Source organism: Roseimicrobium gellanilyticum (assembly GCF_003315205.1).
Lineage (GTDB): Bacteria > Verrucomicrobiota > Verrucomicrobiia > Verrucomicrobiales > Verrucomicrobiaceae > Roseimicrobium > Roseimicrobium gellanilyticum.
In genome coordinates this window covers 576,714-634,384 of the sequence record NZ_QNRR01000003.1, presented here as the reverse complement: position 1 = coordinate 634,384, position 57,671 = coordinate 576,714, and the positions used below count along the sequence as shown (strand labels likewise).

General features: G+C 59.2%; 47 protein-coding genes and 1 tRNA gene (2 of these 48 cut by a window edge). 25 read left to right on the top strand and 23 right to left on the bottom strand.

Annotation, left to right across the window (positions count from 1 at the left end):
- Both DES53_RS12405 and DES53_RS12400 read left to right on the top strand, forming a co-directional pair.
- Positions 1–3,007: the 3' portion of a PVC-type heme-binding CxxCH protein gene (locus tag DES53_RS12405; RefSeq protein ID WP_113958573.1), read on the top strand. The gene continues 35 nt to the left of window position 1, outside the view; 3,007 of the gene's 3,042 nt are visible here — the last part of the coding sequence; its start codon lies beyond the left edge, outside the window; it ends in the stop codon at positions 3,005–3,007.
- A gap of 155 nt (positions 3,008–3,162) precedes the next feature.
- Complete coding sequence (locus tag DES53_RS12400; RefSeq protein WP_113958572.1) at positions 3,163–4,371, top strand: hypothetical protein; 1,209 nt, start codon at positions 3,163–3,165, stop codon at positions 4,369–4,371.
- 18 nt (positions 4,372–4,389) lie between these two features.
- On the opposite strand, the gene DES53_RS12395 is transcribed toward DES53_RS12400, so the two are convergent.
- The 5 genes from DES53_RS12395 to hflX form a co-directional block, all read right to left on the bottom strand.
- Positions 4,390–5,778, bottom strand: a complete 1,389-nt coding sequence (locus DES53_RS12395) for an FAD-dependent oxidoreductase (RefSeq protein ID WP_113958571.1) — start codon at positions 5,776–5,778, stop codon at positions 4,390–4,392.
- A gap of 125 nt (positions 5,779–5,903) precedes the next feature.
- Positions 5,904–6,713: a glycosyltransferase gene (locus DES53_RS12390; RefSeq protein ID WP_113958570.1), complete on the bottom strand. Its 810-nt coding sequence runs from the start codon at positions 6,711–6,713 to the stop codon at positions 5,904–5,906.
- Positions 6,714–6,756: 43 nt separating this feature from the next.
- On the bottom strand, positions 6,757–7,875 hold the full coding sequence (locus tag DES53_RS12385) for a polysaccharide deacetylase family protein (RefSeq protein WP_113958569.1): 1,119 nt from the start codon (positions 7,873–7,875) through the stop codon (positions 6,757–6,759).
- A 436-nt stretch (positions 7,876–8,311) separates the two neighbouring features.
- Positions 8,312–9,082 (bottom strand): hypothetical protein, encoded by a 771-nt coding sequence (locus DES53_RS12380; protein ID WP_147263372.1) that lies wholly within the window; start codon positions 9,080–9,082, stop codon positions 8,312–8,314.
- 185 nt (positions 9,083–9,267) lie between these two features.
- A complete protein-coding gene (gene hflX / locus DES53_RS12370; protein ID WP_113958566.1) occupies positions 9,268–10,557 on the bottom strand; it encodes a GTPase HflX in 1,290 nt (429 codons plus the stop codon).
- 193 nt (positions 10,558–10,750) lie between these two features.
- Between hflX and DES53_RS12365 the strand changes: the two genes are divergently transcribed.
- On the top strand, positions 10,751–11,200 hold the full coding sequence (locus tag DES53_RS12365) for a hypothetical protein (RefSeq protein ID WP_113958565.1): 450 nt from the start codon (positions 10,751–10,753) through the stop codon (positions 11,198–11,200).
- A gap of 12 nt (positions 11,201–11,212) precedes the next feature.
- Here DES53_RS12365 and DES53_RS12360 read toward each other — a convergent pair whose 3' ends face one another.
- The 3 genes from DES53_RS12360 to DES53_RS12350 all read right to left on the bottom strand — a co-directional run bounded on the left by DES53_RS12360 (position 11,213) and on the right by DES53_RS12350 (position 12,374).
- A complete protein-coding gene (locus DES53_RS12360) occupies positions 11,213–11,710 on the bottom strand; it encodes a hypothetical protein (protein WP_113958564.1) in 498 nt (165 codons plus the stop codon).
- A 49-nt stretch (positions 11,711–11,759) separates the two neighbouring features.
- Positions 11,760–12,188 carry a hypothetical protein gene (locus DES53_RS12355; protein WP_113958563.1) on the bottom strand — a complete coding sequence of 143 codons (429 nt, stop codon included), beginning with the start codon at positions 12,186–12,188 and terminating at the stop codon, positions 11,760–11,762.
- Between the two features lie 109 nt (positions 12,189–12,297).
- Positions 12,298–12,374, bottom strand: a tRNA-Pro gene (locus DES53_RS12350).
- Positions 12,375–12,587: 213 nt separating this feature from the next.
- On the opposite strand from DES53_RS12350, the gene argC reads away from it, so the two are divergent.
- From argC to argF, 5 genes are all read left to right on the top strand, one after another.
- On the top strand, positions 12,588–13,670 hold the full coding sequence (gene argC, locus DES53_RS12345) for an N-acetyl-gamma-glutamyl-phosphate reductase (RefSeq protein ID WP_245958154.1): 1,083 nt from the start codon (positions 12,588–12,590) through the stop codon (positions 13,668–13,670).
- A gap of 31 nt (positions 13,671–13,701) precedes the next feature.
- Positions 13,702–14,988 carry a bifunctional glutamate N-acetyltransferase/amino-acid acetyltransferase ArgJ gene (gene argJ / locus DES53_RS12340; RefSeq protein ID WP_113958562.1) on the top strand — a complete coding sequence of 429 codons (1,287 nt, stop codon included), beginning with the start codon at positions 13,702–13,704 and terminating at the stop codon, positions 14,986–14,988.
- Positions 14,989–15,108: 120 nt separating this feature from the next.
- Positions 15,109–15,990: an acetylglutamate kinase gene (argB, locus tag DES53_RS12335; RefSeq protein ID WP_113958561.1), complete on the top strand. Its 882-nt coding sequence runs from the start codon at positions 15,109–15,111 to the stop codon at positions 15,988–15,990.
- Positions 15,991–16,124: 134 nt separating this feature from the next.
- The gene (locus DES53_RS12330; protein ID WP_113958560.1) at positions 16,125–17,399 is read left to right on the top strand and encodes an aminotransferase class III-fold pyridoxal phosphate-dependent enzyme; all 1,275 of its coding nucleotides are present in this window, start codon (positions 16,125–16,127) and stop codon (positions 17,397–17,399) included.
- A gap of 21 nt (positions 17,400–17,420) precedes the next feature.
- Entirely contained in the window at positions 17,421–18,320 is a 900-nt protein-coding gene (gene argF / locus DES53_RS12325; RefSeq protein WP_113958559.1) for an ornithine carbamoyltransferase, read from the top strand.
- Between the two features lie 675 nt (positions 18,321–18,995).
- Here the strand turns inward: argF and DES53_RS12315 are convergent.
- The 3 genes from DES53_RS12315 to DES53_RS12305 form a co-directional block, all read right to left on the bottom strand.
- Positions 18,996–19,289, bottom strand: a complete 294-nt coding sequence (locus DES53_RS12315) for a hypothetical protein (protein WP_113958557.1) — start codon at positions 19,287–19,289, stop codon at positions 18,996–18,998.
- 77 nt (positions 19,290–19,366) lie between these two features.
- Complete coding sequence (locus DES53_RS12310) at positions 19,367–20,410, bottom strand: DUF5077 domain-containing protein (protein ID WP_113958556.1); 1,044 nt, start codon at positions 20,408–20,410, stop codon at positions 19,367–19,369.
- A gap of 207 nt (positions 20,411–20,617) precedes the next feature.
- Positions 20,618–20,956, bottom strand: coding sequence for a P-II family nitrogen regulator (locus tag DES53_RS12305; RefSeq protein ID WP_113958555.1), 339 nt, complete (start codon positions 20,954–20,956; stop codon positions 20,618–20,620).
- Between the two features lie 323 nt (positions 20,957–21,279).
- Between DES53_RS12305 and DES53_RS12300 the strand changes: the two genes are divergently transcribed.
- A complete protein-coding gene (locus tag DES53_RS12300) occupies positions 21,280–22,695 on the top strand; it encodes a sigma-54-dependent transcriptional regulator (RefSeq protein WP_113958554.1) in 1,416 nt (471 codons plus the stop codon).
- Positions 22,696–23,134: 439 nt separating this feature from the next.
- A complete protein-coding gene (locus DES53_RS12295) occupies positions 23,135–24,388 on the top strand; it encodes a sigma-70 family RNA polymerase sigma factor (protein WP_113958553.1) in 1,254 nt (417 codons plus the stop codon).
- Here DES53_RS12295 and bioA read toward each other — a convergent pair.
- The 3 genes from bioA to DES53_RS12280 form a co-directional block, all read right to left on the bottom strand.
- The gene (bioA, locus tag DES53_RS12290; RefSeq protein WP_113958552.1) at positions 24,385–25,680 is read right to left on the bottom strand and encodes an adenosylmethionine--8-amino-7-oxononanoate transaminase; all 1,296 of its coding nucleotides are present in this window, start codon (positions 25,678–25,680) and stop codon (positions 24,385–24,387) included. The two genes, DES53_RS12295 and bioA, sit on opposite strands and share 4 nt — an antisense overlap.
- Positions 25,681–25,698: 18 nt before the next feature.
- Positions 25,699–26,358: a YoaK family protein gene (locus tag DES53_RS12285; protein WP_113958551.1), complete on the bottom strand. Its 660-nt coding sequence runs from the start codon at positions 26,356–26,358 to the stop codon at positions 25,699–25,701.
- A gap of 81 nt (positions 26,359–26,439) precedes the next feature.
- Positions 26,440–27,396, bottom strand: coding sequence for a histone deacetylase family protein (locus DES53_RS12280; RefSeq protein ID WP_113958606.1), 957 nt, complete (start codon positions 27,394–27,396; stop codon positions 26,440–26,442).
- A gap of 159 nt (positions 27,397–27,555) precedes the next feature.
- On the opposite strand from DES53_RS12280, the gene recG reads away from it, so the two are divergent.
- Both recG and DES53_RS12270 read left to right on the top strand, forming a co-directional pair.
- Positions 27,556–29,697, top strand: coding sequence for an ATP-dependent DNA helicase RecG (recG, locus tag DES53_RS12275; RefSeq protein ID WP_170157054.1), 2,142 nt, complete (start codon positions 27,556–27,558; stop codon positions 29,695–29,697).
- 32 nt (positions 29,698–29,729) lie between these two features.
- Positions 29,730–30,287, top strand: a complete 558-nt coding sequence (locus DES53_RS12270) for a hypothetical protein (protein ID WP_113958549.1) — start codon at positions 29,730–29,732, stop codon at positions 30,285–30,287.
- Positions 30,288–30,301: 14 nt separating this feature from the next.
- On the opposite strand, the gene DES53_RS12265 is transcribed toward DES53_RS12270, so the two are convergent.
- Positions 30,302–31,465: an LLM class flavin-dependent oxidoreductase gene (locus DES53_RS12265; RefSeq protein WP_113958548.1), complete on the bottom strand. Its 1,164-nt coding sequence runs from the start codon at positions 31,463–31,465 to the stop codon at positions 30,302–30,304.
- A gap of 135 nt (positions 31,466–31,600) precedes the next feature.
- On the opposite strand from DES53_RS12265, the gene DES53_RS12260 reads away from it, so the two are divergent.
- From DES53_RS12260 to DES53_RS12235, 6 genes are all read left to right on the top strand, one after another.
- The gene (locus DES53_RS12260) at positions 31,601–32,647 is read left to right on the top strand and encodes a Gfo/Idh/MocA family protein (RefSeq protein WP_113958547.1); all 1,047 of its coding nucleotides are present in this window, start codon (positions 31,601–31,603) and stop codon (positions 32,645–32,647) included.
- A 5-nt stretch (positions 32,648–32,652) separates the two neighbouring features.
- On the top strand, positions 32,653–33,936 hold the full coding sequence (locus DES53_RS12255; protein ID WP_245958153.1) for an MFS transporter: 1,284 nt from the start codon (positions 32,653–32,655) through the stop codon (positions 33,934–33,936).
- A gap of 6 nt (positions 33,937–33,942) precedes the next feature.
- Complete coding sequence (locus DES53_RS12250) at positions 33,943–35,106, top strand: ROK family transcriptional regulator (protein ID WP_113958545.1); 1,164 nt, start codon at positions 33,943–33,945, stop codon at positions 35,104–35,106.
- A 554-nt stretch (positions 35,107–35,660) separates the two neighbouring features.
- Positions 35,661–36,905 (top strand): hypothetical protein, encoded by a 1,245-nt coding sequence (locus DES53_RS12245; RefSeq protein WP_147263371.1) that lies wholly within the window; start codon positions 35,661–35,663, stop codon positions 36,903–36,905.
- Between the two features lie 64 nt (positions 36,906–36,969).
- Complete coding sequence (locus DES53_RS12240; RefSeq protein ID WP_170157053.1) at positions 36,970–37,542, top strand: RNA polymerase sigma factor; 573 nt, start codon at positions 36,970–36,972, stop codon at positions 37,540–37,542.
- Positions 37,539–37,967 (top strand): hypothetical protein, encoded by a 429-nt coding sequence (locus DES53_RS12235; protein ID WP_113958542.1) that lies wholly within the window; start codon positions 37,539–37,541, stop codon positions 37,965–37,967. The genes DES53_RS12240 and DES53_RS12235 overlap by 4 nt, the downstream gene beginning before the upstream one ends.
- A gap of 15 nt (positions 37,968–37,982) precedes the next feature.
- Here DES53_RS12235 and DES53_RS12230 read toward each other — a convergent pair whose 3' ends face one another.
- From DES53_RS12230 to DES53_RS12215, 4 genes are all read right to left on the bottom strand, one after another.
- On the bottom strand, positions 37,983–39,263 hold the full coding sequence (locus DES53_RS12230; RefSeq protein ID WP_245958152.1) for an ABC transporter permease: 1,281 nt from the start codon (positions 39,261–39,263) through the stop codon (positions 37,983–37,985).
- A gap of 80 nt (positions 39,264–39,343) precedes the next feature.
- Positions 39,344–40,153: an ABC transporter ATP-binding protein gene (locus tag DES53_RS12225; RefSeq protein ID WP_113958540.1), complete on the bottom strand. Its 810-nt coding sequence runs from the start codon at positions 40,151–40,153 to the stop codon at positions 39,344–39,346.
- A 72-nt stretch (positions 40,154–40,225) separates the two neighbouring features.
- Entirely contained in the window at positions 40,226–42,100 is a 1,875-nt protein-coding gene (locus DES53_RS12220; RefSeq protein ID WP_113958539.1) for an efflux RND transporter periplasmic adaptor subunit, read from the bottom strand.
- Positions 42,093–43,931 (bottom strand): TolC family protein, encoded by a 1,839-nt coding sequence (locus tag DES53_RS12215; protein ID WP_113958538.1) that lies wholly within the window; start codon positions 43,929–43,931, stop codon positions 42,093–42,095. The genes DES53_RS12220 and DES53_RS12215 overlap by 8 nt, the downstream gene beginning before the upstream one ends.
- Positions 43,932–44,091: 160 nt before the next feature.
- Here DES53_RS12215 and DES53_RS12210 point away from each other — a divergent pair, with 160 nt between their 5' ends.
- Entirely contained in the window at positions 44,092–44,763 is a 672-nt protein-coding gene (locus DES53_RS12210) for a sigma-70 family RNA polymerase sigma factor (RefSeq protein ID WP_113958537.1), read from the top strand.
- Between the two features lie 117 nt (positions 44,764–44,880).
- The gene (locus DES53_RS12205) at positions 44,881–45,867 is read left to right on the top strand and encodes a hypothetical protein (protein WP_113958536.1); all 987 of its coding nucleotides are present in this window, start codon (positions 44,881–44,883) and stop codon (positions 45,865–45,867) included.
- 23 nt (positions 45,868–45,890) lie between these two features.
- Here DES53_RS12205 and DES53_RS32950 read toward each other — a convergent pair whose 3' ends face one another.
- From DES53_RS32950 to DES53_RS12180, 4 genes are all read right to left on the bottom strand, one after another.
- Entirely contained in the window at positions 45,891–46,193 is a 303-nt protein-coding gene (locus DES53_RS32950; protein WP_170157052.1) for a hypothetical protein, read from the bottom strand.
- A 374-nt stretch (positions 46,194–46,567) separates the two neighbouring features.
- Entirely contained in the window at positions 46,568–47,209 is a 642-nt protein-coding gene (locus DES53_RS12190) for a hypothetical protein (RefSeq protein WP_147263369.1), read from the bottom strand.
- 216 nt (positions 47,210–47,425) lie between these two features.
- Positions 47,426–48,055, bottom strand: a complete 630-nt coding sequence (locus tag DES53_RS12185; RefSeq protein WP_147263368.1) for a hypothetical protein — start codon at positions 48,053–48,055, stop codon at positions 47,426–47,428.
- A complete protein-coding gene (locus DES53_RS12180) occupies positions 48,052–52,188 on the bottom strand; it encodes a hypothetical protein (RefSeq protein ID WP_211325527.1) in 4,137 nt (1,378 codons plus the stop codon). The genes DES53_RS12185 and DES53_RS12180 overlap by 4 nt, the downstream gene beginning before the upstream one ends.
- Positions 52,189–52,642: 454 nt before the next feature.
- Here DES53_RS12180 and DES53_RS33860 point away from each other — a divergent pair, with 454 nt between their 5' ends.
- The 5 genes from DES53_RS33860 to DES53_RS12155 all read left to right on the top strand — a co-directional run.
- Positions 52,643–53,332 (top strand): type II secretion system protein, encoded by a 690-nt coding sequence (locus tag DES53_RS33860; RefSeq protein WP_113958530.1) that lies wholly within the window; start codon positions 52,643–52,645, stop codon positions 53,330–53,332.
- A gap of 150 nt (positions 53,333–53,482) precedes the next feature.
- Positions 53,483–54,136: an N-acetylmuramoyl-L-alanine amidase family protein gene (locus DES53_RS12170; protein WP_113958529.1), complete on the top strand. Its 654-nt coding sequence runs from the start codon at positions 53,483–53,485 to the stop codon at positions 54,134–54,136.
- Between the two features lie 11 nt (positions 54,137–54,147).
- Positions 54,148–55,659: an NAD(P)H-hydrate dehydratase gene (locus tag DES53_RS12165; RefSeq protein ID WP_113958528.1), complete on the top strand. Its 1,512-nt coding sequence runs from the start codon at positions 54,148–54,150 to the stop codon at positions 55,657–55,659.
- Between the two features lie 89 nt (positions 55,660–55,748).
- Entirely contained in the window at positions 55,749–56,777 is a 1,029-nt protein-coding gene (gene sppA / locus DES53_RS12160) for a signal peptide peptidase SppA (protein WP_113958527.1), read from the top strand.
- Positions 56,778–56,899: 122 nt separating this feature from the next.
- Positions 56,900–57,671 carry the 5' portion of a CPBP family intramembrane glutamic endopeptidase gene (locus tag DES53_RS12155; protein WP_113958526.1) on the top strand. Its footprint extends 71 nt past the window's final position, so only the first 772 of its 843 coding nucleotides appear in the window; the start codon lies at positions 56,900–56,902; its stop codon lies beyond the right edge, outside the window.

The window sequence follows — 57,671 nt, the reverse complement described above, 5'->3', positions numbered from 1 at the left end:
CGGTCTTGCTACCTTTTTAAGCGCTCAGGAAGCTGCTCCCGCGGGCAATGACGAAGTGAAGAAGATCATGCAGGAGTTTCAGGGGCGCGGCACGCTTCGCGATGACACGCCTCCCAAGGCACCGAAGGACGCGCTGGAAACCTTCAAGATGCGTGACGGTTTCGCCATAGACCTCATGGCCTCCGAGCCCGCGGTTGAGCAGCCGCTGTACATGTCCTGGGATTCTCGTGGTCGCCTTTGGGTCACCTTGTACCGTCAGTACCAGTTCCCAGCAGGCCTGAAGATCCTGAAGTATGACCAGCACCTGCGTGCCGTCTTCGACAAGGTTCCTGAGCCGCCACCGAAGGGTGAAAAGGGTGCGGACAAGATCGTCGTGCTCGAGGACACGGACGGCGATGGCTCACTCGACAGTCATAAGACGGTGATTGAGGGACTGAACATTGCCACCGCCGCCATCAAAGGTGCCGGCGGCATCTGGGTGATGAACCCGCCGTACCTGCTCTTCTACCCCGACGCGAATGAGGATGATGTGCCGGACGCAGATCCTGAGGTCGCGCTGAAGGGCTTTGGCCTGGAAGACACGCATGCCGTGGCAAACAGCATCCAGTTCGGTCCGGATGGCTGGCTCTACGGGGCCAATGGCAGCACCACGAAGGGGAATGTCTCCAGCAAGGTTTCCAAGAATGTGAAGTTCGAAGGCCAGCACATCTGGCGCTATCATCCGAAGACGACGGTATTCGAAGTATATGCCGAAGGTGGCGGCAACACCTTCAGCACGGAGATCGATGCCCAGGGCCGTGTCTTCAGCGGCACGAACGGGTCGCAGCGAGGCATGCACTACGATCAGGGCATGAGCGGCTCCAAGAACTTCGGCAAGCACGGACCGGCACTGAATCCCTACGCGTTCGGATTTTTCGACCACATGGTCACCAAGAGCGATGGCAAGCGCTTCTCCCAGACCTTCTGCATCTATGATGGGGACCTCATGGCCGATACTCTGGGAGGCCGCATCATCGCGGGAAACTCGCTGCAGAACATGTGCTACGCGAGCCGCCGCATCGCTGACACGAGCACCTTCCGTGTGGAAGATGATGCCCCACTGCTCATCAGCACGGACCGGTGGTTCCGCCCCGTGGATGCCAAGGTGGGGCCGGACGGTTGTGTGTGGCTGGCGGACTGGTATGACACGCGCCTCAGTCACGTTCGCCCGGTGGATGACTGGAGCAAGAAGGATGGCCGCATCTACCGTGTGCGCCCTGCGGACAAGAAGCCTGCTTTGAAGCCCTTTGATCTCCACAAGGCGCCCACAGCAGAACTCATCACGCTGCTGGGACATCCCGCCAAGTGGTGGCGTCGTCAGGCTGCACTGGAGTTGGCATGGCGCGATCAAAAGAGCGCTCTACCGGAGCTTGAAAAGCTGGCGCGTGCTGAAAAGAATCTGCATGCGATTGATGCTCTTCAGGCGCTGCACATGCTCGGCGGTTTCACGGATGAGCTCGCGACGGACCTCCTGAAGCATCCGGATCCCTATGTGCGCCGCTGGGTGGTGAAGTGCGTGGGTGATACGGGCACCGCCAGCACGCAGGTGGTGGCCTCGATCAAGGAACTCGCGGCTCGCGAAGACCAGCCGGAAGTACGCACGCAGATCCTGTGCAGTGCGAAGAGGCTCCCGGCGGAGTCTTCGTTGCCCATTGTAAAAGTCATGATGTCACGCGATGCGGACCTCGCAGACCAGCGCATCCCGCTCATCCTCTGGTGGGCCATCGAGGATAAGGCAGAGGGTGATCGCGAGGCTTTGCTCACCTTCTTTTCGGATCCGGCGGCGTGGGAGATGAAGCTTGCGCGAGCCTATGGCATCCAGATGCTGGCGAAACGGTGGGCCATGGCCGGTGGCAAGGAGAACTATGATGCGTGCGCGAAGCTGCTCGCGCTGGCCAAGCGTCCGGATGATCAGGCTCTGGTCATCGAAGGCATCGCCGCTGCTTTTGAGGGCGGCAAGATTCCTGAACTGCCAGAAGCTCTGGCCACCCCGCTGGCGGCCTTCATCAAGAGCCGCCTCGATTCGGACCTCGGCCTGGCAGTAAAGACCGGCAATGCTGAGGCCGCGAAGAAAGCCGCCGCCATTGTAGCGGACATCAAGGCGCCGTCTGCGAAGCGCGCGGCTCTTGTCACTGCGCTCGCGGAGTCAGGTTCCAAGGAAGCCGTGCCTGCCTTCCTGAAGGTACTCTCCGGTCCTGGAGACATCGGCTTGAAGAAGGCCGTGCTGCCTGTCGCGGCGCGCTTCGAAGAGAAGCGTCTCGCGGAAGCGGTAATCAAGGGATATGAAGGCCGCTATGCTGGTGATGCCACGCTGCGCGATGCCGCGCACCGCATGCTCGCCAGCCGCAAGGAGTGGGTGGGCTATTTTCTCAATGAAGTGGATCAGTGGCACATCAAGTCTGAGCAGGTATCGCCGGACATCGTGCGACAGATGCTCTCCTACGGTGATAAGGAGCTCGCGGCACGCATCGAGAAGCACTGGCCTCAAAAGAACAGCACACTCAGCGATGCGCAGAAACAAGCCGAGATGGAACGCATCAAGACCGCCCTTCGCGGTGGCGGGACGGGAAATCTTGAGAAAGGAAAGCTGCTCTTCACCCAGCGCTGCGCCATCTGCCACACCCTCTTCAACGAAGGCGGCAAGGTTGGCCCTGACCTCACCGGCTATGAGCGGACCAATCCCGAGTTCTGGCTCACGTCCACCATCGCTCCGAGCATGGAGATTCGTGAAGGCTTTGGCGCCTATGTGGCCAAGATCAAAGGCGGTCAGGTGCTCATGGGCATTCTGGACAAGCAGGACGCCGGCGGCATCTCGCTGCGGGATATTGCCGGGCAGCGTCACACGGCACGAGCCGAGGACGTGGAGAGCTTGGAAGCTTCTCCCATCTCCCTCATGCCGGAAGGTCTGCTTGCCGGATTGAGCGATGCAGACCTGCGCGACCTCTTTGCGTGGCTGATGAAGCCGTGATGAGCTAGCCCCATCGGACACAGGGCTTCCGGAACTGCTGCAAGGAATGCCACCACGGGTGGTATTCCTTTTTTGTCCAGATCCGTGCCTTTACTTTCATTTTACAGAACGCAGGTGTTAGCTGGGCCACGCTGGTTGGAACGGCATACCTTCCGATGAACACGCTGCTGCGGATCCTCACTCTCTCGCTTGTTCTCTTCTGGCACGCCTGTGGTCAGGCGCAGATTAAGGAGGAAGGCATGTTCCTGGATTACAAGCAGTCTGGCGGGTACATGCAGTATTCCCACGCCACCATCCAGATCCTACAGTCGGGAGATACCGTGGTGCGCGTGCAGGTAGGAGAGAAGGAATTCGCGGAGCACAAGACCACCCTTTCACCGGAAGAAATCGAGGTGATTCGTGTCGCAGCGCATGCCGTGGATTTCTTCAATCGACCGCCTTCGGAGAAGATACCCCGTCTGCATGCGCCGGACAGCGAGTTGCTGATCACGGACAAGGGCAGAACCAAAATCTCGAAGGACGTTTGGGATGGGGCGCACGAGCCGCTCATGCTGTACGTCCACCGTCTCATGACGCAGGCCACCGCTCTGCATATGATCCAGACAGAGGGAGACCTATACACCGCCACTGGCGCCGTGAAGACTTCTCACGCCGGAACCAAGGCGCTGCAACCACGGCATTTTCGCAAGCCGCTGATGGACTACATCAGGACCCATCAGGACTGGCAGAGGGTAAACTGGGCACTCCAGGCACTGGCATGCGTCATCACGCCGGAAGAATATGCCGGTTTCGTCTCGGCGGAGAGTCGCAATCGCTCCGACAAGGACTCCCTGATCAAGATGCAATCCAAGGGCTGGATTCCCGACACGCATTTCCTGGCGCTCGCTCCGTTGTATCTCGCCTACGTGAGGGAGCATGTGGACAGTGTGAGCGCTCTGCCTCCAGAGAAAAAGGAGATTTACGAGGCGTGCGTGGCAGGTCTCAGGGAGGCCAGGTATGTGCCGGCCATTCCTTTGATGGTGGCTTCCATCCAGAAGAGTGCGGAACCCAACAGGACGCTTCTCCTTTATCCCCTGGCGTATATGGGTCTCCCCGGCTTGCAGGCCATTACACCCCTTCTCAGTGAAGGTGATGAAACGCACCGTCTGGATGCCATGGAATTGACGGTTGCGGCCTCGCGTCTCAACCCTGATGCCGGCTACGGCGGCGCGGTGACCGAGTACGAGTATGAGCAGATGAGGAAGCTTTTCACGGATCGTGTGCTGCCTGCGTTGCGCTCGATGGCAGAGGGCAACGGCTCCAAGAAACTGAAGGAGAGCGCGGTGAAGACGATTGGAACGATCGAGGAGGAGATGGCGAAGTAGGCCCCCACCAAGGTAGACTCACGCCGCCAGCATCTCCACACTGACCGCAGTAGTGGCGCCAGCCTTCTCATCCGCCTCCATGATCTCAATGGTGCGGTTGGCCTGTCCCACGGCGCCATTCCATGCGGTGACCGTCGGGTAAAGCTGGGCTGTCGTGGAGAGATAGATGCGGCCCGGAACGAGTGACTCGGGCGGCCGTTGCTTCAGATAGCCTTTCGTGAAGATGGGCTCCACGAAGGGCGCTTTGAAGACGAAGCGCGTCTCCAGATCCTCATCGCGCAGATCTGGGAACACTTGTTTCAGCGAAGCCCACCAGCGCGTGGCGATGACATCCTCAGACTCCGCCATGCGAGCGTCTGTGCGGTGGAGATACTTCGTGAGATACACGAGGTGGCGGCCTTTCCCGCGGTCACCTTCCTCCGTGAGAGTGGAGCTCTCGATGGCTCCATCAAAGGGGAACTGCTCCTGCGGCGTGGCGACCCAGTAGTGTGGAGTGAGGGGGCGGCGCAGGAAGAGGAGGCAGTTGATCACTCCCTGGTAGTCGATCTCCTTCCGCATCTCCGGCATCACCGAGCGCAGATGTGATCCGGCAGATTTCTGGAAGATGGGCCAGGGGGAGGTCACCACCACACGGTCGAAGCGTCGCTTTCCGTTCTCCGTGACAAGCACCGGATGGCTCGTGGCATCCAGGTCCACGCTCACCACAGGTTCATTCATGCGGATATCCACCCCCAAGGCGCGCAGTCGTGCTTCGAGAGTGTCGACAATGCGCTTGTAGCCACCGCGGATATAGCCTTTTTCTTCGCCCTTGGCATCGCCTTTTTCGCGGTTGAAGCGTGACCAGAACCACAAGGCCGGCACCTGCTCGAAGCGGTCGCCAAACTTTGCCTGCAGCATGGGCTTCCAGAAGGTGTTGAAGGCGCTCTTGCCGGAGAGCTTGGTGAGCCAGTCCACTGCGGAGATGTCATCCAGGCCCTTGTCCGACACCATGCGGCCGTACACGCCCGTGAAGCCCACGCGCAGGCGGTCGATGAAGCTGAGTGGAGAAAATTTCAGCAGGTCCACCGGCTTGTTCAGAGGCAGCACCTTGGAGTCATGCCAGTAGCCGAAGGTGGTTGGCTTCCAGTAGGTGTCGTCACGCAGCTTCAGATCTTCGAGCAGCGCGAGGAGCGGTCCGTCACTGGGCAACATGCAGTGGTAGAACTTTTCAAAGGTGCGTCCCTCATGCTTGAAGAAGGTGCCCAGGCCGCCGAGCTGGCCACTGCCTTCGTAGAGCGTCACCTTCCTGCCGGACTGGGCCAGGCGGAAGGCGGAGGTCAGTCCAGAGATGCCTCCACCAATCACGGCCACGTTCGTGTGCGAGCTGTGATGCTTGCCGGTGGTGCTGAGTGAGTGGTTGGCAGTCATGTGCGGAAATGTCTGTGGGTTGAGAACATTGGCAACTTGAAGCCGCCATCCGGCAGGGTCCGGACGGCGGCTGTGTGCTCAGGTATAACTCAGGGTAAAAAGACGGAACGCAGCGTCGCTCGGGTTCAGGGCCTCGCACCCATGGTGGCGAGCTTGCGGCTTGGAGAACCGCCGATGACGATGCCGGCGCTGGCGGCTGTGCGGAACTTGCTCACCACCGTCCAGTACTGGCGGAGCGTGCGGAAGAGGCGCAACTTGCTCACACCTGCCTTCTGGTCGTAGCGGAGTGTGTACGGGATTTCCACGGCCTTCGCGCCGATGATGCGGAGCTTGGCCAGCAGTTCCAGCATGCAGGCGAATCCGGAGACTTCCACGAGCTGATCGCCAAACTGCTGCACGAGGCGGCTGATGACGGAGGCGCGGTACACGCGGAAGCCGGTGGAATAGTCGCGCACGTTGCGGAACGGAAGGATGGACTTCATCATCACGAAGCATCCAAGGCTCAGCACCTGGCGGTAGTAGGGCACGCCCTTGATGACGCTGCCGCGCTGGTAGCGGGAGGCAATCACCACATCCACGGGCTGCTCTTCGAGCACGCGCACCATCTGGTCGATGTAGCAGGGGTCATGTGAGTTGTCCGCATCCATGGTCACGATGAAGCCGCCGAACTGGCGTGCCTCGGTGAGTCCGGTCTGGATGGCGCGGCCCAAACCCTGGTTCTTCGGATGGCGGACGAGATGCACAGGCATGCGCTTCGCTGCTTCTTCAGCAATCTCCGCCGTGCGATCGGCGGAGCCATCATCCACGACCACGATGCGGTAGGGGCGGCCGGTGGCAGACATGGTCTTTTGCAGGCGCTCAAGCAGGAGGGGCAGGTCCTTCTCCTCGTTGTACGCGGGAAGGACGATGGAAACAGGACTCATGTTCGCAGGCATGGGGCAGTTGTTGTGTTGAGGTTGAGCCTTGGTTTTTTCTGTCTCAGGCGTGGCGGGACATTGCTGCAGTGACGGGCGAGGGGAGTGACTCGGGGGCCGGCAGGGTGGAGATCGGCATTGGGATCACGTTGGCTGGCATCTTGCGGAAGGCGGCGGCATGGTCTGCGACGGTGCCGACGTTCCAACGCTTGCGCAGGCTGCTCAGGACGAACTCGACCAGCGCCTGCTTCCGGGCGACCGGGATGCGCATCGCGGGGAAGTAGCTCATCGCCGGCGCATCATTGAGATCCATGAAGTCCGTGGGATGCAGCAGCAGCGAAGGGCCCACATTGCTCATGCGGCACAGTGTGGTGGCGATGCGCCAGTAGAGGCGGGCCAGGGCATCCGAATGCTGTGCAAGGAAGAGCAGGTAGCTCAAGTGCACGGGCAGGCGGGAGATCGGCATCGTGGTCACCGGCACTTCCATGAGACCCGGACGAATCTCGAAGGGACGCAGCGGCATCGTTCCGTTGGAGAAACCTCCGTAGAGCAGGGAGCGCTTGCCCTTCTCCTTGCCGGGAAGGCGGGACACGAGCTGGAAGTAGTAGCGCGCAATGGGGCCAAGGAAGGTCGGTAGCAGGGAGGCATCGTACTCATAGCCGCGTAGGCGGAGCACATCGCGCATACGGCCGGACGTGCAGAAGCCCGGGCCACGGAAACCACGAGGACGCTGACCGGTCGCTTCGAGGATGGCGGCTTCAGATTTGTTGAAGTCAGCGGCAAGCTCCGCGTCGCTGTAGAGGGGCATCCATGGCTCGTGGTCGAAGGAGTGATTGCCGATTTCGTGGCCGGCGTCTGCAATGGCGCGAAGTGCAGGAGCGTTCTCCGGATTCGCGGCGTCACGTCCCACGACGAAGAAGGTCGCGTTGATGTCGAACTTGCCGAGCGTCTGAAGAATACGCGGCGTCACTTCATTGAGATAGCCGGGATAGGATTCCCAACCGGACACACCCGCGGTCTTGAGATAGGCCCAGAGATTGTCGAGGTCGATGGAGACGCTCGCAGGCTTGCGTTCAGTGCTCACGAGACCGCCATCACGGAAGTCCGACTGGCTCAGGTGCACGATGCGCGTTGAATTTCCATTCAATTTCGCGTGGGAGTCGGTGAGAGGCTGCATTCTCATGATTGCGGAGTCTATGGCCGACCATTCGCAGATTCAATAAAAATTATGAAAAATGATGTTAACTTTGTTAAACTTTCTCATAATTGCAATTCCAACAGGTCCTCTACGCGATAAACTCTAAGCATTCATTTATGCCGCAGACTCAGGCGTTTATGACGCATCGAAGGCTGTCTAAATGATGCTTTAAGGCTCTTTCCGTAGTCTGCCACGAAAGCCATTCTCATCATAAATTCTCGAATCCTGTCGGGCCCAACTGCAACGAGGGATCATCCGCGGAATTCTTTCGCCGACGAAATTCGGCGATTTTTGCTCGTCTTGCCGAAACTGCCTCAGGGTGGGGACGCATCTGCATGCGGCATGGCATGCTTGCGCCAGATTCTGTCTGTTCGGGAAAGCTTCCGTGCAGCATCGTGGTGCTGCTGCTGGAAACTTTCAATCAAGCGGGAAGGGGCCGCAGACGCGGCGGGACACTCAGGGGCGTGACGTCTCCCTGCGCCTTGGGAATGGGCACGTACGCCACGGAAGCGCGGTGCACGATGCGTTCATCGTGCTGGCCTTTGTAGGCTACCATGGTGTCGAAATACAGGTCCATCGCCTGCCGACGCTCGTCCTCCGAGTAGTCATGCCAGTAGATGTCCCAGAGCCGGTGCTCGTGGTCAGAGTTCACCTGATAGCCCAGCTCTGCGGCCTTTTGACCCATGCGGTGCAACGAGCGCAGAAGGCTGGCTGGCTTTTGCAGGCCGATGAAGCAGAAGTATGCCTCGAGCAGGCGAACTTCCTTGGCGCGGATGGACTGCCAGCACTCTTCGGTGACATGTACTTCCTCCAGGCGGCCAGCGGCAAACCGCGCGCCCATGGCGCAGAGCGCGATGTCAAAAGTGTTCAGCACGTCCGCCAGCGTGCCGTCCTTCACGTTGTGGTAGGTGATTTCGATGATCTGCCCTTCCAACCGGAACTTCAGGCAGTAGGGATGGAAATCCTGCAAAAGCACCGCGCCACGGTCCAGCAGCGCCTGGCAGAGTTTGGCTCGTTGTTTCCGGTCACGGACCCACAAATCCAGATCGTGCATGACCAGACCCTTGCGAAGGAGCGGCTTGAAGGCGCCGCCACAGATGAAAACCTCACCGTCGAAGCCCTTTGGAAACAGAAACGCAAAAAGTTGATGCGCCCGATTGCGGACCCGATGGAGGAAGAGGTGACGCAGCATGGCGGTCCAAAGGGTTGAGTTGTTATGGCCTATGTCGCTTTTAGCAGATTTTTATTTAAGCTCAATGAAAATTTAAGATTTTTAAAACATTGTGACGCAGCGTGACCTTTTTTGAAAATTGGGTTTTCCATGAGGTCGCAGGCCATGAGCGCGACGACCCAAAGCCATCGCGAAGGAGTGCCTTGTTAAACGGCGAATGGCGTGAAACGCGACACCAGTCGCTTGGGCACTACGCACTGCACCACTGCGGCGTCTGCCTCATAGTCCTCGTGCAACACCTTGCCTTCCTGATGCGCGAGCGCGAGAAGGTCGAGGCGGTGCATCGGGAGGCGCAGGTCGAGCCGCACCACCCGGTCAAAGACCATTTCGTGAACGCGGTGGAGCAACTCATCCAGTCCCGTGCCGTCCTTCACGGACATCATGATGGCGTCCGGATGGCGGTGCTGGAGTTCCTGAATGCGGGCCGGGTCGCTGACGAGATCAATCTTGTTGAAGACGAGGATGGTCTTCTTATCTCCAGCGCCCAGCTCCTTGAGGACTTCGGTGGTGGTTTGGAGAAAGATTTCCGCGCTCTCATGAGAGGCGTCCACCACGTGGATGAGGAAGTCGGCGAGATTCGCCTCCTCCAGAGTGGCACGGAAACTCTGCACCAGATCGTGAGGCAGCTTGCGCACGAAACCGACGGTGTCTGTGAGCAGGATTTGCTGGCCGTCCGGCATCTCCATGCGCCGGGTGCTGGTATCCAGCGTGGCGAAAAGCTTGTTCTCCGCGAGCACATCGCTCTTGGTCAGCAGGTTCAGCAGGGAGGATTTGCCCGCGTTTGTGTAGCCGACAATGGCGCCATGCGGCACGGGCACACGGCTGCGCTCCTTGCGCTGGGTGTCGCGCTGCTTGCGAACCTCAATGAGGTCCGCCTTGAGTTTCTCAATGCGCTTGTTGGCCAGTCGGCGGTCGATTTCCAACTGGAGTTCACCTTCACCACGTGCGGCACCGCCGGCGCCACCGCCGCCAGCACCACGCTGGCGGTCCAGGTGCGCCCACATGCGGGTGAGTCGCGGCATGGAGTACTCCATGCGCGCCAGGGCCACCTGCAGGCGTGCCTCACGCGTGCGTGCGCGGAGATTGAAGATGTCCAGGATGACCTCCTGCCGGTCGATGACACACAGGCCGGATTCTTCTTCCCAGGCGCGCTGTTGTCCGGGGCTCAGCTCGTTGTCAAAAATGATGGCATCACAGCCCAGCGCCTTGGCGTGATCCATGAGTTCCTTCGCCTTGCCTGAGCCTGTCAGGTAGCGGGGACTCATGTCGCGCACGTGGACGGTCACTGCTTCCGCGATGCCGATGCTCAAGGTGCTGACCAGATCCTTCAACTCCTCCAGCATCTCGCGAGCCTCCCCGAGGTCTTCACGGCGAAAGCAGGCGCTGATGAGCAGGGCGCTCTCAACGAGATTGGGTTTTTCGCGAATGTCGAACATCGGGTCTTTAGAGGGATACGTTTGGAATCCGCTCTTCCGCTAAAGGGAATGAGGGAACCTCCAGCATACCATCAAATTCGGCCGGCGAAAGGTGCGGTGGCATGTTGAGTCGAAATCCTGCAGGTAGGCCCCTGCGGTCGTGGCGAAAACGCACACACCTTGATCCCACTTCAGCCCACAGATAGGGTGGTGCATGGGTTTTCTCTCCAACCTCTTCGATGTCTTCAAGAAGGGTGAAGACCCTGACAGCATCTACACCGACGAGGTGCTGGGCGTCACGCACTGGTCCGATGAAGACGAAAGCTGGCATGGGGAGTATCGCGGCCTGAAATTCAGCCTGGACTATGAGAGGCTGAAAAAACCGTCGGATGCGGTGGTGGCCTTTGCTCGTGAGGTGCTGGAGGTTCCTGAGTTTCTGGTCGCCTCGGTCGCGACGGAGAAGGACAAAGAAAAGGTCAGTCTGACCAGGCATGGCGACATCTACGCCGCAGAAGTTGATGGGCTGACGATCGGCGAGATCCACTTCTACCTGCACAAGGGGAAGCGTCGCATGTTCATCGGCCTCGAGGGTGGGCGTGACTATCGTGTGTGGCGAATCGAGTACGCAGATCGCACCTGCGAGGGCATGGGCTTTGATAGCTAATTGAGTGCTGCGCTACTTGCCGATCGCTGCGGGGACGGCAGCTGGGCTTGGGGCCGCTGCTTTGTCCTCCAGGCCCATTTCTTTCAGCATCATCAGCCAGCGTTTCTCCTGCCAGGCGGCTCTCTCCGGCGTTGCTTCAGCCTTCCCGGCCTCCTTCTTTTCTTTGGTAAACTCAGCCACGGTCCAGTGATAGGTGACGGTGCCATCCGGCCTGGTCAGCAGCACGTAGCGTTCCACCGCAGTCGGATCGGTAGCATCTTTCCTGCGGAGATCCGCCAGTCGGTAGCTCTTGTCTTCTCCCTCGAAGGTGTACTCCCTCCCCAGGGTCACCAGTTCACGCTCGGCAGCGTTGTTGAAGAGCCGGTCCATCCACTGCCGTACCCGCGCCTTTGCCTGCTCTTCCGGAGAATCGGTTTTCGCGGTGTCCCGCATCCCGAAGTACATCACCACCACGAAGCCGACCATGATCAACCCCATGCAGCCGACGCTGAAACGAACGATATTGTTCATGGCCCCGGCATCTTCACCGATTCCAAGGCAAAACGTCAAGCTCGCGCGCTTAGGTATCCTTTTCGACGGGGATGCCCATCTCGTTGCAAAATGTCTGCAGCTCTCTCGCTCTTTGCCCCTGCAGAGCGGTGGGCATCACCTGGAGCTCAAACTTTTTGGTCGCCACAAATTCCCGGGCTGACCACGCGTTTACCATTTGCGTGGGACCATTCACCTCGAACACATGGTGGCTCACGACGGTCACCCCGGAGGCGTTCTTCCAGCGAGCCCATCCCACCAGGTAAGTGTGGTCCCACAGTTTCCGTTCTTCGCTGAAACCCAGCACTTCCACTTCCTTGTCCGGCACGTGCTCCCGGATCCATCGCCTGGCGGCTTTGTCGCGCTGATTTGTCACCACTGCCTTGGGGTCCGTCTTTGCCACGAGGACGACCATCGCGACAATGAGTCCCAGCATCGCCATCCGGAAGAGGATTTTCATGGAGTCACCTCGCTGAAGAAAGGCTGGCGGTGGGAAAACGCAACCTCGGACTCAGTTCCATGCGGCGCCTGACGCGGAGCACTCCGATTGACGGTGCTCCTGTCCCCACTGGTCGGGCTGGCGAGATTCGAACTCACGACCTCTTGCACCCCATGCAAGCGTTCTACCAGGCTGAACTACAGCCCGCGATCCAGTTGTTGGCAGGACGGGCAGTCTGGATGAAGCGCGCCTGATTGCAAGTGTCTGATGCATCTTTCTCACGAAAAACGGAAAAGGGGGAGTGTCAGGCTCAAGCTGAATCGCTTTGCAAAACGTAAGCATTTTAGGCGAATGCATCCATGAATCCATGTGAACAACTTTCTTCGTGAACAAGTGTGAATCGCCTTGCTTCTGCCCCACATGATCACATACTCCGCCCCCTCCCAAAAAAACATGTCCTCCCCGGTGAAAGTCGCAGTGGTCGGCGCCAGTGGCTACTCAGGCAGAGAGCTCCTGCGTCTGTTGCTGCTGCACCCGCACGCGGAAATCGTGGCCGTGACCTCCCGGGCGCTGGCTGGAAAGCCGCTGGTGTCTGAGTTTCCCAGGTTGCGCGGATTCCCCCAGGCGGAGGCTCTGAAGTTCATCGCGCCGGACGTGGCGGCCATCAAAGCGCTGGGTGCGACGGTCGCCTTCCTCGCCCTGCCTCACGGCGTGGCGCATGAGTTTGCAGGTCCCCTGCTGGAGGCCGGGTTGAAGGTCATCGACCTCAGCGCGGACTTCCGTCTTCGGGATGCCAAGGTGTACGCGGAGTACTACGATCACGCGCATCCCGCGCCGGCCCTCCTGGATGAGGCGGTGTATGCCCTCTCCGAATGGCGGGCGGATGAGATCAAGAACGCCCGGCTCATTGCCTGTCCGGGCTGCTACCCGACCAGCGTGCTCGTTCCGCTGCTGCCGCTCTTGAAAGCAGGCTTGCTGGATGAGTCGCCCATTTCGGTTTCCAGCATGAGCGGCGTGAGCGGTGCTGGACGCAAGGAGAGCATCCCCTTCCTGTTCGTCGAGTGCAATGAGAGCGTACGCGCCTACAGCGTGCCGAAGCACCGGCACGTCAGTGAGATCGGCCAGGAGCTGGACCTCGCTGCCGGGCGAAAGGTGCGCTTCACCTTTGTGACGCATCTCATTCCGGTGAATCAGGGCATCTGCACCACCATTTTCGCCGGACTGCGCGAAGGCGTGACCATCGACGATGTGAGTGCCGCCTATGCCTCCGCGTACGCTGGCAGGCCCTTTGTGCGGCTGCTGGGCAAGAACCAGTGCCCGGACACGAAGAACATCACGAGCACCAATTTCATCGATGTGGGCTGGGCGTTCGACGAACGTGCCGGACGCCTCATTCTCATGAGCACGGAGGACAACCTGGTGAAGGGAGCCTCCGGCCAGGCCGTGCAAAACTTCAATCTCGTCCATGGATTCCCGGAAGAAACGGGCCTCATGGTCGTCTAAGTGCTTTCCCTCAGCACTCCCGTAGAAATCCATGAGCAAGGAGCCCCCATCCGCCGTTGAGTTTCCCTTCAAGCAGATCGCCGGTGGCGTGACTGCCGCGAAGGGTTTCCGCGCGGGCGCGATTTCCTGCGGCATCAAGAACCCCACGGCCACCCGGCTGGACTTGGCGCTCATCACCTCCGATCTGCCCACGCATACGGAGGCCTGTTTCACCACGAACAAGGTGAAGGCCGGATGCGTTCGCGTCTCGCAGCAACATGTGAAGGTGGGCGACGTGCGCGCCATCATCGCGAACAGCGGCAACGCCAACGCTTGCACCGGCCCCCAGGGCATCGCAGATGCCAAGGCCATGACGAAGGCCACGGCGGACAAGCTTGGCGTGAAAATGCGTCAGGTACTCGTGTGCTCCACCGGCATCATCGGCATGCCGATGCCCATGCAGAGGGTCACGCCGCGCATTGAGGATCTTGTGCAGTCTCTGAAATCCGGCCCGGCCGGTTCTGAGGACGCGATGCATGCCATCATGACCAGCGACACCAAGCCGAAGACATTCGCGGTCGAGGTGGAGTGCGAGGGCGCAACCTTCCGCGTGGGGGGCGTCGCCAAGGGCGCTGGCATGATCTGCCCGAACATGGCCACCATGCTGGCCTTCATCACCACGGACGCGAAGATTCAGGCGGGAGAGCTCAAGAAAGCCACGAACGCCGCCGTCGAAGAGACTTTCAACCGCATCACCATCGACGGTGATACCAGCACGAATGACACCGTGATTGTCATGGCGAATGGCGCCAGTGAGGTGCCGCTGATCAAGAGCAAGTCACCCTGCACGGAAATTTTCCGCGCCGCGCTGAAGCACGTGATGATGAACCTCGCCAAGATGATCGTGCGCGATGGCGAGCGCGTAACCAAGTTTGTAGAAATCCGCGTCCATGGAGCCAAGACCCACCGGGATGCCAAAGCCGTCGCTGAGACGGTTGCGAAGTCCATGCTGGTGAAGTGCTCCTTCCACGGTGGCGACCCGAACTGGGGCCGCGTCATCCACGCGGTCGGCTATGCCGACGCCCGGGTGAGGGAGGAGCTGGTGGACATCTACTTTGGAGGATTGTGCGCGGCCAAGGGCGGCCTGGCCACCTCTACTCCTGTGAAGGAGCTGGAGAAGGTCACCGCCAAGGCGAACTTCACCGTCACCATCGACCTGAATCTCGGCGACGCCTGCTACAACGTCTTCACCACGGACCTCAGCGAAGAGTACGTGGACTTCAACAGCAGCGAATACTCCGCTGCGGTACACTCGAAACGACAGACCGGACTGGCGTAAACGTCAGTCCCAGCCGTTTTGGCCTTCTCCCGGGGATCTTGGCGATCCCCGTGGATGTGACGTTTTTTTCGTTGTGAGCCTGCGCCAGCTTTCCTTAGTGCTTCCCCTTCCTCCCCTGCCATGAGCCTGAACGACCAGATTAGCAAAGCCGCCGTCCTTCTCGAAGCCCTGCCGTACATGCAGAGCTTCCGCGGCCAGACCTTCCTCATCAAGGTGGGTGGCAGCGCCATGGAAGAACAGTCTTTGGTGGACAGCCTGCTGCGCGACATCGTTTTCCTCGAGGCCGTGGGCATCAACCCTGTGCTGGTGCACGGTGGCGGCAAGGCCATCAACAAGGCCATGAAGGACTCCGGTTTGGAGGCCAAGTTCATCGGCGGCCTTCGCGTGACGGATGAAGCGACTATTCGCATCGTGGAAGAAACCCTGGCCCGGGTCATCAACCCTGATCTTGTGGAGCGCATCAAGGCGCTCGGCGGTCGTGCCATCGGCCTTCCCGGTACCACGGTGTTCTCAGGGCAGCGGATGCTCGGGAAGGATCCCGCCACGGGGGAACCCGCGGATCTCGGCTTTGTCGGAGAAGTCACCGTGTGCAACACGGAGGTCATCGACCTGGCCGTGGCCGGTGAGGTGGTGCCGGTGGTCTCACCGGTCGCTCGTGAGCTCGGTACCCGAAATACACTCAATGTGAATGCCGACATCGCGGCTTGCGCACTGGCAAAGAAACTGAAGGCCACCAAGCTCATTTTCCTCAGTGATGTGCTGGGCGTGATGCGTGATCCCAAGGACAACGCAACGCTCATCCCAACTTTGAACGAGGCTTCCATCACCCAGCTCAAGAAGGAAGGCATCATCTCTGGTGGCATGATTCCAAAGGTGGACAGCGCCCTGGACTCGCTACATGGCGGCGTGGGCAAGGTGCACATGATTGATGGACGCATCCCGCACTCACTGGTGCTGGAGTGCTTCACGGACCGGGGCATCGGCACGGAGATCACGCTGTGAGCACGTTCTGGCACAGCACCCATCAGGCAGAGAGCAGCGTGTGGACACGACTGCGACGACGATGACGCTTCATCTTCGTTCGTTAGTCATTCCATCCTGTTACGATTCATTCTTTCTCATCCTGATTTTCATCCATGTCTGATTCCCTCATTTCAAAGTACGTCATGCCAAACTACGGACGGTACGACTTCTGGCCCGAGCGGGGCCAGGGCGCGCGCGTCTGGGACAAGGACGGACGCGAGTACCTCGACTTCGCCGGCGGTGTGGCGGTGTGTCCGCTCGGCCACTGTCACCCGGAAGTGGTGCAGGCCATCAGCCAGCAGGCAGCGACGCTGATTCACGTCTCCAACTGGTACAACATCCGTCAGCAAGGTGAGCTGGCGCAGATGCTGGTGGAAGAGGTGCTGGGCATTCCCGGCAAGTGCTTCTTCTCCAACAGCGGTGCCGAGGCGAATGAAGGTCTCATCAAGCTCGCTAGAAAGTTCGGTGTCACCCGGCCCAAGGCGGATGGTTCGCCACGCTTTGAGATCATCACCTGCACCGGCAGCTTCCACGGCCGGACCTTTGCCACCATGACGGCCACGGCGCAGGAGAAGATTCATGGCGGCTTCGGTCCGCTGCTTCCCGGCTTCAAGTACGTGCCTTTCAACGATGCTGCGGAGCTGAAAGCAGCCGTGAATGAAAACACCGTGGCCATCCTGCTGGAGCCCGTGCAGGGCGAGAGCGGCGTGAACCCGGTGACGCCCGAGTTCCTACGCATCGCGGCGCAGCTGCGCGATCAGCATGACCTGCTCCTGCTGCTCGATGAAGTGCAGTGTGGTCTCGGTCGTACCGGTGAACTCGCTGGATGGCGCAGCATTGTGCCAGGGGATGAGATTCTGCCGGATGCCATCAGTTGGGCGAAGTCCATCGGCAGCGGTTACCCGCTGGGTTCCTTCTGGGCGAGAGATCGCTCGGTCGGTGATGCCGCAGGCACCCGGCTTTGCAATCTCCTGAGTGCTGGCACGCACGGCACCACGTACGGCGGTTCACCGCTCGCATGTGCCACGGGCATGGCAACGCTCAAGGTCATCCTGCGTGACAACCTTGCCGCTCACGCGAAAGCCATGGGTGCCTTCATCGCGAAAGAAGCGCTGGCATGGAAATTGCCGGTGCTCAGCGAAGTGCGCGCCTTTGGTTTCATGATCGGATTTGAACTGAACGTGCCGCTCATCGAAGCCAATGAAGACTTCAAGGCGAGCGGCAAGGTGCCCTCCATCTGGGTGGCGAAGCTGCTCATGGATGCGTGTCTGCTGGTCGTGCCTGCTGGTCCGAAGGTCATTCGCTGGCTCGCTCCCATGAACACCATCGAAGCCGAGGCCAAGGAAGGCCTGGGCATCATGCAAACGGTGCTCTCCAAACTGTCCTAATCCCAGTCCTGCCTATTCACGATGAAACATCTTCTTTCCATCGAAGCTCTCACCGCCGGTGAGATCACGGACATCGTCGAGCTCGGGGCCAAGCTGCGCAAAAATCGCAACGCTACCCCGCAGATTCTCAATGGCCAGTGCTGGGCACTCATCTTCAACAAATCCTCCACGCGCACGCGCGTGAGCTTTGAGGTCGGCATTCGCGAACTGGGCGGCAGTGTGATGTTCTTGAGCGGGGCGGACACACAGCTCGGTCGCGGCGAACCCGTGAAGGATACGGCCCGTGTGCTGGGCCGCATGGTGCACGGCGCTGTGATCCGCACCTACGCGCAGGCGGATGTGGAGGACTTCGCCAAGTACAGCAGCCTTCCGACCATCAATGCGCTTACGGACGAAGAGCATCCCTGCCAGATCCTCGCGGACCTGCAGGTGATGTACGAGCGTCTCGGTGGCTGGGCGGGAAAGCGCGTGTGTTTCCTCGGTGATGGCGATTGCAATGTGGCCCGCTCCTGGATGTGGGCTGCCGAACGTCTCGGCTTCGAACTCGTCATCGGCGCACCGAAGCAATTCCAGCCTCCGCAATCCTTCATGGAAAACTTCAAGTCCGGCATGGTGAAGCTGGAGGATGATCCCGTGAAGGCCGTGTCAGGCGTGGATGTGGTATACACCGACGTGTGGGTCAGCATGGGCAAGGAAGAGGAGAGCGCCCACCGCCTCAAGATCCTCCAACCCTACCAGATCAACAGCGCGCTCATGAAGCACGCCGCGAAGGATGCCATTGTCATGCATTGCCTGCCCGCTTACCGCGAGAAGGAAATCACCGACGAAGTGCTCGAGCAGCACGCCGACGTCATCTTCCACGAGGCAGAGAACCGCCTGCATGTGCAGAAGGCCGTCATCTGCTGGATGCTGCGGAAGTAGATGGAAAGGTAGAAGGTCTCTCCAGAGGCCTTCACACTGAGCAGTCGTGGGCGCGCTGGCCTCCGGCTGGCGTCAAACCGACTCGAACACATGAAAGAGCCAGAGAGACCCGCGTCGAAACAAAAAGCGGTGGTGCTTGAATGCATCGAACGAGGCGAGCGCGCGATCATGGAGGGCAAGGTTCTGTCGCATGCTGATGCAAAGCGTCTGCTTTCCCGGTGGTTGCGCTGAGTTGGTGGGATTTCGCAAACACTTGAGAGAGAGGCTGGCAAGCCATCAGACTCCGCAAGTCAGCTCCGTTCCGAAGTCGCTGCCTGAAGGGCAGCAGGAGCCCAGCCCAAGGTTAGGGAGCCTCAGCGACCGACACCTTGGGTAGCGTAGAAAAACGGGTGCCACCCTGAAAGGGTGGAGGAGACGTCGCTGGTATCTTTCGGCAGCGCAGACCATGCGAACCTCTCCTCGACCCCTTCAGGGTCGTGTGACTTTTTAGATCGCCACCTAGGGTGTCGGTCGCTGAAGCTCCCTAACCCTAGGCTGGGCTCCTTCGCCCCTTCAGGGCGAACTGCGGCTCCTTTTTGTCGGGGTAGGTCTTGCTCCAACACCATGCATTCAATAATGCGATGGGCTGTCTGTCTTTGTTAGAGACAAGAGGAGATTTGGATATCGAGTCCATCCTCACTTCTCCTCACCCGTCGGCCTCGCAGCATCACCGCGCAGGCAGAAGAGATAGAAACAAACCGCCACCATGAAGAAGATCCCCTCCAGTGCAGATTCCCAGGGGATCACTGCGCTGTAATCCTTGTTGATGATCCGCAGGCGGCTTAGCAGCATCAGTACTGGCGCCGTCCCCAGAGAAATCGCAAGGAACAGCTTCGCTCTCCACAACCGATCCCAGCGTGCAATCGCCGTGGCACGCAGAATTTGGGTCAGTGCGATCAACAGCAGCAGGACAATCTGCAGATACACCATGGCACGAGCCTAAAGAAAAACGCGGTTTGGGTCAATCCAAACCGCGTGGTGTCATCGAGCCTGATGTGGTACTCTTCTCAGCTCACGGGAGCGAGCACGACCTTCTGGATGTCCATGATGGCCTTGCCATTCTTCGTCTCGGGCTTTACCGCCAGGCGATAGGTGCCGGGTTCACTGATGGTGACTTCACCGGCATTTACGGGAGCCCATTTCTGGAAGCCTCCGGTGTCCTTCACAGTGAAGTTCAACTTCTGCTCGCCAAGCATCACAGCCACTTTGCTGCCACCGCCGGCACCGCATCCCTGGTGCACGGTCACGGCGTACTTGCCGGGCTTGGTTACGGTGAATTCCCATTCGGCGAAGTCATCCTTCTCCGTCCAGAAGCCGAGGCAGTTCTTTTCGGGCTTGGGTTCGTAGCGCATGTTCTCGCTCCAGGTGGTGGCAGCATTGGCGAGGAGCTGCAGAGATCCATCTTCTGTAGGCGAGAGGACATTTTCGCTTTCAGGGGCGGGAACGAGCGCGACTTCATGCAGGTAGAAGTTCGAGAAGCCGATGCCACCAGGGGTGTAGAGCGCGACGAAGAGGGGACCGGCCTCCTTCACATAGATCTGCCCGACAAACGTGGAATTCCGTGCGCCGGAGGTCCCTTTGATCTGCTTCTTGAGCGTGCCACCGGACTCTGGTGTGCTGCCTGCAATCTTCACCTGCACACCAAGAGCAGGTGATTTCAGGGTGTAGGTGATGCGCACGTTGTACCGGCCCCAGCGTTTCGTCTCCATGGGGATGTTGTACTGCTCCCAGTGGGCCATGGGGCTGAAGACCGCCTTGTTCTCATCCACATTGAAGGCCACCACGCCGCGATCCGGGGTGTCCTGCCGCTGTAGCGGTTCCATGCTGCCAAAGTCGCCAATGCCGGTCTCCGCATGCGCCTTGAGCAGGGCCTCCGCCTCAGCGAGAGGATCCTTGGGAGCCTCCTCTTCCATCTTCTTGTCGGCTTCTTTGACCGTGGCGGCGGCTTCCGCAGCCGGCTTTTCTTCCGTTTCCTTCTTTTCTGCTCTCGCCGGGGAGAGGGAAATGCTCAATCCAAGGGCAAGCAGCAGGGGCAGGCGGAAGAAATGCATGGTGGGTGGAGAAGGCAGGGGAGGGGAAGCAGGCAGAGCCGGACCAGGCCGGGTATGAACCGGTAAAACGTACGCGAGCCGGGTTTATTAGCAATGGATGGCCCTTCCCCGGTCCGAGGTCCCATCCGCTCGCTTTGGGCACAAAAAGGCACGCGCCGGCGAGGTCGCGTGCCCTTGGGGTTTGGCTCTTGGGGGACTTTTTGCGAATTACAGAGCATCCACGCCGTGCTCGCCCGTGCGGATGCGCAGGACGTCTTCCACGTTGTAGATGGCGATCTTGCCGTCGCCCACCTTGCCGGTGTTGGCACCCTGCAGGATGGCCTTCACCGCGGCGTCGGCGACTTCAGCGGAGACGAGCACCTCGACCTTCACCTTCGGGAGGAAGTTCACGGTGTACTCGCTGCCGCGGTAAATTTCCGTATGACCGCGCTGGCGGCCGAAGCCCTTCACTTCCGTGACGGTCATGCCGTTCACGCCGACGGCGCGGAGCGCTTCCTGGACGTCGTCGAGTTTGTGGGGCTTGATGATGGCTTCGATCTTTTTCATGGCTGTTTGCTTTCCTTTGCTGGCTGGTTGTTCGTTTGAGGAAGTTCTCCTGGGTGAACCGGGAATCAGGGGTGTCGGTAGGTATTAAGGCAAAGGGCGTGCCAAGTGGATCGTTTAGGTTGTAAGTTATTGGTTTAGAGTTGATTGTGTGTTGGTTTTGTTTTCTCCATGTGTTGGGAATTAAGCGTGATTGGTGAGCCGGTGACCGCCTGGTGGTAAGTGGCTTACCACTTGCGCGGCATGAGGTTTTGGGGAGGATGGCACTTGCGCCATCCGTCCGGCATCCGACATGCTGACTGTGAAGGCGTCGCGCCTTCCCTTTCATGAAACGTCCCTTCCGTATCCTCATCGTCGATGCCTCGGCGGAAGATGCGGCGCGCACGGCGGATGCCCTCCGCGAGGGCGGCTACGAGGTGAGCATTGCCACCAACGGAACCGAGGGCATCGATGCCGCCTTGGGAGAGGAAGTGGACGCCGTGGTCACGGAGTACCGCCTGCCGGGGGCGGGTGGCCTACAGGTGATCTCCACCGTGCATATCAAGAAGCCACGCCTGCCTTTGATTCTCCTCACCGGCGCTCGCGATGGCGATGTGGCCATTCACGCCGTGAAGAGTGGGGCGTATGACATTCTGCCCAAGCCGGTGGACGGCGCGGAACTTCGTAGCGTGCTGGAGGAGGCCATTGCTGCCGCGCGCCAGATGTCCAAGCCGGTGGAAATCGGCCGCGTGTATGAGGAGCAGGACACGCTGATTGGAAAGAGCCGCGCCATGGGCCGGGTGTATCGTGAGCTGGCGAAGATTGCCGCCACTCCCGTGACCGTGCTCATCCGTGGTGAGACCGGCACGGGCAAGGAACTCATCGCACGTGCGCTGTACCAGCACGGCCACCGCGCTCACAAGCCTTTCATCGCAGTGAACTGCGCCGCCATTCCGGAGAGTCTCCTGGAGAGCGAACTCTTCGGCCATGAAAAAGGGGCGTTCACCGGCGCGGTGAGCGCACGCATCGGGCGCTTTGAGCAGGCGCACAATGCCACGCTCTTCCTTGATGAGATTGGCGACATGGATCTGCACCTGCAGGCGAAGCTGCTGCGCGTGCTCCAGGAAAAGCGCATCCAGCGTGTGGGCGGCCGCGAGGACATTCCCGTGGATGTGCGCTTCATCGCCGCGACGCATCGGAATCTGGAGGACATGATCAACAAGGGTGAGTTCCGCGAGGACCTCTACTACCGGCTGAATGTCGCCACCATCCAGCTTCCTCCACTGCGTGAGAGGCCGGAGGACATTCCGCTCCTGGTCGACTACTTCCTCGCGAAGTATGCGGAGGACTTCGGCATTGAAAAAGTCTCCATCGCACCCGAGGCGGTGCGCGCCATACAGCAACAACCCTGGCCGGGAAATGTGCGCCAGGTGCAGAACATCCTGCGCAAGGCCCTGCTCAAGCGTCGCAGCTATACCATCACCGAGGATGATGTGCGTGAACTCATCACCGAGTCCGCCCTGGTCCGTCCGCGGCAAGAGCAGAACACCCTCGCCGAGGCGGCCGGACAGGTGCTGCGTCGCGCCATGGACGGAGAAATTCCCGGTGCCTATGCTGAGATGCAGCGCCTCATGGAGCGCGAGCTCATCGGTGCTGCCATGGATCTCTCCGAGGGGAACAAAGCCAAGGCCGCGCGGTGGCTGGGCATCTCACGGCTTACCTTGCGGGAGAAGCTGCATCAGCACGGGTTGAATGGTAAATAGTGACTGAAGATTGCCTGTGCCGATTGAGCAGTCGGCCGCGAGGAGGTACAACTATTCATGAGCTATGAGTCGTGGTTTAAGCTGATGATGGGTCTTCTTTTTGTGGGCCATCTCGCCGAACGACTACTGCTGAAGCGGGTTTGGCATGAGAATCCATGTTGGGCGAACTCCATGAAGTTGCCACCTGCCGGACTGCCACGGCTGCCGCTCAGCTACCACCGGATGATCATGTGCTTTGAACCTAATCTGAGGAAGAACAATGGGAACTTTGCTCTGTTGACGGTTGCATGGTTCGGGTCTGTTCTGGGTTGGTGTGCCCTGGTCGTAGTGCCCTTCTTGATCTGGCATGCTCACTCATCAGCAGCGGGGTAGCTTCTGGGTCGATAGTCCACTTTTTTGCATAGACCAGACATGGCGCGCGGCATCATGATCAGAAAGCATGAAGACCGATCTCGCCCTCCTGCAGCGCTATCATCACCATGGTGATGCGGGTGCGTTTGCGGAGTTGGTTCGTACGCATGCGGGCATGGTGTATGCCACGGCGCAGCGGGTGACGCGTGATGCTGCACTGGCTGAGGATGTGGCGCAGGAGGCCTTTCTGAAACTGGCGCGTGCCAGTCATCAGACCATCGACTGTGTGGGAGCATGGCTGCATCACGTGACACGGCAGCGCGCCTGTGATGCCATTCGCAGCAAGGTGACACGCCAGCGGTATGAGCCTGCGGCGGAGCACTGGCATGATACTGCGCGTGAAGCTTCCTGGGCAGAGATCGAGCCACTCGTGGATGAGGTGCTGGATGCACTGCCGGAGGAGTTACGGTCGCTTCTTGTGGAGCATTTTCTTGAGCAGCGTGCCCAGCAGGAAATCGCGCGGCGGATGGGCGTAAGCCAGTCCACGGTCTCGCGAAAGCTAGAGACGGCGTTGCAGGCACTGCGCGAGGGCCTGGCAAAAAAGGGGGTGCTGTGCGGCGCAGGTCTCGCGGGCTTGCTGATAACGCAGTCCGCGCACGCGACGCCGGGCACATTGGTCACCTCGCTCAACAAGATAGGCATGACCGGCGCTGGTACAAGCGCTGTGGGATCCATCGCCACTTCCAGCACTCTTCTCACCATGACTGCGACCACCAAGATACTCTTCGCTGCGGGAACTGCTGCTGTTGTCAGCATTCCTTTTCTTCTGTCACCATCCAATACGCCTTCGACGGCGAACCCTGCGACAACTTCTGCTGCTTCAGCCCCACCACCGGGTTCGCGGGGCTTTGCTACGCTCACTGCAGATTCAAGGCCGCAGTCTGCCGCCATCCAGCCGCCCAAAGATCCTGAGGAAGAAAAAAGAAAGTGGGAGGAACTCATTGTCGACATGGATGACCGGGAGGTGGCCCTCGCCTACTTCAGGAAGTCGGGCGGTACGATCAAGGAGGATTACGTCGACCAGACCTTGACTGACATCGTCGAGCGAAACTACGGGGGAAGTCAGGCAGCGTTCGAGCGCGCGTTATCGGAAAAAGGCCAGACATTGGATGAGTTCAGACGCAAACAGCGTGAAGACATAATCATCTCAGTGTTGAAGGCGCGGGCCACGCAGGGTATCAATATTGCGGACCCTATCGAGCGGGCCGTTGCCAGAGAGAAGGGCTTCAAGGAGTGGATTCAGGAGCTGCGACACAACGGGGGAAAGTGGGTGCCCCGCTAATCGCTGCCACACACTTCATCAATGCTCGCACGCAAGGCCTCCGCCATCCGCTGCATCTCTCCTTCCGTCGCACAGAGGGGCGGCATCAGCACCAGCGTATTCACCACTGGCCGCGTGAGCAGCGCATGCCTGCGTGCAGCGAGGCATGCCTTCACACCCATGCGATCAGCAGCCGGGTATTCCTCCCGTGGGTCCTTGCTCTTGCCAATCTCAATGCCGGCAATGAGGCCGCATTGGCGAATATCGATCACGTGTGGATGAGCGCGCAGCGTATCGAGCACGGAGGTGAAGGATGTGACCTTCGCAGGCAACTGCTCTAGTAGACGCTCTTCACGGAATACGGCGAGGCTCGCCAGTGCTGCGGCACAACCTAGCTGGCTTCCCGCATAGCTGTGGCCGTAGAAGAAGGTGCGGCCTTCGCTCGCATCACCGAGGAAGCCATCAAACACACGCTGCGTGGTGAGCGTGGCGGCCAGCGGTAAATAGCCACCGGTGAGACCTTTGGCGAGACAGAGGAAGTCCGGCACGACATCTTCATGCTCGCAGGCAAACATCTTCCCGGTGCGGCCAAAGCCGGTCATGACCTCGTCGAGAATCAGAAACACATCATGCGCCCGGCACCAGGTTTCGATCTGCTTCAACATCCCTTGGGGCCACACGCGCATGCCTGCAGCCCCTTGAATGAGGGGTTCGATGATGACGGCTGCGATACTCGTAACATCGTCTAATGACTCGAGTTGCTCAGCGGAACTGATCCGCTGGACGGCGTAGCCAAATTGATTGCCACTGCCCTTGAAGAGTGGAATCCCCCCCAAGCTCGCGGCACCCAGGGTGTCCCCGTGATAGGCGGCATCAAAGGAAATGATGCGCGTGCGTTGCGGCGATCCATTCTGCTCCCAGTATTGCAAGGACATGCGCACTGCGGACTCGATCGCGGTGGAGCCGTTGTCCGTGTAGAAGACCTTGTTGAGCCTGCCACCGGGGATAAGAGCGGTCAGTTCGCCGGCGAGTTGAGCGGCGGGTGGATTGGCGAATCCCAGAAACGAAGTATGTGCTACGTGATCGAGTTGGGCCTTGATGGCCGCATGAATGCGCGGGTGGCGATGGCCATGGATGTTCGTCCAGATGGAGGAGTTGCCATCGAGGTAGCGATTGCCATGCTGGTCGGTGAGCCAGCAGCCTTCGCCGTCCACGAGCATGATGGGCTCGTGATCAGGGGCGCACCAGTCCTGCATCGGCGTGAAGGGATGCCAGACATGGGCCTTATCGAGGGCGACGAAATCGGGAGGCATGAGGAAGAAGACGTGCCATCAGCGGCGAGTGTGTCGATAGATGCCATACGCCATGCCCGCCAGTCCTGTCAGCGCCGCCGGGATGAAAAGTGTGTTGTAGCTCCACCAGTGGAAGGCAGCCGCTCCCGCGATGCCGCCCGTGAGAAAGGCCGAGATGATGATCCATGAAATGCGCAGGCGTCTGGGCTCCACGGGCAACCCTCTCAATAAATGCCCCAGGGAAATACCGAGATCCGTGAACATGCCGGACAGGTGCGTGGTGCGGATCACGGCACCGCTGTAGGTCGTGGCCATCGCATTCTGCAGACCGCACGCTCCAGCTGCCAGGTACATACCCGAGGTATGATGTGTTCGCAGGAGGAATGCCGCGGTGCAAAGGAGCAGGGACTCCAGTACCAGCACCACGCCGTATCGCCGACCCAGTCGCAACGCACTGTCCTGGATGATGAAGCCGCTCAGCATGGCGCCAGCGAGGAACGACGCGATCACCAGCCCCAGTCCCATCACGTCGCGGCCCCGCCCCTCCGCAATGGCGGCTCCCAGCATGGAGGTCGTGCCGGTAAGATGTGTCACTGCCTGATGCTCAAAGCTCAGAAAGCCCACCACATTCACCATGCCAGCCACGAACGCCAGGGCCCACGCCCCGATGCCCACCCACTTCGGCAGCTTGGAGATCATTTCCCTGCTACGTAGCAAGGACAGTGCCCCGGGCAAACGGCTTTACCTGCCAGAGCACCGAAAGTATATCGTAATGCGATATTAAACGAGGGCTCCCACATGGGCTGCCACCGCCTTGCCGAGCCCATCGAGATTGTATCCGCCTTCCAATACGGACACAATCCTGCCACCGCAATGCTCCCCGGCAAACTGGCGCAGCGTCTTGGTGAGCGACGCGAACTGGTCATCCGTCAGTGTGAATCGTCCCAAGGGGTCATCGACACGTGAATCAAAGCCCGCGGAGATCATCACCAGATCCGGTTTGAATTTCGCCGCCACCTCCGCCAGGGGGCCTTCGATCGCACCACCAATCTCCTTCATGCCGGAACCTGCGGCAAAGGGTGCATTCATCGTGCACCCTTTTCCTTTGCCGGTTCCTGTCTCCTCAGCCCAACCGGTGAAGGGATACCATGGCGCCTGGTGCGAGCTGAAGAAGAAGACGCTCCCGTCTTCATAAAAGATGTCCTGGGTGCCATTGCCGTGATGCACGTCCCAATCCACGATGAGCACCTTCGCGGCGCCATGTTTCTTTTGCGCATGGCGCGCGCCGATGGCGATGTTGTTGAAAAGGCAGAAGCCCATCCCTTGAGCGGGCCGGGCGTGGTGTCCGGGAGGCCGTACGGCGCAGAAGGCGTTCTTCAGTTTGCCAGTCATCACCGCATCCACGGCATTGACTACGGCGCCCACGGCACGTTGCGCCACATCCAGCGAGCGCGGGCAGATGATGGTGTCCCCGGTGCTGAGTTCGTCGCGGCCACTCGCCACGTCGCGCTTGGCGATGTCGAGATAGGCCTTGGTATGGCACAGCAGGATGTGGTCATCCTCGCACGGCTGCTGGGTCAGTGCCTGGGTCTTTTGCACCAGGCCTGCTTGGGTGAGGGCCTCCGTGACAACCTTGTACCGGGCAGGCTGTTCCGGATGTCCAGGGCCGGTGTCGTGATCACGATAGACGTTATCAAGCAGCAGTCCCGTGGGCAGCGCAGTGGTGTCGGTGGCCATGCGCTTAGTGCAGCGCAGGTGGTGGACGATGGCAAGTGCGTAGATGGAAATGCAGAAAGCGCCCAGGGTGCAAATGAGGTTTGATGTTGGCTTCCAGGCGCATTGCCTGAATACTGCGCCCTGTCCTTTGCCATCCCGAGCCATCTCCATCTCATTCCTTTGTCCGCCTCTTCTTCAAAGTCATCGTTGACCCTTGATACCCCGCTCTCCGGTGTGCCGGGCTTGTCGGCTGCCATCGCCAAGTCTCTGGGCAAGGAAGGATTCCTCACCGTGGAGCAGCTGGTCCTTCACCTGCCCTCGCGCCACGAGGATCGCCGCAAGATGGAGTTCAAGGGATTCTCACCCAGTGAGATTCCGGTATGTCATCAGGTGCAGGTGCTCAGCACTCGCGTGATGCGCTTTGGCGGCAGACGTGGGGGAAATTTCGAAGCCGTGGTGGAGGCGGCGCAGGACAATCCCATGCACCAGCAGCTCACGCTCCGGTGGTTCGGGATGCCCTTTCTGCAGAAGGCCATTGCCGTGGGCATGGAGATGATGGTGTACGGCAAGATCAAGCAGATCAAAGACCGCCTCGTGATGGGGCACCCCGAGTACGAAGTGGTGAAGGGCGATGAAGAAGGAGACGCCGAAATCCACACGAGCCGCATCGTTCCCATCTACCCGCTCAAGGGTGCCCTGAAGCAGAAGATGCTGCGCACCGCCATCTGGCGGGTGCTGGAGCATCTGGATGATCGCGGCATGGCGGACTTGCTGCCGCCTCCCAAGGCCGGTGGTGAGTTCGATGGTCTCGGTCGTGCCCAGGCGCTGCGTACGCTGCACAAGCCATCGGAGATGAGCGTGCTGGAGCAGGCGCGCAGGTATCTGGCGCTGGAGGAGTTTTATATCCTGCAATTGCGTGTGGTGCGCCGTCGTCTGCGCTTCAAGCACACCGGAGGGCATGCGCTGAAGCCAGAGGGGAAACTCCTCCAACAATTCCTCGCTTCTCTGCCATTCGCCTTTACCGAAGCACAGGATCGCTCGCTGCGTGAGATTGCGGCAGACATGGCCATGCCCCAGCCCATGAATCGACTGCTGCACGGCGATGTGGGCAGCGGCAAGACGGTGGTGGCTCTCGCTGCGATGCTCATTGCCGTGGAGTCCGGAAGACAAGGCGCACTCATGGCACCCACGCAGATCCTCGCCGAGCAACACTATCAAAATGCGCTGCGCCTGCTGGAGCCCCTGGGCATGCGCGTGAGTCTCCGCACGGGAGACAAGAAGGCGGATGGTGGTGCGCTGGAGCTTTTCGAGTTCAAAACCGGCCCGACAAATGGTGAGGCAGGCCAGCCGCACATCTTCATCGGCACGCATGCCTTGTTGTATGGCGAAAACGAATCCGCCCTCTCGAAGCTCGGCCTCGTGGTGATCGATGAACAGCACAAGTTTGGCGTCGCCCAGCGCGCCCGCCTCATCTCGCGCGGCGAGGCTCCCGATGTGCTGGTGATGACCGCTACGCCCATTCCGCGGACCCTGACGCTCACCATGTACGGAGACCTTGATGTCTCTACGATAGATGAGCGTCCCAAGGAACGAGGCAAGGTGATCACCGCCGTCCGTGAAGTCACCAAGGTGGACGAGGTGACCAAATTCGTCCGCACTCAGATCGAAGAAGGCAGGCAGTGCTACATCGTCTATCCCCTCATCGAAGAATCAGAGAAACTTGACGCTGGCGCTGCGGTGAAAGGTCATGCCGAGTGGACCGAACGTCTGACACCGCATGCCGTGGGACTGCTGCACGGTCGCATGGACGGCGATGCAAAGGAGGCCGTGATGCGCCGCTTCCGCTCGGGCGAGTTGAAGGCGCTGGTGAGCACTACCGTCATCGAAGTGGGTGTGGACGTGCCGAACGCCACCGTCATGCTCATTCACGATGCCGCACGTTTTGGTCTTGCGCAGATCCACCAGTTGCGCGGTCGCATCGGTCGTGGGTCGCACACCTCCTGGTGCGTCCTCTTCGTGCCGAAGGGTGACAAGGAGGCGAAGGAACGCCTGCATCTGCTCGAAGAGACGCACGATGGTTTCCGCATCGCGGAAGAAGATCTCAAACGCCGCGGCCCCGGCAACGTCCTGGGGCACGCCCAGAGCGGTCAGGCCCCGTTGCTCTTCGGTGAGATGCTCGCGGATACCCGCCTCATCACGCTGGCCCGCCGGCTCGCGGAACGCACGCTGGAGCAGGATCCGGAGCTCGAGAAATCGGAGCACCTACGCCTTCGTCCTCTCCTGGGTAATGTGGAGGCCGATGAGGAAGTGGGAAGACAGTGAGGCACCGGAATTCAATGCGCATCAACTAATCCATGTCTCGTCGCGTCAAGTGGTGGATTGCTGCCATCTTTCTCCTGCTACTCACAGGCCCCGTGGTGTATTTGGCTCTAGCTTGGAGCCCTGAGAATCCTTTGCGTTTTCGCGTGACTGATCCACTGACAGCCGCAGCAGCAGACCCCACGTATCCTCAACTCGTCGAAATCGAGGTGGAGAACACGACCCGATTTCCACTGGTGTTTTTCATGGCGGATGTAGGCAGGGAGGACATGCGCATCTCGACTTTGGGGAACATCCATCTTCGGGATCAACAACCTTCAGTCCTCAATCGTGATGCCATGGGAGTGGAGCTAAGGGGAGGTCAGCGAACTCGTCTGGTGGCAGATATGAGCACACAGTGGCATCGCGAGGCCTCGGATCACGGCGCGAAGGTGAAATACCACTGGTGCTCGGGAGCGGAATATTGGCTTGTCATGCGCCTGGCTAAAGTGGTCATGATTCTTCCAGATTCAGTTCAGAGATTCATTCCTTCCCCCAGGCCGAGCACAGATACGACCCCGCTCGACCCTTTTGCCAGGGACGAGAAACCGTGAGTGGGTGTACTCCTCTACTTCCTCTTCCCTGTCGTCAGCGGCGTCACCGGTGTTTCCTTCGGCAACCTTCCCTGCACCTCGTTCAGCCGGCACGTCTGCATGCGGGGCAGCACGTACTTCGCAAAAAGGTCACACTCTTCCAAGTGAGGATAGCCGCTCAAGATGAAGGAGCGCATGCCGAGGTCCATGTAGCTCTGCAATTTCGCATAGACTTGATCCGGGTCGCCCACGATGGCGCTGCCACAGCCGCTGCGGGCCCGGCCGATGCCACTCCAAATGTGCTCCTCAATGTAGCCTTCATCATCAGCCGCTTCGCGGAGTGCATCCTGGCGCAGCACACCGGCGGACTTGCTGTCTTGAGAGCGGGACTTGATCTCAAGACCTTTCGTGTCGTCGAGCTTGGAGACCAGCTTTCGTGCGGCCTCGCGAGCCTCGCTTTCGGTTTCGCGCACGATGACATGGATGCGTAGACCGAAGTCAATCTTCCGGTCATGCTCCGCTGCTTGGGCAGCGACCCCTCTCATGGTTTCTGTCAGCAGGGGCGTGGTCTCCGGCCACATCAGGAAGACATCGCAATGCTTCGCGCACAGCGCCTGGGCCATGGGGGAGATGCCGCCGAAGTACAGCAGAGGTCCACCATTCTGCTGGTAGGGCTTCACCGGATCCGTGGGCAGTGGATGGAAATCATAGAAGCGCCCGTGAAACTCCACGGTCTCCTGCGTCCAGCACTGCTTCAGGAATTGGATGATCTCGTCGCTTCGCGAGTAGCGCTCTTCGTTGGACTCCTTCAGCCCGGGCATGTCGCTGGAGATGATGTTCAAGGCGAGGCGGCCTTTCGCAATGTGATCCAGCGAGGAGATGGCGCGCGCCAGCATGGGCGGATGCACCTCACCCATGCGCAGGGCTACGAGCTGGTTGATCTGTTTGGTCAGGACCGCCATGGAGAAGGCGAAACCCAGCGCATCCTGCCCTGGCACGAAGCCGGAGGGCAGCAGGACGTTCTGGTAGCCAAGCTCATCGGCCTTCTTTACGATGCTCGAGCAATGCTCAAAGCTGCTTCTCAAACTTCCGTCCGGCACGCCGAGATATTCAAAATCATCGGAGCACAAGGCGGAGAACCACGAGACTTCTGCGATACGTGGGGTCGTCCTTATCGGGATGCTGGGGGGAGCATTCACGGTACGGGGGGTTGGGGTTGGGGGGATTGCAAACCAGCCAACGGAAGCACCAATGTTGCCATTGTGCCACCACTTATTTTCGGTAAAAAATAACTTTGGCTTGTTCTGATACTTTTGTTACCTAATTTCGGAGCGATGAGCAAGAAACTTTTTTTCGGTTTGGCAGGATTTGGTGCTTGGGGGCGCATGCATGCCCAGTCCATCACCTCTTGTCCCGATGCCGAACTGAAAGCGATCGTTGCCCCCTCAGATGTCACTCGCGCTGAAGCACGTAGCCTATATCCCAATGCCACGATCCATGCTGATGTCAGCTCCATGCTGGCGGCTGGTCACCTCGACATCGTGGACATAGTTACGCCCAGCCACACACACTTGCAAGCGTGCCGTGAGGCTCTGGAGGCAGGGTGCCACGTCCTTCTGGAAAAACCCATGGCCTTGAGCGTGAGGGACTGTCGCACATTGACCGAGCTCGCGTCGAGCAAACAACGCATGCTGGCCATCGGTCATGAGTTACGTCTTTCGTCCCAGTGGGGCGAGGTGAAGCGCCGCATCGAGCAGGGCGTCATCGGCACCCCGCGTTATGTATTAGTGGAACTATCGAGAAAACCCTATCGGCTAGGTGCAAGCGGTTGGCGCTATGACGGAGCACGCGTGGGGAGCTGGGTACTGGAGGAGCCGATTCACTTCTTTGACCTCGCCCGCTGGTATCTCAGTGGGGAAGGGGATCCCGTTACCGTGTATGGTGCCGGAAATTCCATCGACTCCTCCCGTCCTCACTTGCACGACAATTTCAGCGCCATCATGAAGTACGAAAGCGGTGCGTATGCGGTGATTTCCCAGACACTGGCGGCCTTCGAGCACCATCAGACTGTGAAGGTGGCGGGAACGAAGGGAGCCATCTGGGCGGCGTGGAGTGGCGCCATGGATCGCACCATGGATCCCAGTTTCTCACTCCGCGTATTTGACGGAAAAGAAATCGAGGAGGTGAAGATGACGCAGAAATCCGGCGAAGTCTTCGAGCTTCGCGAAGAGATCGCCATGTGCGTGCGCTGCGTTCGTGAGGGCTCAGCACCTGCCGCCACGGGAATGGATGGCCTGTGGAGCACCGCCTTGTGCCTCGCTGCGGAGCAATCGATTGAAACTGGCAAGACGGTGCATCTTCAGGAGTTTCTCAAGGCATGAGTGACATGAAGCACCGACTGGAGACGCCCTGGTACCACGGAGTGACCCGGTACCAGTGGCTGGTGCTCATCATCGCCTCTGCAGGCTGGGTCTTCGATGCGTTCGAAGGGCAGATCTACAACATCACTCGCGGCGACATGCTGCCGGATCTGCTCAAGGTGCCGTCCGACTCGCCCGAGGTGAAGGCATGGGGCGAGAGGTTTCTCGGCATCTTCCTCATCGGCGGCACCCTCGGAGGCTGGCTCTTCAGCTCGCTGGCGGACAAGTGGGGGCGGAAGCCCGTGATGGCCCTCACCATCCTATTCTATTCCATCTTCACGGGCCTCACTGCGATGGCCACGGACTTGTGGCAGGTGGGAGTGCTTCGTTTCCTGGTGGCCATGGGCGTCGGCGGGGAGTGGGCTGTGGGCGCGGCATTGGTTGCAGAGGTGTTCCCCTCGAAGGCCCGCGCCCGTGCCGGAGGCATCTTTCATGCGTCCAGCGTTATCGGTGCCTGGCTGGCGGCGGCCACGGGGCTGGCGGTGGGGGAGCATTGGCGTATTGCCTACCTCATCGGGGTCGTGCCGGCGTTGCTGGTACTTTGGGTGCGGGTGAGCGTGAAGGAGCCGGACTCCTGGTTGCATGCCAGAGAGACCAGGTCGGACAAGCTTGGCAGCTTTTCGGATCTGTTGGGAGATTCCCGCTGGCGCTCACGAGCGATCTTCGGCGCTTTGCTGGCCATGGTGGGCCTGGCAACTTTCTGGGGCGTGGTAGTCGCCGCGCAGAATCTCGCGGAGGAACTTCTCAAGAGCCAGGGCGTGGATCCCAAGGAGGCGGCCAGCCAGGGCAAAATAGCCTATGGCTTTGTGCTGACGGCGGGAGCTGCTGTGGGCATGGTCTGCTTTGGGCCGCTCAGCATGCGGTTTGGTCGTCGTGCAACTTTCGCGATGATGCACATCTGCGCGCTCGTCATGACCGTAATTATTTGCTGGGTGCCCTCCGCCGTGGGGAGCTATGGGCTGCTGCTGTGCCTGCTGCCCGTCTTCGGTTTCTTCGGCCTGGGCATCCACGCGGGATACGCCGTGTACTTTCCTGAATTGTTCCCCACGCACCTCCGCGCCACCGGCTCGGGGTTCTGCTTTAACACGGGCCGGATCCTTGCCGCACCCGTGCTTATCTGGCTCTCCGCGTGGCTGAAACAAGAACTGGAGCTGCATCTGGCAATCACGCTGCTGGCGGGATTTTTCTTGCTGGGGCTTGTGTTCCTGTGTTTTCTACCCGAGACGAAGAATAAGGAACTACCCGATTAAAACCTCATGTTGGGACTTAAAGTGCAGGACAACGCCGATTTCGGCGCCGAGATCATCCGGAAGGTGAGAGACTACGAAAGCCTCTCCCGGGTCGAGCTTGCCCGCGTACTCGGGGTGGCCGCGTCCACCATCGGCAGGCATGTCGATTCACTGGTGGCTGGTGGCTATTTCACGGAAACCGTCGAACCGACCAAGGAGGCAGGGCGCCCTCCGACGAAACTGAGACCCAACCCGGCTCGTGGCTGTTTCCTGGGTTTGGACTTCTACGCGGACACTGCCTTTGCCACGGCGGTGGACTTCGCCCAGCGCCCCATTGCGCGGCGCAAGGTATCCCTGAAGGGAACTCTGGGTGCGGACGCCGTGGTGCAGCAGATCATTGATACTCTCACCGACCTGCAGAGGGAGACGCAGCTCAACCTGCTCTCCGTGGGGCTGGCGGTGCCGGGCCGGGTGGACACCCGCAATGGCGTGGGCATCCGCTATGTGCATGTCCCCGGGTGGGACAATGTGCCCATCGTCGAGCACGTCAGCAGGGCGATGAAAGTGCCTGTCTTCATTGAGAACAACATCCGCACCATGGCACTGGCCGAGCGGTGGTTCGGTGAAGGTCAGGGCTGTCAGGAACTCATCTGCCTGGGCGTGCGCTACGGCGTGGCTGCAGGGGTGATTCGTGGAGGCCAGCTCGCCACCGGACATCAGGAACTCGGTGGTGAAATCCGCGGATGGAACTGTCCCGTGTTCGATGCCAAGGCAGAGAAGTGGGAATGGCGCCCTGGCGCTACGGTGGAAAAGGCTTCTTCAGTTGGAGGCGCCGCTGCCCGCTATGCTGAGCTCAAGGGCTCCAGCGAAGCCACGCTCGATGAATTCCTCCGTGCGGTGGAAGGCGGAGAAGAGGCAGCGCTTCTGGCGCTTCGTGAAGTGGCTGCGGTCCATGGCTGGGTGGTTTCCCAGATGACACAGCTTATCGATCCGGAAATCGTCGTGCTCGCTGGTCCTCTGACGACCTTGGGCACCACTTACCTGGAACCGGTGCAGAATGTCGCTCTTCAATTCGAGAGCGACTATCATCCCGGTACTCCCATTCGCATCTCCGAGCTAGGTGAGTTCGCCGGTGCCGTGGGCGCTGCCGCACTCGCCCTGGAGAAGTGGCGGCCGCAGGATCTGGGGTGAGTTTCCACTGAACTGATTGGCCGCAAAGAGACGCAAAAAACTCAGAAGAGAGCGGATCGATTCCGAGGATTGAGTCCCACCTCGGCTAGATGTATCCACATCACAGGAGCAGCTCCCAAGGCTGCTCTTTTTTTGTGATTTTTTGCGTCTTTTTGCGGCTAACCAAAAGAGCGTTTCCCCGCGCCACTGTGTGATGCTGTCTTGAGATCGCGCGGGGGATAGATGGCTTCCCGGGCGTTTCCATTCCGAAGGCCGACGATGCCCCGGATGCCTTTGCCACTCCTTTCAATCCAGCGCCCATCCCAATGAATGCTCCGATTCCCAGCATCAAAGTCCCGCTCTCGCACCGCGCAGGCGCTCGCTTATATTCATGGCGTGCATGCTTCGTCGCGGTCGCGACGGTTCACTTCCTCGCACTCAATCTTCCTGCCCAATCGGATCCTTCGAAACCCGCAGAAGTGAGCGTGCGGCGGCGATTCGTTCCCTCGCCAGCGACAAATGGCAGTGGGGCAACCTTCAGTAGCCTGCGGCAAGAGGAGCTCGGCGATCCGGGCGTGCTTACGTTCATTGCGCACGCGGGCGTCGGTGATTCCTTTCCCGTGCAGGAGGAAGGCAAGCCAAAGGACTTCGATGTAATAGTGAAATCAGGCGATGATGACAAGCTGGTGCTTGAGTTCTCCCAGGACGGCAAGCCCGCATTCGCGCCAATCACCTTGGGTCGGGATTGGACACCCGCTCAATCCGGTAACGTGAAGACGCCCCAGTTCCAATACGAGTTTAAATATCCCAGCGTGTCAGTCAGCGGGAAGGCCAAGACCGTCACGGACAAGGCCATGATCATCGTGCGGCGAATCCCTTTGAACTACGCATTTTCCACCGCCACCGAGAAGGGCACGCGGCTCTACACAGTTCGCTTCGACGGCACCGAGATACAGACTTTGCGGGACGCACTTCGGTACGCCTTCCCTGGAGACAACGTTGTGCTGAGCCCCTCAGCGGAACAACAGGTGTTGCCTGGCTTCGAAGTGCGAAATGTGCGATTGAGCGAGCTGGCGCGAACCATTGAGTTTCTCAGCGAGGGGCGTCTGATGGTCGAAATGGTGGAAAAGGATGCCGAGATGCCGGGCAATATCTGGCGCATCTCCGGCAATCGTCCCACATCTGCGACCAAAGGAGAGGTGAAGATGCGCGCCGTCGCCACGCCACACCTTTTTGCCGACGAGAAGGTAGCCGCGAAAATCGAGCTTGATGTATTGCGCGAGCTTGAACACTTGCGACTCGATACCGCCGTATCCGCTTCGGTGGCTGCCCATGGTACCATGACCCGGGGAAACTCCACCAGCGTACAGCGACTCACAAGCCAGAAGGTCTTTGTGCTGGTGGGCAGTGAAGAAGGCGTGGATGGACTGGAAAGTTTCCTCAAGGCTGCCGAGCTGCGCGCTGCGGAAGAGGCAGCCACGAAGAAGGCCCTCGCCACTGCCGCCGTGCCGAAGATGCGTGCGGTCGCTGCCCCCCATGTGTTTCAAAACGCTTCCAGGCTCGACAAGGTGAGGAAGGCGGCAGAGGAGATGATCTCACTCCGCGCGACTCTGGTCAGAGCAGTTGCGCAAAGCTATGGCGTAATTGAAGATCTCGGCATCGGGGCCCAACTGGAGTCCCGCCCGGAACAAAAGTTGTTCGTATTGTTTGGTCCCGAAGATATGCTCGATGGCATGGAGAGCTTCATTCTCGCTGCCGAAAAGCTTGCGGTGGACGAGGATGCGCTTGCGGAGACTCAACGCAACAAGGACAAGCCATGAGCATCACCTTGTACTCGTGCAGCATGACCTGACATTCCCTTTTCCGTCTTGCCTCCTGCGCAGCATGGACACCGAAAGCCCCGAGCGGTCTGCCGAACGCACGCTGGCCCAGTGGACCAGCCTTCTCGCAGAGGGGGATGATGAAGCGTGGCGCTGGTTTCATGCGCGCTACTACCTCACGCTGCTTCGCTATGCAGTACATCGCTCGGGTGATGCTGCTGCCGCGAGTGAAATCGTGCAGCAGGCTTATCTTCGCATCGCCCGTCATGCGAAGCCCTTCACCAGTGATGAAGCCTTCTCCAACTGGCTCTCCTGCCTGGTGCGTTGTGCGGCGGTCGACCACACGAGGCACAAGGCACGCCGCCATCTTCTCGCGGAACGCTTTGCCCACTGGCGGGCCTCGCAAGATGGACCTGACACGGCGTGGCATGCTTCCATGAATGGGGAAGCTGCGCTTGCTGAGGAGGCGCTTGCCCAATTACCTGCTGAGGATGCCGAATTGCTCCGCAAGAAATATTGCCATGGCAGTACCACGGAGGAGCTTGCCTCTGAACTTGGCGCCACACCCAAAGCCATCGAGCGACGCCTCGCCCGTTTGCGAGCACGTTTGATGGACATCATCCTTCGCATCCGATGACGCCTCCGCGCAAATCTTCTGATCCGTTGCTGCAAAGTCTTGCTGCCGAAGCGATCGATCTGCCTGCACGCGCCGCTCTCGTTGCACGCCAGCGTGCGTTGCAGAGACGACTGCAACAGCGTGGCTTGGTTGCCGCTGCGGCTGTGGTGCTCCTGGGTGTAAGCGTGTGGTGGTTACGACCGGGTGATGTCTCGAAAGCACCCGTCATTGCTTCGAACACAACTCCTCTGCCTACGCCGGTAGTGCGTGCATTGGTGCAGGTGCAAACTGAAGAAGAAGCCAGGCTTCATCCACCTCCCATGCCGGAGGGGCTGGATAGAGAACAGCAGGCTCTCATCGCGGCAGCTCCGGACCTTCCACTTTTGATCGTACGCGATAACGGTGGAGGCAGGGTCACTCGCATCCACGTGATTGAGCGTGAGTAACCGCAAGAGAGCAGGTTACTCGTGCCTCAGTGCTTCCACCGGATTCATCTTCGCCGCGCGCATGGCGGGATAGATGCCGAAGGCGATGCCGGTGAAGACGGAGATGGAGAAGGCGAGGGTGGGAGCCCAGGCTTTGATCACAGTGGTGACTCCGGCGAAATGACTGATGGCGATTGGGATGCCAAGTCCCAGCACCACGCCGATCACGCCACCCGCGCCAGCGAGCAGGACGGTCTCGATCAGGAACTGCAACACGATGTCCGTCTGGCGTGCGCCAAGCGCACGGCGGATTCCAATTTCGCGAGTACGCTCCGTCACGCTGGCGAGCATGATGTTCATGATGCCGATACCGCCCACCAGCAGTGAGATTGCGGCGATGCTTCCGAGCACGATGCTGAAAATACGCTTCGTGCGCTCTGCCTGGCGCAGCAGTTCAATCGGCACGGTCACACGATAGTCTTCGCGTGGATGATTGCGTGCGAGCACGTGGCGGATGGCTTCCGCGCGGGTCATCACTGCATTCACATCATCGACACGCACGATGGCTTCGTGAAACTCGACCTTCTCCGCTTCGAAGCTGCCGCTGCGGAAACGGAAGAAGGTGTCGCCATAGTGATCCATCAGTGTGCTGAAGGGGATGAGCATCTGACCGACGCTGTTGCTCTTGGTGCCGCCGCTCTTGGGCGCTCCATCATCTCCGGTGGAGCGCATGCTTTCATCCTCGATCACGCCGACGACACGGTAGTAAAAGCCGCGTACACGCACAGACTTGCCCACTGGGGTGGCCAGAGGGAAGAGCTTCGCCGCAGCGGTTTGATTCAGCACGCACACCGGGATGCGGTCATTGTATTCCACCTCGGTGAAGAATCGACCCAGGCTGAGTTTGCGATTGCGCATTTCGGGATAGATGGAGAGCACACCCAGGATGGAAGCATCCAGATTGTAGCTCTCGTTCCAGAGGTTCTCGCTGATCATGCGGCTCGGCACCACGATGGAGATGCCGGGAATGGTCTGTCGGATCTGATTGATGTCGCGCGTGGTCAGGCCGTATTCGAGGACCATGCTGCGTGTCTGCTGACCCGGACCCTGGTTGTCCGGCGGCTTCACGCTTTCCAGAATCACGTTCTGGGAGCCCAATTTGCGAATCTGCTCCTGGGCTTCGTGACTCGCGCCCTCACCAATCGCCAGCATCGCGACCACGGAGGCCACGCCAAACACCACTCCCAGAGCCGTGAGCATGGACCGCAGCTTGTGCAGCCAGATGCTCTTCGAACCCAGTACGATGGATCTCCACATGTGCTGTGGAGACATCGCAAGGCGAAGGATGGGATGAGAGGCGAGGGAAAACATCGAAATCAGCCAAACGAACTATCGTTTCAGGTGGCGAGGGCCGGGGCGGGCAGGTGCATGTGTTCTTCTCCTGGTGCGGCCTCGGAGACGGGGAACTTGGTCACCACGGAGGTGCCCTGCTTTCCACCGGAAGCGATCAGGCGGGCTGCTGCAGCCCCGGGTTCGTCCTTCTCCACCAGACCGTCCTTCAGACGAATCACGCGCGTGCAGCGCTGCACCATGCGCTCATCGTGCGTGACGAAGACCATGGTCTTCCCTGCACAGTTGAGGTCGTCGAAGATGTCGAGAATCTCTTTGCCGGACTTGGAGTCGAGGTTGCCGGTCGCTTCGTCGGCGAGGATCATCAGAGGATCATTGGCCAGCGCCCGGGCAATGGCCACGCGCTGCTGCTGGCCGCCGCTCAGTTCATTTGGCTTGTGATGCAGACGGTGCGCCAGGCCCACCTGTCCGGCGAGTTTTTCCGCAATCGCCCGGCTTTCCTGTTCCTGCACCCCCTTGTAGTAGAGGGGCACTTCGATGTTCTCCACGACGGTGAGCTGCTGGATCAGATTGTAGCTCTGGAAAATGAAGCCCAGGTTACGGCAGCGCGCTTTCGAGAGGTCGTCGTCATTGAGGATCGCCACGTCCTCACCACCCAGCAGGTACTGGCCACTCGAGGGCTGATCCAGGCAGCCCAGCACATTCAGCAGCGTGGATTTGCCGCAACCTGACGGGCCCATGATGCAGACATACTCACCGGGGTTGATGGTGATGTTGATGCCCTGCAGAACCACCGTTTCAAATTCACCCTGCCGGTAAACTTTACGGATGTTTCGCAGTTCGATGATGGGCTGCATGCAATGCAAAAGCTTGGAGGGGACCTGAGTCGCGCCGACTGCAGATGACCTGGTTGGATTTCCCGGCAGAGGTCAGCTTGCGGCCGCGATCTTCTTGGCAGGGGCAGCCTCTGCCGCCGGCTCCTTGGCCTTTTCCTTCTTGGGAGCGGTCGGGCTTGGAGAGCTGGCGCCGTTGTTGTCGAGAGTCTGACGCTTCGGAATGGCCAGGGCCACCTGGTCTTCGTGCGTGAGACCACTGCGAATCTCAATGAACTCATCATTGAAGGAGCCGGTCTTCACCTCACGACGCTCCAGGGAGCTGCCCTGCTTCACATAGGTGAAGAAGTGGTCATTCTCCACCTCGATGCTTTGCACGGGGACGAAGAGCACGTCATCCAGCTCGTTCACGATGATCTCCACCTTGGCGTTCATGCCCGGCTTCAGCCAGTCATGCGTGCCATCCACGTGTACGACCGCAGGATAGAGCTTGAGGTTCGGTGTGAATCGTGAGCTGCTGGAGTCCGGCAGCACGGCCATCTCACGTAGGTTGCCGGTGAGGGTCTTGCCGGGCTCGGCATCGACGGTGATGCGGCAGGGCTGGCCGAGGCGCACCTTCTTCACCTGGGATTCGTGAATGCTCACCGCCACGCTCATGGCGGACATGTTTGGAATGGTGAGCAGCGTCTGGCGGAACCGGACACCAGCCCCTTCCTCAATCGTGTCGTTGGAGAACTTCGCGGAGCCCGAATGGGATCCGTAGGCCACCAGTCCGGGGACCGGGGCCTTGATGATGCAAGCCTTGAGCTGGCGCTCCATGTCTTCGCGGCGGGTGAGCTCTACTTCATAGCGGCGCTTCGCGGTCTGGAAGCGGGACTCCGCCTGCGCCATGCGGGAGCGGTTTGCACGAAGAGTGCGTTGCAGCTTGGTCAACGCTTCCTGGTAGGCGCTGAGGAAGAGCTCCGCCTGCTTGGGGAATTCATACTTCTTGAAGAGGTCGAGCTGGGTGGTGGCAGCATGCACTGCCAGGTTGGCCTTGTCGAAGTTCACCTGATCGTTTTCCAAGGTCGTCTTCGTGATGAACTCCTTCGCTGCGAGGCGCGTGCTGGCCTCGATGTTCTGCTTCGCGATGCCGAGTTCCGACTGGCGCAGGAGCAGGTCATTGCTGAGCTGGCGGAGCTTTTGCTGGGCCTCGCCGTCTCCAAGCTGATCGTTGGTCAGAAAGGAAAGGAAATCGATGCGGGGAGGATCCGTCGCTTCTGCCGCCTTTTTCTTTGCTGCCTCGGCATCTTCTTCGGTTTCCGCTGTCTTGTCATCCTTCTCATCCTTGATGGCGAGAGGGTCTTCCATGGGCTTGGCGGGCGCCACTTCCTTCTTGTCGTCCAGGTTCAGCACGCGTGGACGGGCTTCATTGAGCTTGCCCACATGGCGATCCAATTCTTCCTGGTTGGCGGGAATGCGGCGCGCCTTCAGCACGGCCTGGGCCACTTCCTTGCCCATATAGCGCTCAAAGTCCATCAGTGCGAAACGCATGGCCTGCTCGGCATCCCTTGCGAGGCTCTGGTTGTCGCTGGTCTGGATGGCGCGGTTCTCATCCGCATCAATGAACGCCGAGACGGTGGTCTGGAATTCGATCTCGTGATTGGTGATGCGGTCCCTGAGATCGGCGCTGTCGAGTTCGATGAGCACCTTGCCATTTTTCACATCTTCCTCGGTGATGCGGTAGCCTTCCGGGATGAGGCTCAGGATCTTCGTGGGGAGCTCAATCTCCGACTTCACCTCGTAGTTCTGCAAGGCGCGGATTTCCCCGCCCTGCAGTACGTTGATCTGCAGGTTGCCTTTTTGCACGGAAATGAGCGGTACCTCGGCCGCGCTGGCTCCGGCGTTCCGGTTTACAAACCACACGACGATCGCTACGGCCACAGTGGCCAGCGTCACGAGTCCAAACTTGCTGCGAAATAACTTACTCATCGGCAGCCAATTTTGCTTCCTGGTTCAATACGCGTATCCATGAGCCGTCTTTCTGAATGTATAGAATCCCCATGTCTCTCCAGAGGCGGAGACGTGCCAGGGTATGAGAAATCAACGCTGCCGTGAGCGCGTTTCTCGCCTCAATCAGGTCCTGCTGGGCATCAATAAGGTCACGGGCGGTGCCGCGGCCGAGGCTGCGCAGCAGTTCTTCCTCCTCCAGCCGGCGGGCGCTCAGGTCCACCCCCGTCTGGGCGATGTCATACTGCTTTCTCGCCGTGTCCAGGTCGCGCCAGTTGGTGCGGATGGCGTTGCGCACGTTCTCCTCGGCCAGGTCGAGCACGCGGGCGGAGCGCTGTTGGGAGATGAGGGCGGCGCGGTAGTTGTTGCGGTCGGCCTTCTTGTCCAGTCGGAGGTCCACCACGCCCGTGCCAGTGAGGCGCGTGCGGTCAAAGTTCAGGTCCAGCTTGTCGTTGTCTTTCGTGCCCAGCACCTCATAGCGGGCGCCGATATCCAGCTGGGGCAGAAGGTTTTGGGAGGCGACTTTGATTTTGCGTTCCGAATCTTCGAGCGTATTTCTTTGGTTATAAAGGTCCAACCGCGTGACCAGGGCGGTCTTGATGGTGTCGTCCATGGTCATTTCGGGATCTTCCAGGGAGAGCTTGGACAACTCCTTGTCATCGAGGATGACTTTCTCTTCGACGGGGATGCCGAGCGCGATTTTCAGGTCGTCGAGTTGCTGCTCGTACACGCGCACAGCGGCAATCCACAACCGCTTGTACCTGAGGGCGGCCTGCTCGATGAGGCCGAGCTGGGAGTTGGTGCGGCGGCCTTCTTCACCCAAGGCTCGCTCGCTCTCCAAGATGGCCTCGAAGGCCCGGTAGGCGAGGTAACCGTTCCTGGCGGCATCGCGCGCCTCCAAGGTGCGGTAATAGCGGGAGGTGATGTCGACCGTGAAGGTTTTGCGATACTGGGTAAAGTCACGGATGGAGTACAGGAGGTTCCGTTCCGCCTGGGTGAGGTTCTCCATGGTGGCCCGGTAGCCCGCCCCACGGAGGAGGGGCTGGGTGAGGGTCACAGCCAGGGAGGAGTTGCTCACGCTGGGGCCGCTGCCGGTCAGGAACCGGAGGAAATCCGTGGTGAAATCCGCCGCGATCCGGGCGCCGGTACGGGTGAGGACACTGACGCCCACATTCCCAGTGGCGGTGAAGGTGTTCTCTGTGACCAGCGTGGTGATTTGACGCTCAAGGAATTGCGGAACCGCTGTGGTCACGGCAGCAGGAGCGGGTTTGCCGGTTGCTGCGGCTGCTGCGTTGTTGGCGGCTGTGGCTGCGGCCGCTGCTGCTGCGGCGGCAGGGTAGGCTGGATTCGGCTCGCGGAGGGTCGAAATGACCGGGTCGATTTGCCGCAGGGTACCGGCCTCACCGGTGGCCGTGAAGATGGGGGCGAACTCGTGGCGGACCAGGGTCAGGTCAAGTGCCTCAAGGAACAGCAGTTCCTTCTCATTGCGGTAGTCACGGTTGTGAGTGACCGCCATTTTGAGGGCCTCGGAAAGGGGAAGGACACGTGCATTCTTCTCAAGCTGAGCGCGATCGCCCAGGAAGTCGGGACCGCTGCCAGCCTTGCTCAGCTCTGCCAGGGAGAGAGGCGCTGGCGGGGTGATGTCCAGAAGTCCGGTGCCAGCATTGGGCACGGTGACGAGCTTGGAAAAGAGAGCTCCCTTCACCTCACGGTCGGCGGACTTCCGCATGTAACTGGGTGAGCACGAGGCCAGCGGCAAAGCGGCGAGGCTCAGTCCAAGAAAGGCATGCAGGGAGGCGGTTTTTTTTGTCATGAATCCAGAACAAACAAGCCGCTGGAGGGCGGCTTGCGGGAGCAATTTGGGGATGAAGGCAAACGGGCACCTTTCAAAAGCTCTTTCATCCGCCCGGGCGATTCACGTAAAGAACCTTTGCAGCTGATTGTGGTTGTACCTAACTTCCAATCCCCACGACATGGCCGAACCCACCGTCAAGCCCGCGAGCACTCCGGAGAAAGTCAGCAGTTCTCCCCAGACGCGCAAAACCCTCATCGAGAAGCTGGACAACTGGTCCGACTGGTCCAGCTGGGATGAATTCTACCGCACCTACTCGGGCTTCGTCTGGCATGTGGCACGGAAGTCCGGTCTGAGCGATGACGAGGCCAATGACGTGGTCCAGGAGACCTTCATCGGGGTGGCGAAGAACCTGCAGAAGAAGAAGTTCGACACCAGCCAGGGCTCCTTCAAAAGCTTCCTTCTCAATCAGGCGCGCTGGCGCATCCTTGATCAGTTCCGCCGGCGGAAGAAGCAATACGAGCGCGAGGCGAACATCCACTTCGATGAGGATGAGGAGCGCCGCACTGCGCCCATTGATCGCTGCGCCGATCCCCAGGGGGTGACTTTGGAAAAGCTCTGGGACAAGGAGTGGCAGGATCAGGTGATGGAGCTCGCTCTCCGCCGTGTGCGTTCGCTGGTCTCGCCAAGGCAGTTTCAAATTTTCTCCTGCTATGTGCTCAAGGGCTGGAGTCCCGAGCGTGTCAAAGAGGAACTCGGCGTGAACGCCGCGCAGGTGTACCTCGCGAAGCACCGTGTGGGCCGCATCTTGAAGCGCGAAGCGGAGCGCCTTTCTGAAGAGGCGGGCCACTGAGGGAGCGGGATAAGGGACAGGGTACAAGGAGAGTAACTGGATGCGCAGGCTTGCTTTGGGCAGGAATCTTTATTTCATTCGTGCATGCGCCAAAGAGCTGGGGCTTGTCTGAGAGCAGTGATCTGTGTCGCCTTCGCGGGCATCATGACGGCGATGGCACCGGCCGCGGAGCTCACCATCTCGGGAACGCGCTTCCAGCTTGATGGCAAGCCTTTCCCGTTCACCGGGGTGAGCTTCTTCAATGCGATCTACAATCCCACGTTCAATGCGTCTCCAGAAGTGCGCCGTGAGTGGCTGGGACAATTCTCCAGGCACGGCATCAATGTGCTGCGTGTCTGGGCGCAGTGGGATAACAGGCGCGGCTTTGTGGATGCCTCACCTGAGGCTACGCTCTACCACCCAGATGGCACCCTTCGTGCCGGGAATGTGGATCGCCTCAAGGAGATTCTGAAGGATGCCGATGCCACAGGCTTTGTCATCGAGCTCTGCCTCTTCTCGCAGGAGAGTTATGCTCATCACATCCGGCTCGATCCTGATCCGCAGGACAAGGCTGTCGCAGCGCTCACGAATGAATTGAAGCCGTGGCGCAATTTGGTCTTCCAGATCTGGAATGAAAAATCGCTGCGCACGCTGGACATGCTGCGTGTGATCAAAGCCCATGATCCCAAGAGACTCGTCACCAACTCTCCCGGCTTCGCTGGTGACCTGGGCAAGGATGACGAAAATGCCGCGCTCGATTTCCTCACGCCGCACACCAGTCGTCAGGGTGCGGGCCGCACCTGGGAGATCGCTCCTCGTGAAATCGCGTCCCTGCTGAAGAAGTTCAACAAGCCCGTGGTGGACGATGAACCTGCGCGCAACGGCACCTCCAAGTTTGGTGGACCCAAGGAGGCAACTCAACCCATCGACCACATCTTGCACATGCACGCTGTGTGGGAGGCAGGCGGGCACAGCGTGTATCACCATGACATGTTCCAGACCGGCTACGGCACGCCGGCATGCCCACCCAGTGGCATTCCCGAACCGGACTTCAGTCCTTACCACGGAGCCGTTTTTGATTTCCTGGCGAATCGGGAGCGGTATTGGGTGGGTGGCAAAGAGTGAGTTTCGGATGCCATCGGGCTATTTTATGGATTGCCACTCTTCTCCGGGCGCTTCCACGGAACCACACCCATTTTCACATCATGCGAGGCGTGGCGATACTCTGTCTCCAATGTATTTAAAAGAATTTTGCCGTATTCACTGTCTTTCCATTTGGTGGCAAGTTCCTCGCGGAACACTTTGACCGCTTGATCCGCCTCAGGCATGTCTAACAATACCAGCCATTTGACAGCGTAATTTGCCTTGCCAAAACGCTGCGACCAATGATTCGCAGGGGGGGTACTTGCGCGTGGCGAGATACCCCTCGTCAACACGCTTTGCCTCTTCAAGGGAGGGTGGTTGGGCTGGCAAGTGAGACGCTTGTTCCCGGAGCACCTTGATCAATAGTGTGCAAGATTCGTCCGTGCGTCGGCGCGCTAGCTCTCTCATGGCCCTGCCTGCTTCGCGTGCATTGCCAGCAGTGATGATGGCCATCAGGGAATCTGCTGGCATCGTGTACTCTTCCCCAGCGCTCTCGTCCACAACCAATGGCGGGAGATCCGCTTTGGTAATCTTGTGAGCATCGAACCCCGCTGCAGCAGAGGGTGCCTCAGGAGGTTTGGCTGGGGGAGCTTGAGGACCGTCGCATGCGCACCCCAGGAAACAGAAAAATATTCCGGCAATTCGAGAAGGGTTCTTCATGGGAAATGCACCAGTTTGCATCCTATGGATTGCCGCTCTTCTCCGGACGCTTCCACGGAACCGCGCCCATTTTCACAGACTCCAAGGCCTGGTGATACTCCGTCTCTACGGTATTCAAAAGAATTTTGCCAAGTTCACTGTCCTTACATTTGGCGGCAAATTCCTCGCGGAACTTTTTGGCAGCTTGATTGGCCTCAGGCATGTCCAACAATACCAGCCATTCCGCAGCGTAAGCTGCCTTGCGGAAACGCTGCGACCAATGGTCCACAGTTGGGTACTTGCGTGTGGCGATGAACTCTTTTTCAAAGCGCTTTGCCTCTTCGAGGGATGGCAATTGGGATGGCAGGTGAGATGCCTGTTCTCGGAGCACCTGAATCAATAGTTTGCAAGATTCGTCCGTGCGCCGTCGCGCCAGTTCTCTCATGGCCCTGCCTGCCTCATCTGCATTGCCGGCGGTGATGATTGTCATCAAAGACTCTGCGGGCATCGTGATCTCCTCTGCAGCGATCTCGTCCGCAACCAATGGTGGTGGAATCGGCTTGGTGGTCACCGGCCCACCCGGTTGCTCATTTTGGTTGAGGCCCTTGGGTGATTCTGGATGATCGCAAGAACTCGACGCTACGCTTAGCAATATTGTAACCGCCACTGTAAATTTTCGTTTCATGGAGGGAGCGTAGGATGAATTTGATAAAGCATCGGAGCGTTGATCCGAGTACGATCACAGATGTCTCCATCTGCCGGCACCGGAATCCTTTTCCAGATTGGTAGGCGGGTGCGTTCCTGAAATGATCCCATTTTACGCTCACTTTCGCCGTTTAAGGAGAAAGAGAGCAGCGACAAACATCAAGAGCCCGCCAGCGTTTGTAGTTCTTGGTGGCCTTCACTTTGGAGGCGACCAAGGCACCGCGCCAGTCCGAACGCCCTCCTTTGCTTGCTCATACTCCATCTGAATGAGATTCAGAAATAGTGTTCCGCCCTCGCTCCCTTTCCACTTCACTGCGAGTTCCTCACGAAACTCTTTTGCTGCTTGGTCGGCTGTAGGCATGTCCAACTCAACGAGTCTCCTGGCTGCTGCCGTCGCCTTTCCCAAAGTCTGACTCCAATGATTGCCGGTGGGCCTCTTACGTGTCACGTGGTATTCAGCTTCCAGCTTTTTCATCTCCTCCATTGAAGGCAGATCCTTGGGGAGTTGTGCGGATTGCTCACGGAGAAACTTGATCATGAGCCTGCATCCTTCGTCTGTACGCCGACGTGTAAGTTCAAACAGGATGGTGTTGGCTTCATCGGCATTCCCAGACCAGAGTTCTTTTTCAAGGTTTTCAAGCGGGGACGATTCCAATCTAGTGAAATCAATTTCAGCTGTCTTTGAAGCTACCCTGCCCCCTTGTTGAATTGTTGGAGAAAGTGCTTCCAGAGGGGCGGCAGGAGAGGGGGGAGGGCCATCGCATCCGCTCCCGAGAACGCAGATGGCTATTCCGGCAATTCGAGAGAGTTTATTCAGCGTCTTCATGGCGGTGTCGGATACATTTTATAGTACATGGCATCGTTGATCCTTGTCCTCTTGAAAATGTCACCGATCGCGCCATCGTTGTGGTGCCAGAGGTTGTTGTCATCGCTTCCATGTTCACGTAGGAAGTCGTTAAACGGTGGGCCATGAACTGCATTCATCAGAACATGTAGGAATTCGTGCGCCAGCGTGTCGTCCGCCATCGCGGGAACGTCGATAAGGATACGATTGTGAAAAGCCGTCAACGAGGTGGTTTTTGGCACGACCGTCATGCCCTGATTGCTGCTGTTTGCGAAGTCGCTAACAAAATAGAAGGTCACGTCTACCTGTGGGTTGAGGGCAGTGAAAAGAGCCACGGACTCTGGAGGTATCGTCAAGGAGGAGGCTCCATGTGGCTCTTCGAACTTTGCGGGGAAAAATCCGCCAAATGAGACGCCTGACGGATTTGCCGTCACGGTAGAGATTGTTCCGTCCAGCTCCACGCCGACTTGGGCCAACCTCTCTTTGGCAAGTTCCAGGTATGTGTTGGCTGCAGCTGGCGCAATCACATCCGACGGGGATATGGTTCCTGATTTGAGAATGTATCCCTGAACAGTCAGTGTTTTCTTCACCGGTACTGGGAGTACCATGTCTACAGTGGTCGCAGTTGGATTTGTCCCAAATAGGAATCTTATTTTCACGCTACCACCAAGCTCTGCGTTATAGGACTGGTCATTTAAGCCATTGTCAGGACCACTGACAGTGGCTTGCGCGTCATCATAACTGTTACTCACTAGACAGAGCCCTTTGGACTGGTAGGTGCCTGGTTGATTCGCCACCGGTTGCAACTCAACATCTGCCCCTGAATCTACCACTGCTCCTGAGGCATTTTCGGTCCACACTTTGGCGCGGTAGGTGGTTCCGCTGGGTAGCTGAGGTGGATTTGTCAGTCGGATAAAAAATGCGTCTGTGTCAGCTTCGATTTTGTTCGGATGAAACACCCCGCCGTTAACGACGTCATACCACTGTGCGATTTTGAGCTTATCAGTTTTCTTTGTGCGATAGCCTGTTGGGGAAGATGAGTCTGGATAGTGTGTTCTGACATTGTCATCAGGACGAGGATTGGTCGCGCTGCCCTGGTTCTTCCAGTAGTAGTCATAGGTTCTGATCTCGGCATTTTGGACCAATGATTTGACCACAGTAGTTTCAGGAGTTGACGCATTGGCGACCAAATTGATCGCTCCGCCATTGGTGCCACCGGCGCTCGAGAATTGCTGATTGGCCAGGATTTTAAGCGCATGGAAGGTGATATCGGGTTCTGCTTCATTGACTGTTTCAGTTTCCATGAAGGTAACCGTAAGGTCATGCCGCCGATGCGGCTTGGGCGCGTTGGGCTTCCACGCCAAACGCACTTCCAAAGAGCCGCCGCTCCACACGCGATTGTCTTCCGTATAGCCGGACCAACCGGGGGATTCTTCTCCGCCATCCGGATAGAAAAAGTACTGGGGCGGCTCGGGCATGGGTCGGCCGGTAATTTCCGTCCATGAGGAACTCACGGACCTTTCTCCGCTTTCCTGCCAGTCCATCTGGCTCACCTGACCCAGTGCTCCCTGGGCTGCGGAGAAGGTGGAGATGGGCTGGCTGGTGCCATCACTGAAGTTTGCCTGGCCTGCTTCATCCCGTGGCGTGGTGGTGCTGTAGAATTGTTCCTCCCAGTGCCCCATGGGCGGGTCCACGCTGTCCCAGGTCCAGTACCAATATCTGCTGTAGTATTCACCGCCGTGCTCCTGCCAGCTGGAATGTACCCACCGCGTTTGGATGGAAACATAGGAGGACATCGGTTCCAGTATGGGCTGATCCTCTGGAGAGAGGGGATTGCTGCCCATCGCTTGTTCCTCGTCATCGTCCCAACCATCGGCGTCGGTGTCCTTATTGAGGGCGTTCGTGGAGAGGCTTCTTTCCGTGATGTTTGACAGGCCGTCCCCGTCAAAGTCTTCCTCGCCATCGGAGATGCCATCCATGTCCGTGTCCGCTACCCAGAGGTGGGTGCCCAGCGCCAACTCGGCCGCATAGCCCAATCCATCCCCATCGGGATCTGCGCCTCCGTCATTGATCATCGGGTCGCACATGAGCCAGTATTCGTGATAGTTTGAGAGGCCATCTCCTTCGATGTCTCCCGCGCCGTCGTGATGGCGCACGTAGAGACCATTCGTGGGATACTTCCACCGCCCGTACTGATGTTCCCAGATATCGGGCATGCTGTCACCGTCCATATCATTGGGCGCCAGGCGTGTGAATACCGGGCTGGCCGCCGTCAGGGAGACCTCTTGCCAGTCAGGGATGCCATCACTGTCCCCATCCACCGTAGGAGCGCCGCCCTCGGGATAGAGCATGGCTTCCATGAGGACGCCGAGGTCACCCAGACCACCTCTGGCGTGGGTATCGGGTATCCGGGGGTTGAGTTGGAGCTTGGACTCCTCGAAGTTGAACACGCCATCCATGTCCTCATCCGCCATCGCGTCGCCGAAATAGTTTTTATTCAGCTGATGAGCGTCCTCAAAGACGTCAGTCATCCCATCGCCATCCCCGTCATAAACGAGGATATCCGCGAGGAGAGAACGTCCGGCGGCGTACTGCGCCGAGTTGGAAATGCCATTGCCGTCCAGGTCTCCTGCGGCATCAGCGGCATCATTGGGCAGCATGCCATAGTGCAATTCAATGCGGTCTGGGATGCTGTCGCCGTCGAAATCGGTAGGGTCCACCATCTGGTAGTCCGTATACAGATCGCCCCAGCCAGCTGTCTGGCTCAGGTGATACATATTCAGAGGATTGGTGTAGTAGATTACCAGTTCCTCATGGTCCGTGAGACCATCGTCATCACAGTCGACATCCGAGTCGCTGGTGCCATACGCTGCTTCTGTAGACTCCGTGAGTCCATCACCATCGCTGTCCGGATCCGGGGGCGGAGGCGTATCGCCGTAAGGAGCGCCATCCTGCCAGTTTTGTATGGTGTCGCTATCGGCGTCTCCCAACACATCGGCATGCCAACTGGTGGAGTTTATGGCGCTGTAGTTGGTGCTGTCGTTTGGGAAGGGATCGGTCCAATTGAGTATCTGGTCGGAATCTATGTCTCCCAAGACATCGGCATACCAGTTGGTGTTGTTTATGGCACTGTAGTTGGAGGCATCAAAAGCAAACGGGTCAATGTCATTCGCAAACCCGTCTGCGTCCGCATCGTTGGCTGGGGGGCCATAGGGCTGCGGATCCTGCCAGTTGGGCGTACCGTCGTTGTCGGAATCGCCCAGGACTTCTGCATACCAGTGGACGTAGTTGGTTTCGCTGTAATTGTTGGGATCACTTGGATAGGGATCTTCCTCGTCAATGATTCCATCCGAATCGCTGTCGGGCGGGCCGTAGGGCTGTGGATCCTCCCAATTGAGCGTGCCGTCGTTGTCGGAATCCCCCCGGACCTCTCCATGCCAGTAGATGTGATTGATTTGGCTGTAGTTGTACGGATCGATTGGATAGGGATCTTCTCCGTCAGTGATCCCATCCGAATCGCTGTCGGAAGGGCCATATGGCACCGGATCCTCCCAATTGAGAAGGAGATCGCCGTCTTGGTCATCGTGAAAGGTTTGTCCCCATGCGATGCCATTGATGGGGCTGAAGTTGGTCGGATCGTTGGGAAAGGGGTCGTACGCATCATACCAATTGTCGGAATCACTATCCGTCGTTGTGGGGTCGTAGGGGACCGTGGGCTGCGGGTCCACGGGATTCTTGAAGCCGTCTCCATCATAGTCCGAGTAGCTGGCGCCTGGGTAGCTTGGAAGCTGCCCGCCGGGATAGGTCACGCCGCTGAAATTGTGCCACTCGTCATAGTCGGAGACCTCGTCATTGTCCGTATCCCAGTCCGTGAGAGAGACGGCGAGGGACGGTTTTACGAGATGCAATTCGTCGCCGTCGGAGAGTCCATCGTAATCGGTGTCGAAGCTGAAGGGATCGCTGCCTTCGCTGGCTTCCTCGTCATTTGTGGCGCCGTCGTTGTCCGCATCGTTGTTCTGCAGATTGAGATCCGCCAGGGTCGTCACCTGACTCGTCAGTGGATCGGACCAGGTATCGTTGCTGCCGTTGAAGTCTGAATCCGACCAGCTGGCCATGCCGCTGGGCAGGGGGCTAAAACTCATTGCGGCGACCGCAAGGATTTGCATCCAGCCCGCCCAAGGACGACGACACCGAGAGAGCAAATGGGTGTGACGGGCGGAGCGTGCTGGCATGGCGATTGCGTGTGGAGGCTCGGACGACAGGAGTTTTCTTAACTTCGATAAGAAATTCCCTTGCTATCAGGTCCGCAGCGGGGGCTCAAGATCTTTGTGCCATGCCGTGGTAAATTGCTGAAGAATCCCCGGGGGTACAAGACTCCCTAGACAAGACTAAAATCCCTGAAAATCAACCCTCTGGGGCACGGAGCGCTACCGTTCAAAAATTCCGCAAATAAAAATCTACACAGCGGAAGTCTTTTTTGTTCTAATCGGATCGGAAAGACACCCCTGGCTTGGGGACTCTCCCGCAGAATATAACATATACATAACCTAAATACCTCAGTAATAAAACATGAAAACGAGACTCCAACAGGGCTTCACCCTGATCGAACTCCTGGTCGTGATCACCATCATCGCCATTCTGGCGAGCCTGGCGGTGCCGACCTTTGGTCGAATCCAGGAAAAGGGCAACATCACGAAGGCGATTAGCAATTGCCGTCAGATCATCACCGCCATGCGCATCTATTCTTCGGATCATGGCGGCAACTACATGGACAATGCCAAGACCGAGGACGACACGAATCCTCAGGATGCCAACTCGGCGTTCCGTATTCTCTTTACGGAAAACATCCTGGACAACGAACTTATCTTCGGCAGCCCGGTGAGCAAGTATGTGCCTGATGGCAACATCGGGGGCAAGGACGATACGCAACGCACCAAGGCGGTGGAAAGCGGCGAATGCCACTGGATGATGACCAAGGGCCTCTCCGACTCAGCCTCCGGCAGCGTGCCTCTCGTGTATGAAAACGCCACGAGCGGAGAGTGGGATCCCACCTGGGACATCGACAAGAAGGGCACCAACGCGCGCGGCCGTTCGTGGTCCAGTGGCGTGGTCATCGGCATGAACGACAGCAGCGTGGGCATCCAGCCGCTGGAAGAGAAGAAGGGTACGTCCAAGCTCAAGGACATGGGCGAGGGCAACAACCTCTTCAGCCAGCATGGTGAAGACTTCGAAGTGCTCGACATTGCCGAAGGTGGCTAAGAAATTGCTCAACTGGTAACAGTGTTGATCATGATGCCGCAGGCCGACCGCCTGCGGCATCTTTTTTGGGGTTGCGACAGCGGTGCTTTGGTTTAAAAGCACAGCTTTCCTTGCGCTGCGCAGGCAGCCGCAGTTCATTCCCAGCATTTCATGTCAGCCACCCTTGTGAATGAAATCGGAGCCACGTTGCGGCGCAGGTCGTTCAGCGTTCGCATGGCGTTGTTCCTGACTCTGTGTTGCTGGATGGCCGGCACTGGAGCGGTGCGTGCTTTTGATACGGTGATTCTTGACCCGGGTCACGGCGGGCATGACCGCGGAGCGGCCATTGGGTACGTGTTTGAAAAGCATCTGGCACTCGATACCGCACGCCGGGTGGAGCAGCTGCTTCGCGCCCAGGGGCTCAAGGTTATCATGACCCGCAGCTCGGATGTCTTCATCCCGCTGCCCGGACGTTCCTCAAAGGGGAACAGCGTTCGCAATGCTGTCTTTGTCAGCATCCACTACAATTACAGCCGTGGCGGCTCTGGCAATGGTCTGGAAACCTTCTACTGCCACAATGACAGCTACAAGCTGGCTGGCTACATCCAGGCCTACATCATCCAGGAGTCGCGTCTCTCCAATCGTGGCGTGAAGCATGCGAACTACCACGTGATCCGCGAAACGTCCAAGAACCCCGCCGTGCTGGTAGAGTGTGGATTTGTGAGCAATTCCAGCGAGCGTGCCGCCATGATGACCGGCCTGTACCGCGAGCGTCTGGCCGTGGGCATCGCCAAGGGCATTCTGGCGTATCGCATGGACAAGTAGTATGCTGGCGCATGATTGTCTCGTGCGCGCAGATGCTGGAGGGTGAACGGGTGGCGTTTGCGCGTGGCGTGAGTGCCGCCGATCTCATGGAGGAGGCTGCCCGTGGTATTTTTGAGGCCATTCGCCAATTCCATCCCCAGCCGGGTACGGCGGTCCTCTATCTTGGCAAAGGGAACAACGCGGGTGATGCACTGGTGGTGGGGCGCCTCATGCTGGACTCGGGCTGGAAGGTGCTCGCGCGTCCCGTGGGTGAGGTGGCGGAGTTCAAGGAACTTCCGGCAAAGCATTGGCAGGTGATCTCCGACCGGGTGCCGATCGTTGCGGATCTCTCTCCTTTGTACCGCGAGCCTGGTGCTTTGGTGCTCGTGGACGGCATCCTCGGGATTGGTGCGTCGCCCTCTCCGCTCAAAGGCGCCTATGCGGCAGCAGTGGGGGAGATGAATGCCCTGCGCCGTGCCCGTCATGCCTTCACGGTCGCCATCGATTTGCCCTCGGGGCTGAATCCCACGGCGGATGCGCCATCGGAGAGCGCTTGTGTGGAGGCTGACCTCACCGTCACGGTCGCTCATGCGAAGGATGTCCTGCTCGCCGATGGCGCCACGAAGTGGGTGGGCCGACTGGCCATCGCTCCCCTGGCAGAGCTGGAAAGCATCCACACCGAGGAGACCGCCCGCGTGATCACTTCGCGTGATCTGCTACCGGAGCTGCCGTGCCGCTCATTTGATTTCCACAAGGGACAGGCTGGACGGGTGGGCATCGTGGCGGGTTCGCGAGGTTTTGTAGGTGCGGCGCTTCTGACGGCCACAGCTGCCCTCAGGGGAGGGGCAGGACTGATCACCCTGTATGTCATGGAGGAGGACTACTCCATCTTCGCAGCGCAGGCTCCGCTTGAGGTCATGGTGAAGCCTGTCGCGGACTATCTGGAGGTGCTGGCGAACAAGCACGATGCCCTGGCCATTGGCCCCGGTTTGGGAAAAGAATCCCAGGAGCGCATTCTTGAGATCATCCAGCTCTCGGAGGCGCCCATGGTCCTCGACGCGGACGCTCTGAACATGCTTGCTGAGGGACATCTGGATCTTTTGAAGACTCTCAAGGCACCGGCACTGCTGACACCGCATCCGGGAGAGATGCAGCGCCTGACCAAAGGCGGAGCTCACGTGCATGCCGGTGCTACCCGGCGTGAACAGGCCGAGAAGATGTCCGTCGCTTTCCCCGGTACCACCTGGCTCTTGAAAGGTTCACGTACGGTGATCGCAACGCAGGATCAGGCGACCTCCTTCAACACCACCGGACAACCCGGCATGGCCACGGGTGGCATGGGGGATGTGCTCACCGGATTGTGCGCCGCGCTGATGGGTCAGGGATTGTCGCTTCATGAAGGAGCGTGCCTTGGAGCCTGGCTCAGTGGGAGATCGGCAGAGCGGGCAATGCTTGCCGGGCAGTCGGCGGAGTCCCTGTCGCCGGGCGACGTGCTTGCGCATTTGGGCGAGGCGTTTACCGACCTGAAACGTGGGGTGTTTTGACGGCCTGAGTAGACGGGGCGCTGAAAGCTGGCGGAATCATTCCGGTCCGGCCATTGCCTTCTGCCCCGGCCCGTTTACAGTCCCGCGCCATGAAAAGCAAAGGACTCGGGTGCCTGATCACTTTCCTTGTTGTCGCGCTGGTTTTCAGCGTGCTGTTCAATTTCGTCGGAGCGGCGGCCTTGCTGGGCATCGGCTTGGAGGAGTCGCAGTTCGCCTATGTGCAGCCGAAGCAGAGGTTCAGCCAGGTGCTGGAGCAGAATGCGTTGAACGACTCCAAGGACAAGATTGTGCAGATTGACATGGAGGGCATCATTGCCAGCGGGTCCGCGGGTCAGCTGTTTTCCTCCGGCGGCATGAGTGTGGATGGTGTCAGGCGCGCGCTGGAACAGGCCACGAAAGACGGTGCCGTGAGGGCCATCGTTTTGAAAGTGAACTCCCCCGGCGGTGAAGTCACAGCGTCGGATACGTTGTATCACGCAGTAAAACAGGCCGCGAAAATCAAGCCGGTGGTGGTGTACATGGACAGCATGGCGGCTTCCGGCGGCTACTACCTCGCCTGCGGCGCCACCAAGATTGTGGCCAATGAGACCACGCTCACCGGCAGCATCGGTGTGATCATCCAGACGCTGAACTACAGCCAGACTTTTGACAAGGTGGGCCTGCAGACCCTGACCTTTGCCAGCGGCGCCTTCAAGGACAGCCTCAGTGGTTCCCGTCCCATGCGTGATGATGAAAAGGCCTACATCCAAAACCTCGTGACACAGATGTATGACAAGTTCCTCGGCATCGTCTCCCAGGCGCGTGGCATCGATACCGAGACTCTGAAGAACGGCATCGCCGATGGACGTGTGCTCACCGGCAAGGAAGCCCTGGAGAAGAAGCTGGTGGACAAGGTCGGCTACATTGAAGATGCCTACGCTCTGGCGAAGGAACTCTCGAGCTCCGCCAATGCCATGGTGGTGCGCTATCAGCACACCCCCAGCTTTGGTGATATCCTCGGTGTGCTGGGAGAGTCCCAGGCATCCAAGGGCACTTTGAAAATTGATGTGAGCGAACGTCTGCTGCCGCGCCTGGAGGCCGGTCGCATGTATTTGCTGCCGTCCCACATGATTCCTTGAGTTGTCCGGGGCTCGTGCCATCAAATCAAAGGCAGTCATGCTTGCGCTGAAACCGGCTGGGAAACCGCCCCGCCGCTTCGTGAGGGAGTGCCTCATGTGCACCCTTTGCTTTTCCCCTCCTCATGAGTCACGCTGAGTCCATGGCCGTCCTGCGGGACGTGTACCTTATTGGCATGGCCTCGGCAGCCGTGGCCGTGCTGGTGTACGGGCTCATCCGCAGCAAATCCCACCTGGCGTGGAACTACCAGGGGAACGTCCTCGCCCGGCCCTACAATGTGCTGGACGGCATGGCCGTGCTGCTTCTGCTGGTCATCATCGGGTCGAGCTTCTTCGCCCCGGGTGGAGAGTCGGGCGCAGCAACCCGGGCAACCGAGGACCCGGACGGACCCAATACCGTGGGCATCCTGGCGAGCATGCTGTTCATGCTCGTGATCTGCACCTTCATCATCGTCTACCTGAGGCTCTTCCGGGATTTGCACCCGCCGGAGCTCTTCGGTTTGAGGCACATGCCGGTGCACCACGCCTTGTTGTGGGGGTTCCTGGCGATCGTCGTTACCTACGCGGTGGTGTTTTTGGTGGCATCACTGAAAGATGGTATCTCCCAGGATCAGTCCCCGCAGGAAACCGTGGACTCCTTTCGCAAGACCACGGACTGGGGGTTCCGCATTTTGATGGGATTTATGGCGATTGTTATTGCGCCTGTCACGGAGGAGTTGATCTTCCGGGGGTTTGTGTATGGAGTAGCCAAGCGCTTCACGGACCGTTGGTTTGCCACCATCTTCTCCGCAGTCATGTTCGCCATCGTCCATTTCCACGTTGGAACCGCGCCGGAATTGTTTGTCCTCGGCCTGGGCTTTGCTGTGGCGTACGAGCAGACGGGAAGCCTGTTGGTGC

Coding starts and splice junctions, on each gene's coding strand:
- DES53_RS12400 (WP_113958572.1), top strand. CDS start 3,163: ATGAACACGCTGCTGCGGATCCTCACTCTCTCGCTTGTTCTCTTCTGG.
- DES53_RS12395 (WP_113958571.1), bottom strand. CDS start 5,778: ATGACTGCCAACCACTCACTCAGCACCACCGGCAAGCATCACAGCTCG.
- DES53_RS12390 (WP_113958570.1), bottom strand. CDS start 6,713: ATGCCTGCGAACATGAGTCCTGTTTCCATCGTCCTTCCCGCGTACAAC.
- DES53_RS12385 (WP_113958569.1), bottom strand. CDS start 7,875: ATGAGAATGCAGCCTCTCACCGACTCCCACGCGAAATTGAATGGAAAT.
- DES53_RS12380 (WP_147263372.1), bottom strand. CDS start 9,082: ATGCTGCGTCACCTCTTCCTCCATCGGGTCCGCAATCGGGCGCATCAA.
- hflX (WP_113958566.1), bottom strand. CDS start 10,557: ATGTTCGACATTCGCGAAAAACCCAATCTCGTTGAGAGCGCCCTGCTC.
- DES53_RS12365 (WP_113958565.1), top strand. CDS start 10,751: ATGGGTTTTCTCTCCAACCTCTTCGATGTCTTCAAGAAGGGTGAAGAC.
- DES53_RS12360 (WP_113958564.1), bottom strand. CDS start 11,710: ATGAACAATATCGTTCGTTTCAGCGTCGGCTGCATGGGGTTGATCATG.
- DES53_RS12355 (WP_113958563.1), bottom strand. CDS start 12,188: ATGAAAATCCTCTTCCGGATGGCGATGCTGGGACTCATTGTCGCGATG.
- argC (WP_245958154.1), top strand. CDS start 12,588: ATGATCACATACTCCGCCCCCTCCCAAAAAAACATGTCCTCCCCGGTG.
- argJ (WP_113958562.1), top strand. CDS start 13,702: ATGAGCAAGGAGCCCCCATCCGCCGTTGAGTTTCCCTTCAAGCAGATC.
- argB (WP_113958561.1), top strand. CDS start 15,109: ATGAGCCTGAACGACCAGATTAGCAAAGCCGCCGTCCTTCTCGAAGCC.
- DES53_RS12330 (WP_113958560.1), top strand. CDS start 16,125: ATGTCTGATTCCCTCATTTCAAAGTACGTCATGCCAAACTACGGACGG.
- argF (WP_113958559.1), top strand. CDS start 17,421: ATGAAACATCTTCTTTCCATCGAAGCTCTCACCGCCGGTGAGATCACG.
- DES53_RS12315 (WP_113958557.1), bottom strand. CDS start 19,289: ATGGTGTATCTGCAGATTGTCCTGCTGCTGTTGATCGCACTGACCCAA.
- DES53_RS12310 (WP_113958556.1), bottom strand. CDS start 20,410: ATGCATTTCTTCCGCCTGCCCCTGCTGCTTGCCCTTGGATTGAGCATT.
- DES53_RS12305 (WP_113958555.1), bottom strand. CDS start 20,956: ATGAAAAAGATCGAAGCCATCATCAAGCCCCACAAACTCGACGACGTC.
- DES53_RS12300 (WP_113958554.1), top strand. CDS start 21,280: ATGAAACGTCCCTTCCGTATCCTCATCGTCGATGCCTCGGCGGAAGAT.
- DES53_RS12295 (WP_113958553.1), top strand. CDS start 23,135: ATGAAGACCGATCTCGCCCTCCTGCAGCGCTATCATCACCATGGTGAT.
- bioA (WP_113958552.1), bottom strand. CDS start 25,680: ATGCCTCCCGATTTCGTCGCCCTCGATAAGGCCCATGTCTGGCATCCC.
- DES53_RS12285 (WP_113958551.1), bottom strand. CDS start 26,358: ATGATCTCCAAGCTGCCGAAGTGGGTGGGCATCGGGGCGTGGGCCCTG.
- DES53_RS12280 (WP_113958606.1), bottom strand. CDS start 27,396: ATGGCCACCGACACCACTGCGCTGCCCACGGGACTGCTGCTTGATAAC.
- DES53_RS12270 (WP_113958549.1), top strand. CDS start 29,730: ATGTCTCGTCGCGTCAAGTGGTGGATTGCTGCCATCTTTCTCCTGCTA.
- DES53_RS12260 (WP_113958547.1), top strand. CDS start 31,601: ATGAGCAAGAAACTTTTTTTCGGTTTGGCAGGATTTGGTGCTTGGGGG.
- DES53_RS12255 (WP_245958153.1), top strand. CDS start 32,653: ATGAAGCACCGACTGGAGACGCCCTGGTACCACGGAGTGACCCGGTAC.
- DES53_RS12250 (WP_113958545.1), top strand. CDS start 33,943: ATGTTGGGACTTAAAGTGCAGGACAACGCCGATTTCGGCGCCGAGATC.
- DES53_RS12240 (WP_170157053.1), top strand. CDS start 36,970: ATGGACACCGAAAGCCCCGAGCGGTCTGCCGAACGCACGCTGGCCCAG.
- DES53_RS12235 (WP_113958542.1), top strand. CDS start 37,539: ATGACGCCTCCGCGCAAATCTTCTGATCCGTTGCTGCAAAGTCTTGCT.
- DES53_RS12230 (WP_245958152.1), bottom strand. CDS start 39,263: ATGTGGAGATCCATCGTACTGGGTTCGAAGAGCATCTGGCTGCACAAG.
- DES53_RS12225 (WP_113958540.1), bottom strand. CDS start 40,153: ATGCAGCCCATCATCGAACTGCGAAACATCCGTAAAGTTTACCGGCAG.
- DES53_RS12220 (WP_113958539.1), bottom strand. CDS start 42,100: ATGAGTAAGTTATTTCGCAGCAAGTTTGGACTCGTGACGCTGGCCACT.
- DES53_RS12215 (WP_113958538.1), bottom strand. CDS start 43,931: ATGACAAAAAAAACCGCCTCCCTGCATGCCTTTCTTGGACTGAGCCTC.
- DES53_RS12210 (WP_113958537.1), top strand. CDS start 44,092: ATGGCCGAACCCACCGTCAAGCCCGCGAGCACTCCGGAGAAAGTCAGC.
- DES53_RS12190 (WP_147263369.1), bottom strand. CDS start 47,209: ATGAAACGAAAATTTACAGTGGCGGTTACAATATTGCTAAGCGTAGCG.
- DES53_RS12185 (WP_147263368.1), bottom strand. CDS start 48,055: ATGAAGACGCTGAATAAACTCTCTCGAATTGCCGGAATAGCCATCTGC.
- DES53_RS12180 (WP_211325527.1), bottom strand. CDS start 52,188: ATGGCCAGCTGGTCGGATTCAGACTTCAACGGCAGCAACGATACCTGG.
- DES53_RS33860 (WP_113958530.1), top strand. CDS start 52,643: ATGAAAACGAGACTCCAACAGGGCTTCACCCTGATCGAACTCCTGGTC.
- DES53_RS12170 (WP_113958529.1), top strand. CDS start 53,483: ATGTCAGCCACCCTTGTGAATGAAATCGGAGCCACGTTGCGGCGCAGG.
- DES53_RS12165 (WP_113958528.1), top strand. CDS start 54,148: ATGATTGTCTCGTGCGCGCAGATGCTGGAGGGTGAACGGGTGGCGTTT.
- sppA (WP_113958527.1), top strand. CDS start 55,749: ATGAAAAGCAAAGGACTCGGGTGCCTGATCACTTTCCTTGTTGTCGCG.